At 43.3% G+C, this 42394-nt stretch carries 37 protein-coding genes and 2 pseudogenes (1 of these 39 only partly in view); 18 read left to right on the forward strand and 21 right to left on the reverse strand.

Annotated elements, in window-relative coordinates; translation table 11 throughout:
* From lhgO to MD535_RS08505, 4 genes are all read right to left on the reverse strand, one after another.
* Nucleotides 1–1038 carry the 5' portion of an L-2-hydroxyglutarate oxidase gene (gene lhgO, locus MD535_RS08490; protein ID WP_265674438.1) on the reverse strand. It extends 201 nt beyond the left edge of the window, so 1038 of the gene's 1239 nt are visible here — the first part of the coding sequence; its start codon is at nt 1036–1038; the stop codon falls past the left edge of the window.
* A gap of 8 nt (nt 1039–1046) precedes the next feature.
* Nucleotides 1047–3233, reverse strand: a complete 2187-nt coding sequence (locus MD535_RS08495; protein ID WP_265674439.1) for a TRAP transporter permease — start codon at nt 3231–3233, stop codon at nt 1047–1049.
* Between the two features lie 193 nt (nt 3234–3426).
* The gene (locus MD535_RS08500) at nt 3427–4440 is read right to left on the reverse strand and encodes a TAXI family TRAP transporter solute-binding subunit (RefSeq protein WP_250618594.1); all 1014 of its coding nucleotides are present in this window, start codon (nt 4438–4440) and stop codon (nt 3427–3429) included.
* Nucleotides 4441–4978: 538 nt separating this feature from the next.
* A complete protein-coding gene (locus tag MD535_RS08505; RefSeq protein ID WP_265674440.1) occupies nt 4979–6328 on the reverse strand; it encodes a sigma-54-dependent transcriptional regulator in 1350 nt (449 codons plus the stop codon).
* 157 nt (nt 6329–6485) lie between these two features.
* On the opposite strand from MD535_RS08505, the gene MD535_RS08510 reads away from it, so the two are divergent.
* The 3 genes from MD535_RS08510 to MD535_RS08520 all read left to right on the forward strand — a co-directional run bounded on the left by MD535_RS08510 (nt 6486) and on the right by MD535_RS08520 (nt 11239).
* A complete protein-coding gene (locus MD535_RS08510) occupies nt 6486–8555 on the forward strand; it encodes a sensor histidine kinase (RefSeq protein WP_265674474.1) in 2070 nt (689 codons plus the stop codon).
* Nucleotides 8556–8720: 165 nt separating this feature from the next.
* Entirely contained in the window at nt 8721–10811 is a 2091-nt protein-coding gene (locus tag MD535_RS08515; protein ID WP_265674441.1) for an alpha-amylase, read from the forward strand.
* A 182-nt stretch (nt 10812–10993) separates the two neighbouring features.
* Nucleotides 10994–11239 carry a hypothetical protein gene (locus MD535_RS08520; RefSeq protein ID WP_265674442.1) on the forward strand — a complete coding sequence of 82 codons (246 nt, stop codon included), beginning with the start codon at nt 10994–10996 and terminating at the stop codon, nt 11237–11239.
* A gap of 61 nt (nt 11240–11300) precedes the next feature.
* Here the strand turns inward: MD535_RS08520 and MD535_RS08525 are convergent, their stop codons facing one another.
* On the reverse strand, nt 11301–12092 hold the full coding sequence (locus MD535_RS08525) for a ribonuclease H family protein (RefSeq protein ID WP_265674443.1): 792 nt from the start codon (nt 12090–12092) through the stop codon (nt 11301–11303).
* Nucleotides 12093–12480: 388 nt separating this feature from the next.
* Nucleotides 12481–12837 (reverse strand): ribosome hibernation-promoting factor, HPF/YfiA family, encoded by a 357-nt coding sequence (hpf, locus tag MD535_RS08530; protein ID WP_265674444.1) that lies wholly within the window; start codon nt 12835–12837, stop codon nt 12481–12483.
* Between the two features lie 786 nt (nt 12838–13623).
* Between hpf and MD535_RS08535 the strand changes: the two genes are divergently transcribed.
* On the forward strand, nt 13624–13836 hold the full coding sequence (locus MD535_RS08535; RefSeq protein ID WP_265674445.1) for a hypothetical protein: 213 nt from the start codon (nt 13624–13626) through the stop codon (nt 13834–13836).
* Here MD535_RS08535 and MD535_RS08540 read toward each other — a convergent pair.
* Both MD535_RS08540 and MD535_RS08545 read right to left on the reverse strand, forming a co-directional pair.
* Nucleotides 13810–14487, reverse strand: a complete 678-nt coding sequence (locus MD535_RS08540) for an HAD-IA family hydrolase (RefSeq protein WP_265674446.1) — start codon at nt 14485–14487, stop codon at nt 13810–13812. The two genes, MD535_RS08535 and MD535_RS08540, sit on opposite strands and share 27 nt — an antisense overlap.
* Nucleotides 14488–14612: 125 nt before the next feature.
* Nucleotides 14613–15125, reverse strand: a complete 513-nt coding sequence (locus MD535_RS08545; protein WP_265674447.1) for a hypothetical protein — start codon at nt 15123–15125, stop codon at nt 14613–14615.
* A 75-nt stretch (nt 15126–15200) separates the two neighbouring features.
* Here MD535_RS08545 and MD535_RS08550 point away from each other — a divergent pair, with 75 nt between their 5' ends.
* Complete coding sequence (locus MD535_RS08550; protein ID WP_265674448.1) at nt 15201–15674, forward strand: CreA family protein; 474 nt, start codon at nt 15201–15203, stop codon at nt 15672–15674.
* A gap of 151 nt (nt 15675–15825) precedes the next feature.
* On the opposite strand, the gene MD535_RS08555 is transcribed toward MD535_RS08550, so the two are convergent.
* Nucleotides 15826–16797 carry a sensor domain-containing diguanylate cyclase gene (locus MD535_RS08555; protein ID WP_265674449.1) on the reverse strand — a complete coding sequence of 324 codons (972 nt, stop codon included), beginning with the start codon at nt 16795–16797 and terminating at the stop codon, nt 15826–15828.
* Nucleotides 16798–17006: 209 nt separating this feature from the next.
* Between MD535_RS08555 and MD535_RS08560 the strand changes: the two genes are divergently transcribed.
* Both MD535_RS08560 and MD535_RS08565 read left to right on the forward strand, forming a co-directional pair.
* Nucleotides 17007–18311, forward strand: a complete 1305-nt coding sequence (locus MD535_RS08560; protein ID WP_265674450.1) for an inosine/guanosine kinase — start codon at nt 17007–17009, stop codon at nt 18309–18311.
* Between the two features lie 171 nt (nt 18312–18482).
* Nucleotides 18483–20231 (forward strand): formate--tetrahydrofolate ligase, encoded by a 1749-nt coding sequence (locus MD535_RS08565; protein ID WP_265674451.1) that lies wholly within the window; start codon nt 18483–18485, stop codon nt 20229–20231.
* Nucleotides 20232–20374: 143 nt separating this feature from the next.
* Here the strand turns inward: MD535_RS08565 and MD535_RS08570 are convergent, their stop codons facing one another.
* Nucleotides 20375–21007, reverse strand: coding sequence for an OmpA family protein (locus MD535_RS08570; RefSeq protein ID WP_265674452.1), 633 nt, complete (start codon nt 21005–21007; stop codon nt 20375–20377).
* A gap of 181 nt (nt 21008–21188) precedes the next feature.
* On the opposite strand from MD535_RS08570, the gene MD535_RS08575 reads away from it, so the two are divergent.
* A complete protein-coding gene (locus tag MD535_RS08575) occupies nt 21189–21812 on the forward strand; it encodes a thioredoxin domain-containing protein (protein WP_265674453.1) in 624 nt (207 codons plus the stop codon).
* A 62-nt stretch (nt 21813–21874) separates the two neighbouring features.
* Nucleotides 21875–22348 (forward strand): FKBP-type peptidyl-prolyl cis-trans isomerase, encoded by a 474-nt coding sequence (locus MD535_RS08580; protein WP_265674454.1) that lies wholly within the window; start codon nt 21875–21877, stop codon nt 22346–22348.
* Between the two features lie 121 nt (nt 22349–22469).
* On the opposite strand, the gene MD535_RS08585 is transcribed toward MD535_RS08580, so the two are convergent.
* From MD535_RS08585 to MD535_RS08610, 6 genes are all read right to left on the reverse strand, one after another.
* A complete protein-coding gene (locus MD535_RS08585; RefSeq protein WP_265674455.1) occupies nt 22470–22835 on the reverse strand; it encodes a RidA family protein in 366 nt (121 codons plus the stop codon).
* A gap of 400 nt (nt 22836–23235) precedes the next feature.
* Nucleotides 23236–23559 carry a Fis family transcriptional regulator gene (locus MD535_RS08590; protein ID WP_265674456.1) on the reverse strand — a complete coding sequence of 108 codons (324 nt, stop codon included), beginning with the start codon at nt 23557–23559 and terminating at the stop codon, nt 23236–23238.
* A gap of 177 nt (nt 23560–23736) precedes the next feature.
* Nucleotides 23737–25245, reverse strand: a complete 1509-nt coding sequence (locus MD535_RS08595; RefSeq protein ID WP_265674457.1) for a DUF3360 domain-containing protein — start codon at nt 25243–25245, stop codon at nt 23737–23739.
* Nucleotides 25246–25789: 544 nt separating this feature from the next.
* On the reverse strand, nt 25790–26032 hold the full coding sequence (locus MD535_RS08600; protein ID WP_265674458.1) for a hypothetical protein: 243 nt from the start codon (nt 26030–26032) through the stop codon (nt 25790–25792).
* 39 nt (nt 26033–26071) lie between these two features.
* Nucleotides 26072–26287 (reverse strand): DUF3820 family protein, encoded by a 216-nt coding sequence (locus tag MD535_RS08605; RefSeq protein WP_265674459.1) that lies wholly within the window; start codon nt 26285–26287, stop codon nt 26072–26074.
* Between the two features lie 60 nt (nt 26288–26347).
* Nucleotides 26348–26665, reverse strand: a complete 318-nt coding sequence (locus tag MD535_RS08610; RefSeq protein WP_265674460.1) for a cupin domain-containing protein — start codon at nt 26663–26665, stop codon at nt 26348–26350.
* Between the two features lie 570 nt (nt 26666–27235).
* Here MD535_RS08610 and MD535_RS08615 point away from each other — a divergent pair.
* Together MD535_RS08615 and MD535_RS08620 are read left to right on the forward strand one after the other, a co-directional pair.
* A complete protein-coding gene (locus MD535_RS08615; protein ID WP_265674461.1) occupies nt 27236–27778 on the forward strand; it encodes a hypothetical protein in 543 nt (180 codons plus the stop codon).
* A gap of 42 nt (nt 27779–27820) precedes the next feature.
* Nucleotides 27821–28447 carry a hypothetical protein gene (locus MD535_RS08620; RefSeq protein WP_265674462.1) on the forward strand — a complete coding sequence of 209 codons (627 nt, stop codon included), beginning with the start codon at nt 27821–27823 and terminating at the stop codon, nt 28445–28447.
* An 84-nt stretch (nt 28448–28531) separates the two neighbouring features.
* Here the strand turns inward: MD535_RS08620 and MD535_RS08625 are convergent, their stop codons facing one another.
* Entirely contained in the window at nt 28532–28705 is a 174-nt protein-coding gene (locus MD535_RS08625) for a DUF4955 domain-containing protein (protein WP_265674463.1), read from the reverse strand.
* 30 nt (nt 28706–28735) lie between these two features.
* Nucleotides 28736–28876 (reverse strand): annotated as a pseudogene (locus MD535_RS08630) (L-threonine 3-dehydrogenase); the annotation flags it as partial.
* Between the two features lie 117 nt (nt 28877–28993).
* Here MD535_RS08630 and MD535_RS08635 point away from each other — a divergent pair.
* The 7 genes and pseudogenes from MD535_RS08635 to MD535_RS08665 form a co-directional block, all read left to right on the forward strand.
* Nucleotides 28994–29312 (forward strand): annotated as a pseudogene (locus MD535_RS08635) (IclR family transcriptional regulator domain-containing protein); the annotation flags it as partial.
* A 475-nt stretch (nt 29313–29787) separates the two neighbouring features.
* Nucleotides 29788–30000 carry a DUF1656 domain-containing protein gene (locus MD535_RS08640; RefSeq protein ID WP_010429574.1) on the forward strand — a complete coding sequence of 71 codons (213 nt, stop codon included), beginning with the start codon at nt 29788–29790 and terminating at the stop codon, nt 29998–30000.
* A gap of 10 nt (nt 30001–30010) precedes the next feature.
* Nucleotides 30011–30877, forward strand: a complete 867-nt coding sequence (locus MD535_RS08645) for an HlyD family secretion protein (protein ID WP_237300629.1) — start codon at nt 30011–30013, stop codon at nt 30875–30877.
* A 9-nt stretch (nt 30878–30886) separates the two neighbouring features.
* The gene (locus tag MD535_RS08650) at nt 30887–32242 is read left to right on the forward strand and encodes an FUSC family protein (protein ID WP_265674464.1); all 1356 of its coding nucleotides are present in this window, start codon (nt 30887–30889) and stop codon (nt 32240–32242) included.
* Between the two features lie 326 nt (nt 32243–32568).
* Nucleotides 32569–34227 carry a hypothetical protein gene (locus MD535_RS08655; RefSeq protein WP_237300631.1) on the forward strand — a complete coding sequence of 553 codons (1659 nt, stop codon included), beginning with the start codon at nt 32569–32571 and terminating at the stop codon, nt 34225–34227.
* Between the two features lie 130 nt (nt 34228–34357).
* Nucleotides 34358–36442 carry a carboxylesterase family protein gene (locus tag MD535_RS08660; RefSeq protein WP_265674475.1) on the forward strand — a complete coding sequence of 695 codons (2085 nt, stop codon included), beginning with the start codon at nt 34358–34360 and terminating at the stop codon, nt 36440–36442.
* Nucleotides 36443–36524: 82 nt separating this feature from the next.
* Nucleotides 36525–37982 (forward strand): phospholipase D family protein, encoded by a 1458-nt coding sequence (locus MD535_RS08665; protein WP_237300633.1) that lies wholly within the window; start codon nt 36525–36527, stop codon nt 37980–37982.
* A gap of 109 nt (nt 37983–38091) precedes the next feature.
* On the opposite strand, the gene MD535_RS08670 is transcribed toward MD535_RS08665, so the two are convergent.
* From MD535_RS08670 to MD535_RS08680, 3 genes are all read right to left on the reverse strand, one after another.
* Nucleotides 38092–38973, reverse strand: a complete 882-nt coding sequence (locus MD535_RS08670; RefSeq protein ID WP_237300634.1) for an aspartate/glutamate racemase family protein — start codon at nt 38971–38973, stop codon at nt 38092–38094.
* 111 nt (nt 38974–39084) lie between these two features.
* A complete protein-coding gene (locus tag MD535_RS08675; RefSeq protein WP_237300659.1) occupies nt 39085–40803 on the reverse strand; it encodes an autotransporter assembly complex protein TamA in 1719 nt (572 codons plus the stop codon).
* A gap of 201 nt (nt 40804–41004) precedes the next feature.
* Nucleotides 41005–42156 (reverse strand): BamA/TamA family outer membrane protein, encoded by a 1152-nt coding sequence (locus tag MD535_RS08680; RefSeq protein WP_102332928.1) that lies wholly within the window; start codon nt 42154–42156, stop codon nt 41005–41007.
* Nucleotides 42157–42394 lie beyond the last annotated feature (238 nt).

The following is a 42394-nucleotide window of genomic DNA, read 5'->3' on the forward strand; positions in this document are numbered from 1 at the left end:
ATCGACGGTAATGCTCGGGCAATATTTATTCACCGCTTTCAAGTACCCCGCTTTCCACCACGAGTTCTTGAGTTCGGTCAGTCCTGTTTTGATGTGCTTTCGGGTCACGTTCCAAAAGCCTGAAAATGTCAACATTTGCCAAGTGTCCTGAACACTCACGTTAATCGCCCCGTAACCCTCGCGCTTCCAACCTTGTACAGCATTTGGCCCTACGGTCACAGAGCCATCAATCATTCGCGTTAAGTGCACACCCAAAAACGGTAAGTCTGGGTCTGGAATAGGATAAATAAGATGATTCACCACCCTATTATGACGGCTATCTAACCGATAGTATTCACCACGATAAGGGATAATTTGAAAGTCAGTTTTGATTCCAAGCAACTGCGTCATTCTATCCGCCATCAACCCACTACAAGTGATCAAAAACTGGCTAGTAATCGTCAATTCCTTAACCTTTTCCTTATCGTGTTTAACGCAGCCGATTATGATTTGGTCGTCGTGCTCTATTAGCGCCGTCACCTTGGTTTCAAGTTGAATGATGCCGCCGTTGGCCTCAAATTCCAACGCCATGTGCTCTGTCACCAGGCGATAGTCAACAATACTGGTACTGGCAACGTAAATTGCACCTAGTCCGATAATATTGGGTTCAGCTAACTTGAGTTGCGCTTGGTCTAGCAAGGTGACCTCGATACCATTCACCTGACATCGTTCATATAACGCCATCATACGTTGTTGCTCGACGGCATTCGTCGCAACCAGCAACTTACCGCAATTTTCCACTGGTATCTCGTGAGCACGACAAAATGCCAACGTTCGCTCGACACCGCGCTTACAAAAATCGGCTTTCATACTGCCCGGTGCATAATAAACGCCGGCATGAATCACACCACTATTATGACCCGTTTGATGCTGAGCAACCCCCGTCTCTTTTTCTAACAATAATATTTTACTCTCAGGGTATCGCTGCTGCAGCTGCCAAGCGGTCGACACACCAACAATGCCACCTCCCACTACCACATAGTCATATTCCGTGTCCATGTTACCCCTTAAGATGCTGATACCGATTTCGTTTGTTGCGCTTTACTGTTTTGAGCTTTTGTGTCTGGAAACTTAAGGCTTTGAGCTTTACGTTTCTCCGCTTTAAATACGCGATTACTGTGTATAAAAATCAAGGCAAATACACCGCATGCAATCACACGAACGAGGATAGGAAGATCATGCCAAACTAAGCAAACACCTACCACTACAAGTACGACTCTCAGTAGTACCGTTAACGGGCCTTCGAGGTAGCCTTCAATTGCACCGATTAACGCATAAGTCCCTATGATGGCGAAGAACCCAACACTCACTACCGACATCACATCCCAGCTAACCAAACCTGTGTACGCGATAAGTAAAGGAACGAGATATAAACCTTTAGCAATTTTCCATGCGGTTAAGCCCGTTCGCATCGGGGGCGTTTTTGCGATTGTCGCAGCCGCAAAAGCGGTCAAACACACTGGCGGGGTCACATTGCTATCTTGAGAAAGCCAGAATATGATCAAATGCGCCGCAAGTAATGCTAACCCAACCGCTTCCATTCCAATACTTTGCTCTAATAAGGTTTCCACAAAATCTGCGGGAACTAACGCAACCAACTCTTTCGCCGTTTCCAATGGCATCGGCGCATTGAGTAAATGTAAACGCTCTGGCGCCGCCAACATAAATATGGCCTTCGCTTGCTCGGGCAATTGTCCCGACACCATCAGTTCAAACAATTGATTTTCTGCAATCAGTTTATATAACGCGGGTGCAGACAAGGTACCAAGCACAATATACGCTGCCGTCACGGGAAGCCCCATGCCAAGCACTAAAGATGCGAGTGCTATCAAGACCAGCATGACCAACAAATTACCACTGGCCCAACCGTCTATCATCAAAGAAAAAGTATTGCCGATACCAGTGGTACTGATCACATTGATTACCAGTCCAATACCCACCAGCAATATCGCCGTGGTCGCCATATTCTTAGCGCCTTGTGACAGCGCTTCGACGATCGCTTTCGGCCCCATTTTATGATCTTTAGAAAACCACGACGCTACGACTACGGAAAGAATTGAGATGCCCGCAGCATAGGTTGGTGTAAAACCTTGCACCAGCAATGTCACCAGAACGGCGAGTGGAATCAGATTGTGCCAGCCTGATATCAACACTTTCCATAAAGGCACTTCGCTCGTGGTAATCTTTTGAACGCCACTACGTTTGGCTTCTATCCGAACAAAGAACGCAACGGATAAAAAGTAGATCAACGCCGGAACAAAAGAGACGGCGATAATATCGACGTAAGGGATTTGAGTATAAGACGCCATGATAAACGCACCCGCCCCCATGACCGGTGGCATCAGTTGTCCGCCAGTCGATGCGGCGGCCTCTACTCCCGCCGCAAATCGAGATGGAAACCCCGCTTTTTGCATTAACGGGATACTAATTACCCCCGTCGACACCGTGTTAGCGACACTTGACCCTGAAACCGAACCCATTAGTCCTGAGCCAATCACCGCTATAAACCCAGGCCCACCTATGATTTTTCCGGCGGCGGCACGAGCGACGTTGATAATGTAGTCACCCACACCAGAACGAACTAAAAACGCCCCAAATAAAATAAACATGAATACGAACGTCCAGCTAATACGCGAGATTGCGCCAAACATTCCTTCAGACGAATAGAAACTCCGATATAACAAGGTTTCCATACTCAAGCCGGGGAAATGAAAAATACCGCTTGCCCATTGCCCCCACAGCACAACGTAACTTAGACAAACGACAATGAGAATGGGAATAAACCATCCCATCGTCCGACGTATCAGTTCAATTACGATAACAATCGCTAGAATGGCAAATACCCAATCGCTGGTGACAAATTTAACGCCACGCTCGTAAAGTGCATCTTCGGCATAAGGGATATACAACAAACATGCAATGGCAGCCAGCGCGATAAAGACATCAACCACAAGCGCTGCTTTACTGGACTTCAGTGATACATGAGCAGGATACCAAAGGCTGCATATCACAGCGAACCCAGCGAAGTGCGTGGCAGAAATCCAAAGCTCCGGTAACGTTGATAGCGTATTAAACCAAATATGAAGCAAAGACAGCACGACACCAAACACCGTGATCGTGGTCGTTACCCACGGAAAATCACTGCGGGTCGGCAACTCAAATTTTTGCAATTCCTTTTGAACGGTGTCGCTCATGACATACTCCAGCCTATTGGCTTCTGTTCCTAACTATCCACATATTTAAAGTGACGTATTTAAGGAATGCCTCCATCGAACGCGAAGGCATTGTCGCGCCATTAGCTGGTAAGAAACTGCACTACTGGCCAAACGCCTGTAGCCGATGATTGCTCCGTCCAACTAACAGCGCATTTTGCACGCTGTTAACTTACTATTTAGCAATCAGGTGAGATGGGATTTCTAAACCCACCTCTTTATAGTAACGAGCGGCGCCTGGGTGAAGTGGAACCGGTAAACCAGCAATGGCTTTTTCAAGCGCCATGGCTTTTGTCGCTTTATGAATACCTTGCAAAAATGCCAAATTTTCATAGATAGCTTTGGTTAGCTCATAAACATCATCATCAGAAATGTCGTCTCTTACTGCCAAAAAGTTAGGCTGAGCGATCGTCGTAATTGGTTTGTCTAAACCGGGATAGGTATTGGCTGGAATATCGTATTTAGTCCAAAGGTTGAACCCCCCATTTGCCTCTTTAATTTGTTCATCGGTAAAAGACAAAATAGAAATATCATTACCAAGGGCAGCAAATGCTTGAGTGACCGCGCCCACCGGCACCCCTGCTGGTGTGTTCATCCCGTCAATCGTGCCATTTTGTAGAGCACTCGCGCTACCGCCGTAGCCCATAAACGCAAGATTAAATGAGTCAGGATCCACCTTTAACCCTTTCATAATTTGTCGACCCGAGTTTTCAGTTCCTGAATTCTTTTTACCAATAGAGAACTTCTTATCAACCAGATTATTTAAGTCAGACACGGTACCGGTTTCCGCTAGCTCAGTACGAACGATAAAGTGCTCGACGTTTTGCCACAGCATAGACACTGAGCGTAACTGCTCTTGACGACCACTCTTTGCATATGGACCTTCACCAGACCACGCCCACGCGCCGTATAGACCTTGCAATATGGCAAACTGAGCTTCATTTTCATTCAAAAGCTTGACGTTTTCGCCTGATCCCGCAGAACTAATCGCCGATAGAGAAAAATGGTATTTGGGTGCTAGCTTGACCTTGCTCAACGTGGCCAGCGCCACACCTACGGGGTAATACGTTCCCCCCGTAGACGCCGTTGACAAAATATAGCTTCGCTCTTGTGCGATAGCGGCATTCGTGACCAGTCCAAAAGAAGTCAGGGCGATGACTAACGCTTTAGCTACTCTATTTTTGTTCATTGTTACACTCCATGTTATTTGGCGTTACGTACTTGTTATCAATCAATCTTCTATAGCAAATGCGATGCCAAAATATAACCAATTGATACATAACAACATTACTGGAAAACAATGATAAAATGAGCAAATTATTGCTCAAATGAGCCACGACACATGAGCAAGTTTTTGCTTATCCAAACACCGAGAAAGTCGTGCGACAACGTCGACATGTTAAACGTTTGTGACTTCGAGGATGTTTTAGACGTAATCCCACTAAGCAAGTTTTTGCCGATAACATTACGTCATAGACTCGCCTCTCTAGATCACTTCACGACATGAGTTTGCAACTAGCTCTGCTTTCTACTTTCTGCTTTCTGCTTTCTGCTTTCTGCTTTCTGCTTTCTGCTTTCTGCTTTCTGCTCAAGAATAAAAACAATCAATTCGCCAACTTTATCGATACAAATCTCGTTGCTTCGTTACTCTGTCGCTTGTTACTATGTCGCTTGTTCCTATGTTGCTTAGTTACTATGTCGCTTAGTTACTATGTCGCTTAGTTGCGCTAGGTATAATCCCCTCGATTCAGACCCAGCTTTTGCATTTTTTGATTAAGCGTTCGCCTTGGAATATCTAATTCAAGCATGACATCCGTGATACAACCATGATGGCGAGACAACGCCTCACTCAACACCTTTCTTTCGAAGTTATGCAATTGAATCGCGAGTGGTACACCGCTTTGTGTCATTTCGGTCGTAGAGCTAGGTCGCATCGTCAGAATTTCCATGACAGACACGCTATCATCAAGGGCAAAGCGCATTGCGGCGTTCCTCAATTCACGGACATTACCAGGCCATGAATAACTCAATATTGCCTGTCGATCTGCATCGCTTAATGTGCTTGCGTCTTCGCGAGTATGGCGAATAAAGTGTTCAAACAAGATTAGGGCATCATCTTCCCGCTCTCGCAGAGGAGGAATGTGAATTTGAGCGACATTGAGGCGATAATATAAATCTTGTCGAAATTCGCTATTGTCACTCAAGTCCTCTTTTGCCGCGGCAATCACTCGTAGATCCGTACTGATCGTTTGATTCCCTCCTACCCGCTCAACGGTATTTTCCTGTATGCATCGCAGAACTTTCACTTGCATGGCGAGTGGCATACTCTCTATTTCATCAAAAAACAACGTCCCTTTATCAGCATATTCAAGCTTACCAATTCGTCTTTTACTCGCCCCCGTAAACGCGCCAGCTTCATGGCCGAACAACTCACTTTCAAATAGATTCTCAGGTACCGCGCCACAATTTATTGGTACAAATTCACGTTTACCGCGCGGACTCTCATTATGCAAACTCGTGGCAACCAACTCCTTACCGCATCCCGTTTCACCATAAATAATGACATGAGTGTCAATGCGAGCCAGCTTGACCACCTGATCTCTCAGTTGCACCATTGCCGTACTTTGCCCTATTAACACTTGCTCAAGTCCGTTAACACTGGCCAAGTATTCTTGTCGATGTTGAGCTGACGCTTGTGCTCGATAAGAAATCACCGCCTCATTAACGCGTTGTGACAACCTTTCTGGCTGAAAGGGTTTTTCAATAAAATCAAACACACCTTGTTGCAAGGCACTTACCGCCATGTCGACATCGCCGTGCCCGGTAATTAAGATCATTGGGGTGTGAATATTGTTTGCCGTTAGGTCGGCGAGTATGGTCAACCCGTCTATATCGGGTAATCGGACATCACTGACTATCGCATCGTAGTCGCCATTCAGAATCGCAGACTTACCCGCGCCCCCAGTGCTAAATGCTTCCACTTCGAAACCTGCGAGTTGTAACCACTGGCTTGTTGCTTGTCGAACAATGTCGTCATCTTCAATTAGTGCTACTCGCGCTGCATCGACGAAAACCATAACCCATCACCTAAATAAATATTCTTTACCTACGTTAGGTAAATTTTCAATAGGATAAAAGGAGCTAAGTCGCACTTTTTGATCACAACTCTTTTACATCAATCAGAAACAGCGCAGTCTTTAAATAAAACAAAATCAGTCTATTACAGGATACATGATGAGATATAAGTGGATAATTATTATCGTTGTCGTCATGTTGATCGGTGTGTTCTATGCAACGAGCCGAGAAGTATCACGGCAATGGCTTAGCAATCAAACCCAGACTCTTGTCCAAGAACGTTTGCTTGAATATATCGGTGAAGTAAGGCGGACATTGAAACGCTTTTATCACCTTCCTTACCTAGTCACTAATAACCCTAGAACCATCGCATTAGTGGCTGGCGATTTAGATCTAAAACAAAGTGTTGAAGACGAACTATTCCAACTTGATAAAGCCGCAAATACTGAAGGTTGGCTGATTCTGTCGGCCACAGGTGAAGCGCTTGCCTCGAGTTTAGTTGGAGAACGATTCAGCCGATCAGATAGGCAAGCCATCGCGCAACAGATTCACTCTCAAGGCGAAGGTGTATCGCTGGTGAGTAAAACCAAAGGTTCGACGCCGTTTTACTATTTGACTGCCCCGATTTTTATTGGCTTAGACATAGAGGGCATAGCGGTAGTGCAAATTGATCTCAGTCTGTTAACCGAACAAATCATTACCAGCCGTGACGTCATCACCTTACAGAACCAGCAGGATCGGTTTTTTTTGTCTAGTAGCAGTCAATACAGTGCGGATTGGCTAAACGACTCATCCCATCACATTATGCAAAATACCGAGTTGCTGTATGACAACACGCGTATTAAAACCTGGCAACTCACTGACTCAGAGAATATTTCCGCCGATAGTTACCTAGCCCACACTGTTAAACTTGACGACTTAAATTGGAAAATTAGTTACCTAACGCCAATGAAACCAATGCTACAGACGATTAATGTTGTCGGTTGGAGCACCGTCACTTTACTGTTATTCGCCACTCTACTGATGATCATCTTCTTTCAACGCCATCAAAAGCAACAAAGTAAACAGCAGATTCAATCGATTTTGGAGGAGTCACAACAACGCCTTACCCAAATGATAAATAAAACACATGTTGGCTTAATGGTGATTGATGATCGCGGTTTTTTATTCGATGTAAACCCTATGGCAAAACGCCAATTCTGTCTTCCCGATAGACATAGCAAAGCGATACCTGCATGGGAATTATTTGATGCCGGTAACCCAAACTCTACTACGCTCAAATTACTAAAGAACCTAGCGATTCATAAAGAGCATACCGAACTAAGCGCGGTGGACACCATGGCAAAGCGAAGCGATGGCAGTCTTTTCCCTGTGCTTTTTTCATTAACCCTATTTCCATGGCATGGTCAGCCCTTTTTCCTTGCCACTGTCATTGATATCAGTAAACGAAAAACGGCCGAGCACGCGCTACAGCAAGCGAACCAAGCGCTTGAGAAACGTGTTGAAGAACGTACCCAAGCCTTACAACAAGCGCAGCACGAGCTCGTTCAAGCAAGTAAAATGGCAGCATTGGGACGAATGTCGAGCGCAATCACTCATGAATTAAATCAACCCCTCACTGGGCTTCGTACGTTGCTTACTACCAATGAGCTTTTAATGGAGCGTAATGAATATGAAATGATGCGCGCTAACCACACGTTAATTCAAACGCTCATCGATCGTATGGCAAATATGACTCGCCAGCTAAAAAGCTTTGCTTATAGTAAACCCGAGTTACTCAACCCTGTTTCATTAACTGAAGCACTCGAAGAGACACTGCGTATTTACCAGTCAAGATTATCCTCGATTGACATACGGGTTCGAGCGCCGGAAGTAATGCCAACCATTACAGGTGAAGAACAACGTCTTAGACAAGTGCTAGGTAACCTGATTTCAAATGCCATCGATGCGCTCAGCGATACTAAGGATCCTGTGCTCACCATCGCGATTAGCAAGGTGAACACCATGATAGAAATACGAATAATGGACAATGGATGCGGCGTACAGCCTTCTTCAATAGACGCTATTTTCGAGCCTTTTCACACCAGCAAGAAGATAGGTGACGGACTTGGGTTAGGGCTATCAATCACCGCTAACAATATGCGAGATATGAATGGGACCATCAGCGCTCATAATAATGCGCAACACGGCATGACGTTTACCCTATTGCTGCCGGAAGCTACCGTTTAACGCCATTAAATGCGCCATGTTTAACGTCGAATTAATCGAGGGTCTACGCCCTACGCGCTCATAATGTGAACAACAACAAACTTTGAGGCGTAGAGCGCAAGAATGATGTGAGTCAGATATGAAATAAGTACAGTTAGGATGGACAATAATAACAACGGAATGACCATGAAACATAAGACTCTGTTCACCGCTTTGCTCATTGCAACGCCATCTATCTTCGCGTCGTCTGCCCTTTTTGCAACGCCTTATCTCACGATATCTACGACCACAACCAGTCGCGATTACCCGCTCGAGAATGACAATGCGGTGGTGATTCCACTCACCAAAGACAAATATCAACTGTCTATTTCTGGCATTGAAGGGCGATGTGATAATCAGCTTCCCAGCAAAATCAAATTTAATACACCAATCCCTCTGCTGTGTGGGGAAACCACTCAATTGCCTCTGACCATCAGGTTCACAGGGGATTATTCGTTCTCCTATCACGAAGATAACCAAACCTTAGTGTTTAAGCGACAGCCTAAAAAAGTCACCCAGACCGCGTTTAAACGCCCACTACCTAAAGTACAGTGCGAAGCGTTTAGTGAGGGACCCAAAGACCTCAATGTCGCTTCTGCCTTTGCCGATGGCACATTGCTTCGGGAAGCATTTTCCGGTGAGGAAATACGCGTCAATAATGGCAAGGTTACCGTCACACCCTCTCAAAGAAATGGCGGTCTAATACTACTAGAGCCAGTAGTCAACGAGACAAAAACATCTAATACATCATCACATAAAACGCTTAACTACCGTAATGCTAACATCTATTTTGTCATGGTCGATCGTTTCAATAATTCTAAGCGTTCAAAAACACAGCCTTACTCTCGGCATAAAGATAACAAGCAAGAAATTGGTACTTTTCACGGTGGTGACTTAAATGGCGTCACAGAAAAGCTCGACTACATTAAGAGCCTAGGAACCAATGTGATTTGGTTATCGCCAATTGTTGAGCAAGTGCACGGTTTTGTTGGTGGTGGTGATAGCGGATCTTTCCCATTTTATGCTTATCATGGCTATTGGGCACGAGATTTTACCAAAGTTGACGAAAGCTTCGGTAACGAGGAAGACCTGAAACGTCTAGTATCAGAGGCCCATAAACGAGGAATCAAAGTTCTATTGGATGCCGTCATTAATCATCCCGGTTATGCGACGTTAGCGGATGCACAATTTGATGCGCTCGATGTTATTCCCGCGCCAGAAAGCCTGCCGACTCAATGGGCGGACTGGGCACCCGAGGCGGGCGAAAATTGGCATAGCTTCCACAGCAACATCAACTATCAATCATCAAATTGGAAAGACTGGTGGGGAGCGGATTGGGTTCGAACTGGACTGCCCGGTTATGACCAACCTGGTTCAAGTGACACTACGCTATCTTTGGCGGGATTGCCCGATTTCAAAACGGAGTCGACTAAACATGTTCAGCCGCCGCAATGGCTGATGAATAATCCTGGCACACGTGTTGCACCACGAGACAACTATACCGTCACCGACTACCTCATTGAGTGGCAAACGGACTGGGTAAAGCGCTTTGGAATCGATGGCTATCGCGTTGATACCGTCAAGCACGTAGAGCCGGAAGTATGGAAACGACTTAAATCCGAAGCGGCAGACAGTCTAGAGCAATGGCGCTTGTCTAATAACATCTCTGGTCAACCTTTTTGGATGATGGGAGAGGTTTGGGGACACAGTGCAAATCGCAGTCCCTATTTCGACGATGGATTTGACGCATTAATCAATTTTGATATGCAGAAAAAACTCGATAAAGGCGCGGCTTGTTTTAGTCAAATGGCCGATACTTATCAACACTACTCCAATTCAATTGCCGACTCTACGGACTTTAATCCCGTCAGCTACATGTCATCTCACGATACCGAATTGTTTTTTAGCCGATTTAAAAACTATCAAATGCAAAAAAATGCGGCTAACGCTCTACTATTGAGTCCGGGCGCAATACAAGTTTATTACGGAGATGAAATCGCAAGAGACATAGGACCTTTCGCCGATGATTTCCATCAAGGTACTCGTTCAGATATGCTTTGGTCACTCGATACCAATAAGCAACAGTTACTCGCACATTGGAAAACCGTCGGTCAATTTAGAGACCGTCATCCTGCTATTGGCGCAGGTGCGCACCAAGTTATCGCTAATAATGACGCGTTTGTATTTTCCAGAATCCTCGGCGAGGATAAAGTCGTCATTGGCTATTTTGGTCGATGAATTGAACTCATAGCGCTCATTGTATGAGCGCCTGTTCACAACCATAACTAGCGCGGCGTAACTAGCGGGGTCTAAATAGAAAAAGAACCCGCTTTCATTGCCTGGAGTATTCACATCTTTTCGCTTGTTCTGTAAAGTGCCGACTCTACTGGTGACATTAATCAACATACAGCGGTAAAACCATGAAAACAGATAACGATATTATCGACACCCTTGAATCCCTTGAGCAGTTCTTACTTTCAGTTGAAAATGGCGGTCTGGGGTTAGAAGGCGTTGCTGGTGTAGGAATGGCGACAAACAATTCTGATGGTCGCCACTTCGTCGCGGTCTTCAATGACAAGCAACAGCTCCTTCTCGCTCGCTGGATCAGCGATGAAATTTTCGAAACAGGCAAAGAACTGGTACGTACGGGACCAAAACGTCACTAATACTAAATACTCGCTGGCGTTCTTCTACTCTCATTTGAGTCACTTAAGATAAATGAGTTACTCAGCCTGCACGTAACGCCAGTATTTTCGTAAGATCCGAAAGGTCTGAGTATTGCACCATTGTTTCTTGTTTCGTATCAACCGCAACGATAGACATTCGGTCCGCTAACTCGTTACCTTCAATCCCCACATGCCCGTTAACGTGGTGAATAGCGACTTGGTTCGAAATTTGTTGGTAAAGTTCAAACATTGGCTTAATCAAATCTAGGTTTTTAATCTCTCCACCCGACTTTTTCCAGCCTTTCGCTTCCCATCCTTTCGCCCAAGTGGTCATGCATTGGATGGAATACATCGAATCACAATAAATCGCTACGCTACGCCCAGCCAATAAATGCGTCTTTGCCAAATGCATTGATTGATGCAAGCCATTAAGCTCCGCAGTATTATTGGTACCATTAGCTTGATACTTCCCATACCACAACTCGACAAGTGCGTTGTTTTGATACACCGCCAACCCTGTGCCTGCTTGACCTGGATTGGGATCACATGCGCCATCGGTAAATATCTTAATGTCCAATGGCATTGCAGCAATATCTTGTTGTGATAGCGGCTTAGCTTTGGCCTTCGTATTTTTTTTAGCGCCTGTCGCTAATGACATGGCTGAAGTGCGCGTTTTTACCGGACTATTACCTGTTGCACCGTTAGAACCAAATGCTTGTTCTGCTTCTGCTAACGTCGGAAACGATTTGAACTTCGCACCAGTAAACTTATCAACTTGAGCCTTACAATCTGCCCATGTAGAGAAAATGCCTGTTTCTCTTCCTTTCCACACCACATAATACTTCTTAGCCAATGCTCTACCCTTTTATATTTATACGTTACATCTACGCTGATTTGGCTTCACACGATATCGTAAGCCCATATCGTAAACGTGTGCTGTATGACCTAAGTAGTCAATGTGAATACAGTCACCAACATGAATACCGTCACCAGCGTGAACACAGTAACCAAGCGTGTATGAAAATGCTACGTAACCTTCACTTTTATAGTGTGATTGCTGCTAATTTCAACGACAAAACCACGTTGTAAATTCATGTAATCAACCAGTGTAATAATAAGCGTAGTCGAACCAATGCAACGAGGCAGTATTACCCACTCCCACTTCCTTCCTTGCTTTTGACTTGTGCAATATGAAAAAAGCCAGCACTAGGTGCTGGCTTAGAAAATTTACGGCTTAAAAATTAAACGAGTTTCATTTCTTGAATGATATCTGATGCAATTTCAGGTTTTGTACTGGTTGGCTTTTCATGAAGCCCTGATTTAAGCTGCCCTTTTCTGTTACGTAGTCCTGTCTCTAACTTCTTAACTGCACCGGCGATAGCTGGATACATAACATCGTCAGTCGCTTTTGCTGAAACTCTAACACCTTCATAATTAGTAAAGACTTCCACTTGATGCTGGCCATGTTCCTTTGTGATGATAATGTCGCAGCTGATTAGTTGTGGAAAGTGAGCGGAAACCTTCTCAAATTTGCTTTCTATTTCTTTGCGAGAATCGTCGTTGATTGATACATGATGTGTTTGAACATTTACTTTCATATAATTCTACCTTTCCAATCACTGTGTCATTTAAACGTAGCAAACTCCACGTCATTTGACCAAGTGAATTTGTACACTTTCGTGATTAACTTCTTTGTTCTCAAATAATTTTCACACTGCCCCTTGAATACGAAGTGATGAGACAGAATATATTAGGGGCACGAAGCGGGAAAACGATGTTTTTTTGACCGAACACTCGGTCAGGACAAGTTTTAACCTATTGAAAATTTTATAAATTCCCAACCCTAACACATGTGACAGCGTCACTTTAAGCGATTATTTATTGCCATAGTGAGAGGCCTATCAATGGTCAATTACGCTATTTCATGTTACCAGTCAAACATGCACTTTAACGATCAATATTCATTCTTCACCATCTTAACGCCTCTGTTCAAACACGCCTCTGGATTCACCTTCTGTCTTTGCTATTGGCTCGACTATCTCCTCATGCCAGAACCACTCACAAATTTGAATAAACGTATTCATAAAAACCACGGAAAGAGCTAGAGATCTGCTCAATCAAATCAAAATACGTAGTGATGGCGCATTAAGTAACGGTAAGATAAAAACACTCTCTTCTACTGTAAAATCGGGGCTCAGTGACAAGATCTGATTACTTTCAATATCCAAGAACTACTACCCTAGCACTAGCTTTTCGCACATTTGGGTGATATTGCTCGCAGGTTGTTATGCAAGAGGCTAATTTTTCAACATAAAATTAGTGATGCGTATTATGCTTACCTTGATGACAGACTCGTCAATTGAATGAATCACAAGGTACTTCCAATGAAGAAATACGCTATCGAAACACAAACTAGTAACGACTGCCCAGAATGCGATTCAGATGAGTATCTATTGTCAGAAGATGGCGAAACCTTCCTTTGTGCAGGCTGTGGATTCTACACGCAAGAATATTCCAAAGATTGGACGGAGATGTATATTAATAAAGTCATGGTTCAAACACAGTCTAACTCACACACTTGCAGCCTTATTCACTAAACCATTGAGTTCACTAATATGCGCAACAACTTGTGTCATCGCGGATAGACATGTCACATTGGGTTGACTTTCTACACAGACTTTAGCGAAATGTACCGTCTTAACGCCTGTCGCGATGCCCATATTGACGCCTTTTTCAGTGTCATCAATGTACACGCATTCCTTAGGTAAAAAACCCATGATTGTCACAGCATACCGTAAAAGATCAGGTTCTGGCTTCCAACTATTGGCATCAAACGCTGAAATAACTTTTCCCTTGAAACGATCGGAAAGTCCAACAATAGACAACATATGCAACGCTTTTTTTGTTGGGCTGTTGGTGACAACGCAATACTCAATCATCTCATCGTCTAAATAATCTAAAAGACGTTCCACACCATTAATTGGCGTAAGTCTTGATTCAAATAGCTCCGTAGTCAGACGTCGGTAAATCGGCTCAAGCAGATCCAACGAGACGTTGGATTCAGTGAGACGCTTAGCTGACATCAACACATCGGCTATTTTCCCTCCAGAAAAGTTTTCCGCCGCCACTTCTAATGAAAGCGACACTCCAACCTCTTTAAAGGTCGCAACTAGCGCCTCACAACAAAGCATTTCACTATCGACTAGGGTTCCATCGCAATCGAATAAAACACATTTCACTACTGACATACTTCTTTATCTACCCATACCTACTTAATTCGTTATAAATATTAATAGACTATGAGTATACAAAACGGTATCTAAACGAGGGTTTGCAACATTTCCCTAAGCAATAGACGAAAGTTTCGTGCTGATCACCGTTTTTCAATCCATATGTCGACTAAGTTTGAATTATCACTAAGATTGATGTTCAAAGTCTCATGAATCAGTGACAACGCGATGTCATCATTACTCATTGATGCGCTCGCGCCGACAATATCAGACACGACGACAACATCTTGCTCACTGCAGATGATTGCCGCGTAAACCGCTTCTCCTTCACTAAACCCTACATACAAGCTGTAATCCGGGTCTAAAATGATTTGTGTCAAAAACTCAACAATGTAACTTTGGGTCTCTTCGTTTTCCCACATCTTAGACTGAAGAAGTGAAAACACGATCGTAAGTCTATGAAAATCAACAAGGTGCCACTCGATTGTTGCGGAAGCACTTTCTGCGACCAATAGAGGCTCTAGAACCCTGCTGGTTAAGGCGTCTAGGTATAAAGCTCGCCCTTTAATGCTTTCTGATGTGGGAAATTCGACATCTACTTGGCTTGCTAACCATTCATTCTTTTTGTTATATAGAGCCATTGCCGCGTCTTTCATTGTAAATCCTATTTGATTTTTTGCTGACCGTGGTTATTGTATACACAAGCTCTTATTTTAAAGGATTGCCCCAATATGTTGAAAAAGCTTATGATTGTTCCAGCTCTTGCCCTTGCCTTAGCAGGCTGCGGAGATAAGGAGGTTGGTGATGTTTCACTTGGCATGTTTACATTAAAAGACATTAAACTCAACACATTAACCGATCCTGAAGTACCCGGTGTTACGTGCCATATCGCAAGCATTGAGGCTAACCTAAGCTTTTCAGACCCGAGTGATAGTTCAATATCATGTCGTCAAACCGGTGAAATTACACCAGAAATGATAGCACAGATCGACAAATCAAAATCCGGCGAGGTCGTATTTAGAAAGTCAAAAAGCATACTTTTCAAAACGATGAAAGTTCGTCGTATCTTAGATGCAGACAATCAAACTCTCATGTATTTGTCTTATTCAACTAAAGAAACATCGGGCAGCTTTAAACACAGCCTCTCCACGGTTCCGTTGTGGGGAACCAAAGCGTTTGTTGAGCCCGTTGCTTCAGTTCAATAAGCTCTAATAAAACGATAAGATCTATTAAAACTCTAAGATCTATTAAACTCTAACCCCTATAAAAAGAGCCCTTTACTGGCTCTTTTTAAGTTAAATCGTGTAAACAATAATGATAAGTAACTAAATAGTTTCAACCAACGCTTATGGAGCGCTAACTTTCATCATCCGGCGGTTCATCACCGGATGCTAAATCACACAAGTTACAATCGATGCACTTGGTAATACTCGTTTGTTTATGACAAGAAACCAGTGTTAAGTTTTTACTGTTTCTTTTTGCCTGCATTAAAGCTGCATCCGCAACATTGGCGAGCTTGCCTTGCTCTTGCTGCTCGGTAAGATGTGAGACACCAATACTTACTGTCACACTAAATATTCGACCTTCAACACAGGTAAATTTGAACGCCTCAACTTTTTCTCGAAGTCTTTCTCCAAGAAAAAATGCTTCACGTAGCTCTGTGTTAGGTAATAAAATGGCAAATTCATCGCCCCCAAAGCGACAGCAATAATCTTCAACACGCAGCGATTCCAGCATAATTTTTCCAATTTCATGGAGTACATGATCTCCAGAGCTATGCCCTAGTGCGTCATTGATTAACTTGAAATTATCAACATCCAGCATGAGAAATGAAAATGGCTGCTTATGACGTTGAAACGACGCATATTCACGTGCTAGTTGAGTTTCTAAAAACCGCCGGTTATAAACACCGGTCAATTCGTCTCGAATAACCATGGTCTCTAATTCATTGTGCTTTGCGATTGTATCACTCACATCAATCGCAATTCCAAATATCCCGATTACCTCACCATCACTGTTAAATAATGGTGATTTCATGTTTTGGTAATACCGAACACGGTTATCCTTTAAAATATTTTTTTCAAGCTTAGAGACCGTATGGCCACTAAGTACCAACTGGTCATTAACTAGGATATCGTCACTGTCGTTCAGATTAAAAAACGCATCGTCTTTTTTGCCTAAAATTTGCTCACTGGATAAGTTAAACAACTGGCAAATGGCTTCATTGACGAAAACATAGCAGCCCTGCGCATCTTTAATAAAAAAGTAACTGTCGAGGCGATTGAACGCTTGTTTAAAGTCAACCTTACTAATATCAAGTTGAGTCAAATCCACACCCCTTATTATTGTTTTTAACTAGACTAGTACTCTCCTTACCCATGTCAATGTTATGGCTATCAATATGAACCTAAGCTAATAGCAAACGTGACTAAATGCTACTTCCTGCTACTTTCAACACGTCATCAGTGCAATTCATTGCAACAAATTGACACTATTTGTGATACTATGCGGAAAATTTTGATCCCTTAGCGTTTAGTATGAGATTCCCCGGACAACGTAAATCAAAGCATTACTTTCCAACAAGTAAAAAGAACCTATCAGTGAGCCAAGCTCAAGCTGCGCCGAAATACTTTCGACCGACCATCATTGGTGTTGGGCAAACTATTGTCGATATTGAAGCTCGAGTAGATGATTCCTTCTTAGAGAAGTATGAGTTGAGTAAGGGACACTCACTTGTTCTCGAAGAAAGCAAAGCGGATGCTTTGTACCAAGAATTGGTTGAACAAGGCTTAATTACTCATCAATTTCCAGGCGATACGATAGGTAATACCCTACACAATTATTCAGTTCTTGCTGATAGTAAATCCGTGTTGCTTGGCGTGATGTCGAAAAACATTGAAGTAGGTTCGTATGGCTATCGCTACTTGTGCCGTACTTCGTCACGTATGAACCTCAACCATTTGCAAACTGTCGATGGGCCAATTGGTCGCTGCTACACGTTAATTACTGATGACGGTGAACGTACCTTTGCGATCAACGAAGGTGAAATGAACCAACTGCTTCCAGAGAGTGTTCCAGAGTCTATTTTTGATAAAGCGTCGGCGTTAGTGGTCTCATCTTACTTAATGCGTGGCAAACCCGAAGACCCTATGCCATTAGCCGTAGCTCGCGCAGTAGAGCTTGCTAAGCAAAAGTCTGTACCTGTTGTCCTCACTCTCGGTACGAAATGGGTTATCCAGGGTAACGAAACGTTTTGGCAAGACTACATTAAAGAGAACGTCACGATTGTTGCAATGAACGAAGAAGAAGGCGAAGCCTTAACTGGGTTTGCCGATCCCCTTCTTGCGGCCAATAAAGCACTAGATTGGGTTGATTTGGTCTTGTGTACTGCAGGTCCCCATGGGCTATATATGGCTGGCTACTGCGACAATGTCGCGCTTAGAGACACCACCCATGAGCTATTAGAAGGCCCAATTGAAAACTTTAACCAGTTTGAATTCAGCCGAGCTATGCGCAAACAAGATTGTGCTGACCCGCAAAAAGTATATTCGCACATTGGTCCATACTTAGGTGGCCCTCTTGAGATCAAGAATACCAATGGTGCCGGTGATGGTGCACTCTCGGCTCTGCTACATGATATGACGGCAAATGCATTCCATCATAATAATGTACCAGGTTCGGACAAGCATGTGATGCCATGTTTGACCTACTCTTCTTTGTCGCAAATATGTAAATATGCGAACCGAGTCAGTTACGAAGTGTTAATGCAACACTCACCAAGACTGACTCGTGCGTTGCCCGAACGAGAAGATAGCCTAGAAGAAGCGTACTGGGATAGATAAATAAAAAGAGGCTAATTTAGCCTCTTTTTTTAATTGAACTAACGCTAACCAGTTGAACTGGTCAAATTTAGTACAGCATACTGAATTTTTGTCTTTACAAAGAATTATTAGCCAGTATTATCTCGACGCAAACGTTTTCCTCATTAATTTTGTGGCTTTAAAGGACCGTTAATGCTATCTGACATCGAAATCTGCCGTAGTGCGTCACTTTCTGCTATCACCGACGTTGCCAAAGACGCTGGTTTACTTGATCACGAAATACTTCCTCAAGGTGTGCATAAAGCGAAAGTCTCGCTAAAAGCAATTGAACGTCTTCGAGACAACCTTAATGGTAAACTTATTGTCGTCACTGCAATTACCCCAACCCCATTAGGTGAGGGTAAAACCGTCACCACCGTAGGTCTATCTCAAGGACTTAAAAAACTCGGCGAAAGCGTATTTGCCTGCATTCGACAGCCTTCTATGGGACCTGTATTTGGCGTAAAAGGCGGAGCAGCAGGCGGTGGCTATGCTCAAGTTGCACCAATGGAAGAGCTCAACCTACACCTAACTGGCGACATCCATGCCGTGACCGCAGCGCACAATTTAGCGGCTGCGGCGATAGATGCCCGTATCTATCATGAGCAGCGCTTAGGCTATGACAATTTCGAGTCTCGAACTGGACTCTCTGCGCTTAAAATCGATGTAAAGAACGTTGTTTGGAAACGAGTTATTGACCATAATGATCGGTCGCTACGTATGGTTACTGTTGGCAAAAACGAAGTCAATAAAACCATCAACGGGGTTGAACGCGAAGACGGGTTTGATATTTCTGCCGCGTCAGAGCTCATGGCCATATTAGCGTTATCTGAAAGCCTTAACGATCTTAGAGCTCGCATTGGTAAAATTGTTGTCGCATACAGTATCGAAGGTCAACCTATCACCACTGAAGACCTGCAAGTTGCTGGCGCGATGGCTGTTAGTATGAAAGACGCGGTTGAACCGACACTCATGCAAACCTTGGAAGGCGTGCCTACCCTTATTCATGCTGGTCCCTTTGCTAACATCGCTCACGGTAACTCTTCTATCATCGCCGACAAAATTGCAACCAAGCTCGCGAGTTACACCGTCACTGAAGGTGGGTTTGGCTCCGATATGGGCTTCGAGAAAGCTTGTAACATTAAAGCCGCTGCAACCGATAAAAAACCGGACTGTGCCGTCATTGTCGCCACACTTCGCGGCCTTAAAGCCAACTCTGGCTTGTATGACTTTAAACCAGGAGCACCAATCCCTGACTCCTTATTTGAAGATGACGAGCAAGCACTTAAAGCCGGATTTGAAAACCTGAAATGGCACATCAATAATGTAGCCAAATACGGCGTTCCTGCGGTGGTCGCCATCAATCGCTTCCCACAAGATTCACAGCAAGAATTGGATTTATTGACTCAGTGGATCAAACAGTTTGATGGTAACTGTCGCGTCGCCACTAGCGAAGGATTTTCCCTTGGCGGAGATGGTACCATTGATCTTGCAAAAGAAGTAATCGCTGCCTGTCAAACACCAGTTAACTTCAAACCACTGTATACCGCAGAGCAGTCTGTTAAAGAAAAGCTAATGGCGGTGTGTGAAGCTGGATATGGGGCAGCAAATGTCTCGTTATCTTACCAAGCACAAAAACAGCTTGAGCTATACGAAACTCAGGGCTTCAATCATTTGGCCGTTTGCTTAGCCAAGACACCGCTATCTATCACGACAGATGGCAGTATTAAAGGCGCTCCCGTTGGATTTGAAGTGGTGATCAGAGAGCTTAAGCTATGTGCTGGTGCTGGCTTTATTTATGCGCTTTGCGGTAACGTAATGACGATGCCGGGCTTACCGGATAAACCCGCCTTTATGTCTCTTGACCTTGATGATGAGGGTAACATCATCGGTTTAAGCTAGATCGGTTTGACTAAATCAGAATAACCTAGAGAAAAGACCAATTAAGTGCTTAAAAAAAGCGACGAGTAATCGTCGCTTTTCTGTTTCTATCATCAGGTTTCAACCGTGCAGTATTGTTATACCTAACTACGCTATTAGGGACTTTACTTGGCGACAATCAACGTTAGCTCTACACGCCGATTGCAAGCCTTACCAAAAGAAGTGCTATTGGTACAAGCTGGCACCGCCTCACCATAGCCACGTGTATAAATGATTTGGCGAGAGACTTGATTCTTGATTAGCGTTTCTTTCACCATTGCCGCGCGCTGGTCCGATAACACATCATTTCTCACGATTGCCCCTGTATTGTCAGTATGACCACCAATTACCACATCTATCCCCTGCTGCTGAGACAAAAAATTGGCCAAGTGAAACAACCATTGGGAAGAATTATCAGAAACACGTGACGAACCAGTACTAAAGTGGATTTTTTCTTTGAGGCGAATCATAACGTAGTCACCTGGGACGAGTTCATAATCGAGTCCATGATTAACCAGATAGGTTTCTAACGAATCCCAAGCCTGAGTACGATATTGACCATTGGGACCTTCCACAGTCGCCCCTACTGGCGCTGAATGACTGATATGGGGTGCCTTGACCCAGTCAGGGTGCATGACGTCGTGTTCAGACCGTGGAGCCGTATCGAGCATGCCTGCGAACATTTTGTCAGTTATCGATGATGTAGAGCTGCAACCCGCCAATAACCCGACCGCAATCAAACACGCAATTTTCTTCATGACACACTCCAAACGCTCGTAGCAACATCCAATATTTCTTTTATCGGCGTGAATATCCGAAACTTTACCAACGAGAAGAAAATATTCTTCATTTAGCTGTTTCAGATTGTTACTAATTGCTTGTCTGAAGTAATTGGTAACAGTTACACTCGAGGTATTATTAATAATATGATGCATCAACATGTTTAAATCACTTAGCAAACTCGCCGCAATACTTTCTCTCGCCGTCCTAATCACCGCTTGTGGGGAATCCAATACCCCCGTTGAAGGCAAGCAATACAAAGTCCTACCTAACGATCTTAGCCAACATAACCTTCCTCAAGTGACAGAAGTTTTCTCGTTAGGCTGTGGCCATTGTCGCAATTTGGAGCCACTATTGCCGGAACTAGAGGAGCTTACTGATTCTAAGCTAGGCAAAGTACATGTGATGTTTAACGACAGCGCACAAATTGCTGCGATGATCTTTTACAGTGCCGTCATGCAATCTGAAGACCAGCGTATTCCTGAAGACATGAAACTTGAATTGTTTGCTCTAGTTCAAAACAGTGAGCTGGATGGCCAGCAAAAACAAATTGAGTTAAATCGAATTTTTGAGTCTCGTACTATGGTCACACCTTACGACTTTGATGAAGCGCAGCAAAAGGAGCTATTCGAATATATTGAACTGGCTAACACGGTATCAACTGAAGCTCAAATTAACGCAGTACCGACCTTCATCGTCAATGGTAAGTATGAAGTGGTACTCGCAGGTCACGAAGACATCAAAGAAATCGCAGAGACGATAAATTACCTAAAAACCAAATAAGCATCACCGTAGAAGCCACTTTAACCAGTGGCAATTTACCTAAATTAGATCAAGGAATTACCGTGTCAAAGATACTTATCCCTCTCATCGTTGTACTGCTCGCAGCTTTTATGATTTACCGTACATGGACAAATAACAAAGCTGGCGAAGTGAACTTGCAACAAGGTCAGGCTTTCTTGCAAGAAAACGGACTAAAAGAAGAAGTGACCACAACCGAAAGCGGCCTTCAATATCAGGTATTACATAAAGGCGAAGGTACGGTTCACCCTTCCGCTAAAAGCAAAGTAAAGGTTCATTACCACGGTACGCTCATCGATGGCACCGTCTTCGATAGCTCTGTTGATCGCGGCACGCCGATTAGCTTTGGTTTAAACCAAGTGATTAAAGGTTGGACTGAAGGTCTACAACTCATGAATGAAGGTGACAAATACCGCCTGTTTATTCCTAGTAACCTTGCCTACGGTAAAAGCGGCTCAGGCCCTATCCCACCAGCCTCTGTTTTGATCTTTGATGTTGAGTTGATTGCCATTCAGTAGTTAGAGGTTTACGACGCTTAGAGTGCCAACACAACGTATTCAAGCTTGAATCGACAAAAAGCTCCTTGTTAGGAGCTTTTTTTGTGGGTCCTTGGCAGGGAGTTAACCCAGCCTATCCTCACTAGGGTAAATAGTCGTCACCAGCGGCTGCGACAAACGCCATTTCTACCAATAAATTCGGATCGGCCAATTCAACCTTAACGCACGCTCGGCTTGGTGCGCATTGCTCTGGGAACCACGAATCCCATACTTCATTCAATGCATCGAAATTAGCGAAATCTGTCACGTAAACCGTGACGGAGAGAATTCTAGATTTGTCACTACCGATGGATTGAAGCATGGTTTCAGCTTGGTCGAAAATCTGCTGGACTTGGCTTTGCATTCCGGCAGAGGTATCCGACTCCGCCACTTCAACAAAGTGCGCAATTCCGTTAAATACGGTCACGTCAGACCAACGCTTACAAGGGTTAACTCGATGAATCGTCATTTCTTTTTCTTACCTTAGAGAACAAACCACTATGATATCAATTTGCCTAATTCTGCCAACAATTTTAGTCATTGATAACCGATATAATTGGTCGTATTCAATAGCATAAATCCGACATTAATGTCGGATTTATGCACGGTATTAGATATTACGATACTTAACATCCATGACCTTCTCAATGTAAAGCTCTCGCTATCCTCACGCAAATGAAGATCTCCCAAAGCACCTAGCTAACTCAAAGATAATGGCTAAGTCACGTAAATAGTGTTCTTTACGCGCTTTGGGAAGTGAAGCAAGCTTTGGAGTAAAAGTAAATGTGCTAAGGAGAGCTCAGACATCGCTTTCAGGCTTTGTATCAATTTCGTCATATAAAGCCTTATATTCCCACTACAAACTCAATTCACTTTGTTTGATGACCAAACTCGCGATTTTCCTGCGTATCGTAACTGATCTGCTTATCTACGTTCTTTAGTTGGACTCCAACCTTATCAAACGCTTTTTGGATAATGCTTGCAACATGAAGCTGACCTTCTTTCATTAGAAAATTTGCTCGGTCTTGATTCGTTTCGAATACGCAAGCGATTTTTAAGCTCTGTGGAAAAGACGAGCATTTGACCGTATGAGTCACCCAAAGAAAACCATCGTAGCCTTTTAACGTATCTTCACAAACTTCGGTTAACACCTCTCTAATTTGATTTTCGATCTTCTTATCTGATTTACGCATGAAGCAAACTTCCTATTTACACTTAAAAAAAAGCTGTCGGTCATTATTGTCTAAAACGATATTAGGCACTGTCGCTATTTCAAATACAAAGTATTTATAGTAACACTGAAAGTCTCACAGTGTGGAGCCTGTAACGGACGGCCTTACCTGCTGATTTCAATAACTCGTATTCAAAGGCTAACGAAAAGTTGGAATAATCGCCGGTATCCCTGGTAGAAGACCAACCAACGCCATCACGCTACTTAGCACAATAAACATAATACCAGGTAGTACCCAACGGCTCATTTTACTAAGTTCACTACTACGCTCTTTGCAACCGACTAAACCTAAGTTATCCAATAGCATGGTGAGAGCCCAGCCAAATGCTGGGTTAACTAGCGCTGAAGAAAATACAACAATCGCCGCCGATTGTGTGGTTTTCCCTTCACGCGTCATTTCCATTCCAGCTTCTAGCAATGGAACAAATACCCCTACAATTAACGCAACACAAAGTACCGGTTGCCATATCGCTAAATCCATTGGGTAGCCCCAAACCGCAGCTATGATACAGAACAATGCCGTTAGCAAAGCGCCGGCAGGAATAGGACGCTTAGCAATAGCCGCCGGCACGATATAAGTCCCCCATGAAGACGTAAAATTAGTGCCTCCAAGCAAAGAGCCGAACGTTTGACGAATTGAAGCCGTGGTCATGGTGTCGTCAATGTTCATATGCACTTTTTCCGTACGTTCTGGATAGCTTATTTTTTGAAACACTTGATGCCCTAAAAAATCCGGCGACCACATCGCCACTGCCAAGATAGCAAAGGGCAATACCACCATGAAGTGCTCAACCGTCGGTAAGCCTAGCATCCAGCCTGTATCTTCCCCCCACCAATACATCGGGTTCATATTGGGTAAACCAGGCTCGGTTTGAAAAGAAAACGGAGCACCCATGGCAAAAGCTAACGTACCACCTAGTAAGCAACTAAGAGGTACCGCTAGCCAGCGCTTACGAAAATGCTCCAACAAAGCATATAGAATAATAGTGCAAAAAATCACGACAAAAGCAATGTGGCTCATACCGATTCCCTCAGCCCAAGCAAACAGCTTTTTAACTTGAGAAACGGTTCCAACAAAGCCTAGGTAAAGTAATAAACCGCCACACACACCTTTGCTGGTGAGATTTGCCAACATGCTGCCACCTTTACTGATGGCTAATATTAAGCCAAAAGCGCCAATCAGCAACCCAAAAGCCATTGGATGCCCGCCTGCTGCAACAACAATAGGAATCAAGGGGATGAGTGGGCCGTGTGTACCAGCGAGGTTAGCAGTCGGTAATAAAAAACCAGAGAAAAGAATAATGAAAACAGAGGCTATAAGTAATTCATATCGAACATTTTCTAATACAAAGCCTTCATTTAACCCTAGAGCCCCGGCAAAGGTTGCTGCAATGGCGCCCACCATAACAACTTTACCAATAGTCGCCGCCATCGCTGGGATGGTATCTTCTATCTCAAATCGATAGTCTTTAAACGGCAAATTGGGACGCCAGCGTTTAGGCGCCATGATTTGTAATTCATGCTCTAAATATTGTTCTCTGGAACCAAATTCCGATCTTGGTTTATGTTGTTGTTCATAAGAGAGCTCATCCTCATTGACTTGAGGCTTATCTGTTCGTATCTGCACGGACTCTAAAGTACTGCTCATTTTGATTCCTTTCGTTCACACTCTAAGGTGTGTTTTCCAACAAACGTTATTTACTCACTGTGCGAAGATATAGTGAGTCGTTGTCTCTATTCACTGCAACAAAGCACTCGATGACAGTTTTTATGGGCCCTTGAAATTCACTGTTAGATAAATGGAACCATTCAGCCTATTACTAAAAACCATCGTTGAAATTCAGCTGCTAGTACCTTATACCAAACGAAAAAAAACAAACAGTCTCAGATAGTTAGACATTAGTCGTAGAGTACGGCTACCAATATGATCTTTATTGTTAAATTGGTTGGAACTGAATCAGGCACTTACGTTCTTATCGGTTTCGTCACCTTCGCGAAAGTGAACATCTCTTACAACGTGTAGATAATTGAAAACCTTCGATTCAGTCACGTAAATCAGTTACGTAACGTGCAGAATGAGATCCCCTTTTTCAAGGGGATGACGGTGTTTTTAGGGATAGTTCGAGACACGCAAAGAGGCAAAAGGTATTGGGAGAAAGATAAAAGGTACTGCTCTAGGTTACAGTCTTTTATTACTTCGGCTGATGACCCGTCTTCTTAGCAAGTTTTTGCATAGCCTCGGCAAACGTTGTTGTCCTACCTTTAGCTTGAACCTGTATTACCTTGTACCCCATCTTTTCCAGCGCTTGCCGCTCTGCCAAGACAGCTTTGTCATCTGGCTGGCTACCTTCAGCAGGCTGATGAATGTAACACCCCTCTAATTGGCCATCTTCAACCAGTTGGTGGTGTTTCAGTGTATTGATATCAAAATTCATAGTGAGTCTTTTCATTAAAAGGAGAATTTCTGTGGTAGGTTAGATGCGCTTTAGAGGCTTTACTACGCTGTCTAAACCTTCTATTTTGAGTGCTAAACATAGCTTTAATAAGTCGCCTAGATCACCGCTAGGGAATCCTTTTTTATCAAACCAGAGTAAGTATTCTTCTGGAAGATCAATAAGCATACGCCCTGCGTACTTACCAAACGGCATTGGCGTTCTGGCAAGTTTAACTAAATTTTCTTTATTTAACATAATCTATTGTCTGCTGATCTTTTCCGATAATGGCGTAACCTAGTGACAGATTCGCTTACGCTAGTAAAACACGGCTAGCCAAATCGTTTTTTCTGTCGCCGATGTCGATTTTACGCGATGCTTGGTATGTGCTGGAATATTGACGTAGTCACCGACATCGAGGACGACTAATGTTCCATCATCATATTCAATGACACCGGTTCCTTTTAGAACCGAAACCCATTCATGCTCTTCTTGGTCGTACCACTCTCCTTCTGCACTCGCATGGCCATCGGAAATAATACGTTCGATACGAACGGACTTATGCTTTTGAATATCTTCAAATAGCTCGCTATTAATAATATCTGGAATCTCACTAAAAAGATTACCACCTTCCATCTTTTCACTCCAAACCTTGTCAGTTCGCGATAGATTAACATAACACTCACGTAGCCAACACTATGACGCAAACACGTTCCGGTAATTCGACTTAAAAAGTAACAGACATAGGTACACTGTTAGTTCTTTGCCACAACGCTAGACTAAATTCCATAAATAATGGTGGTACAAACCTACCGCGCCTTTAATTCAGATTGAGTAAATCCTGCGTTTGTAAATCAACTTATCTTACAAAGTTTTGAAGGCGCGAATAAACAACATAGCCAATTTATCGAATATTTCGTGCCACTTGTTGGGTTTATCCAGTTTAACCAAGTGACAAATCAAGCGTGCAGTATCGGAACCGTAAAATTCGAAGTCACAGACGAGGGTAAAGCAGTGCTGTTAGAGCGACATCACCTCACTTTCTCATGGCCGTTGTCGACTAAGTACGTTGTTCAAACACAACATGCACACCGGCATAACAATAGTACGACACCTATTTCACAACGCATTTCCTTTCATATCTCAAATTTCTTTCTATAGTTTAGGTTCCGTTATTAACAATATCATCATTAAGGTGGGCAGTTCATGGAAGAAACGACCCGTTTAGACGAGCATATACCTTTGGATTCACCAGGCCGTACCAAAGATGACCACGGCTCCGCACAGTTAATAGAGGAATATAGCCACTTACTCGAATCCCTTTATTCCTCCAGTTTATCCCCGCACGGATTCCAATCTTTTTTGGATAAGATGGTAGAAGAATTTCATCTTGCTGACGCTGTGATTTACTTTGCTAGTAAATCAACTGGACAAATCTACTCCGCATGGATGGCTGGCTCTAAGGTGTCTGCCGTTTTAGAGCATATGAACAAGAATCTAAGCGCTATTGATTATGTAATTGAATATGTACAAAGCAGCCCTATCAGTCGATTTTACACGTTAAACCACGATATTGGACGCCCCACAGGGCCTGCGCGAAGTAGCGCCGTAATTCATGGGGAGAATTGGTTTGATTCACACTTCAGTGACGTTTTCGTGATGTCAGATGATGGAACATTGGATGGCGTATTCAATGGTATATGGGACGGCGTTTATGACTGGTTGCTCCAAGATCACAACATAATTTAAATATCTCATCGCAACAGTGAATTTGTAGAAGTCCGCATCGCGTTGCTAGCTGACAGCCAAAATGGCTATTTAGTCGCCGATTACTGGTCTGGCGATGATGATGCATCTGTGTATGACCTTCACAGCCTATCATCAGAGAATAATTGCGATATGAGTAACGATGACGCTTGGAATGACGAGGGGCCAACAAGTACGTCTTCAGCTACTGAGTTTGAAAACCAAGTCGAAGGATGCATTGATACTCAAAACTTTAATAGCCGTGTCTATATGCCTCGATTCGCTGATGATTTAGTCGAAGACAATCGAGTGATAGTAATGGAACGCCGTGATATGCATGATGATACCATTGTGTTCAAAATGGATGATGCGTCAGGACTATCTGGCGATGCCTTACTTGCCTCTGATGGTGACTGGTTAGCGGGAACCTGGGTGCTTAATGACGGTGACAACCCTAGTTATACGGTGACGATCATCAATGGTCTCAACACCTATCAATTTACCTTTTATACGGTCGCCGTAATGTCTGAAACGTTTGTCATTAAAACCTTTGAACAATACACCGACTGGTCAAGTGCTAACGAGATTAACGGAGACACTGGCGCAATCGCGATATGGCAAGTTAGATTCAAGGAAGATAACCTCGACAGCTATCCATTCACTAGCGATTAAACGTTCACGTTAGCTGAAATCACAAGCCCCGCATGTGTTTAACTATATAAAGAAATGCACATGAGGGGCTTATTAACTATCCAGCTACTCAATCCACTCCGGTATGTAACCCATGCGTTGCTCTAATTGTGCCAGATACAACGACGAGGGAAAAACTCGACGACCATCAGACTCTAACCAAGCTTGTGGTTGATCAGGCAACCATTCTTTGTAACTGGCCTCTCCTTTTTTAGTCGCATGCTTAGAATATTCCTGCATGGACGCAAACGTAATAGGACTTAATTTATCTTATTCCCAATCAAGGATAACCTTGCCAGAAAGCCCGCTACGCATAGCGTCGAAGCCTGCTTGGAAGTCATCAACCTTGAAGTGATGAGTGATGATTGGCGTGAGATCTAGACCAGATTGAATCAAAGATGCCATTATATACATTAGCGAAATAAGTTTTTTGAAAGCAAGTATTTAAAAAATTTCAGGAGAACAATGGCGACAAAGTGGCGACATATATAAAAACAGGTCACCCATATGTCTCTATTGGCATAAAGTGACGAAAAATTCGTTCACACTCAGCTAGCAGACACCGAGTTTGTGAAAAGCACAAAAAATACCCTCGAAAACGTCGAGCAACTTATCGATGAACTTAAAGCGATTAAGCTACAGCATTTTGGCGAAGATAATGAAGCACAAGAGCCAGGCTTACGTTGTATAGCAGCTCCAGTTTACGACCGTTTTGGTACCGTAATTGCCAGTGTCTCAATTTCATTTCCTACCATTCGATTTGATGAAGAGAAAAAAGCTCACTATGTGGAGCTACTGCATAAATATATCCAAGCAATTAGAGTTTAATGGTTACCCAAGCAAGTAACAATAAAGGTTACGGTGACAGTGATATCACGATAAAACTTGCATCGTTAGAAAGGTAACTTCTTTTACGTTACCGCAGAGTTCAATGGTTTTATGTAAGCAAGAGCGCGCGTAACTCTTGCCTTACATACTCTCAGCTAAAATCCACAATATTAAACAATTTCCTAACGTTTATAATTTTTATCTCGCTCCCCCCTCACTTAATCTCCAATTAATACCGATAAAAAATACCTCTCTCCACATCAATAATTTAAAGAAAAATAAGTATCTCTAATAATAGTTTTAATATTAGATTTTATTCTATACGACTAGTTTCGTTCGTACCCACTTATCACTGTTTCATCGAAATGGAAAACAAAATCATCATGTAACTCAATATCCAACGAATTCGATGGATATAGTCCTCTATAAGCGATTATCACAATAAATCGAACTCCGTTATCGTTGCATTCATCAAACAAATAGAGAACAGAACCATGAACACAATGCCACATGAACTTGTGTGGGGTGAAGTCTACTTCCCACCGCTGTTATTGGTTATCGCACTGGCTTACATATTGACAATGCTAACAGGGTCAATCGCTACCAGGTTTGGCCTTCATAAGTACGTCGCCTTTCCTGCAATAGCAGAACTGAGCTTGATCGTGATTTTTACTGGCGCTATCGGCCATTTTATTACCATTTTTTGAGGCACTTACTGTGATCAAACGTTATCTCATCACACTTTTATTATTGGCTGCTGCGGGAACTGTGGTTTATAGCTATTACCAGTCGTACTCAAGTAACCCATGGACCAGAGACGGACAAGTGAGTGCTTATATTGTCTCAATTACACCTCGAGTCACGGGTCAAGTGATTGAAGTGCATGTCGAAGACAACTCGAAAGTAAAAAAAGGCGATCTTCTTTTTGAAATCGATCCGAGTATTTACAAAGCGACCTACAGAAAAGCACTTGCGACTCAAAAACAAGCGTTTGCCCTACTCGCCAAAGCCAAAAATGAAGAACAACGCGCGTTGAATTTAGAGAAAAGAACGCCCGGTGCTGTGCCCGTTCTTACTCTAAACAACTTAAACAACGCAGTAGAAACTAGCACCGCGAATGTGGAACTGGCAAAAGCTAACGTAGAAGAAGCACATCTAAATCTTGAGTACACCAAGGTATACGCGCCGACTAACGGCTACATCACTAATCTGAGCCTACGCGTGGGCTCTCAAGTTGTCGCGAATTCACCTGTGGTTGCGTTAATTGATGAAGATAGCTTTTGGATTGAAGGGTATTTCAAAGAGACAGATTTAGTCGGCGTCGACGCTCAGGATACAGCCTATGTCACCTTGATGATGCACAACAATGTTCAACTAGAAGGTCATATCAAAAGTATAGGTTTTGGTATAGCTAAGCAAGACGGCAGCACAGGTAATGATTTATTGCCAAACGTGAATCCAAACTTTCAATGGATACGTCTAGCTCAACGCATCCCTATCAAAGTGAAGTTAGACAACATACCAGAAGACTTACAACTGCGTGTTGGTATGACTGCCTCGATTAAAATAATCAAAAATAGCTAGGTGATTCTTATGTTCACTGCATCGACTAAAGACGCGATTAAAGCCGCACTCTCTATCGTTATCGCAATCTGCCTAGCGTTGTGGTTTGGTTGGGAAAAACCGTATTGGGCTGCGATAGCCGTGGCAGTGATGGCATTGAATGAGAGTTTCGCCCATGCAATAAACAAAGGCCATAACCGGTTAATGGGAACCTTGTTAGGGACCGGTTATGCCTTTTTCCTTATCGCCATGTTTTCTCAAGATCGCTTCTTGTTTCTAACATTTTTCACCCTGTTCCTTGGGGTATGTATCTTCATGTCGAGCGACGAGAAATACGGCTATATCTTTTCAATAGGATTTGCCGTGTGTTCGATTGTTGCTTGTATGGGCGGGTTTGATAGCCAAACCACCTTTCACTTTGCTGTACTTCGACTTCAAGAAACACTATTAGGTGTTGTTGTGTTCTCGATTGTGTATCGCATCGTTTGGCCTGTGAATACTGAACTCAACTTTGTACAACGTTTCGAAACCAGTAAACAAGTGTTGTTAGATGCGATGGAAAAAACAGACGACATCGACATTGCCGGACTTGAAAGCAATACCGCAAATATTGATAAGTTGTATCAACTTTTAGATCTGCCACTGACCGGAAGTTACCACCTTAAAGAGAACATCCAAACATGGCGCTTGCGTATCGATGAAATGGCACATATCCAAGATACATTACTCAAACAAAGTAACAGCGAATCAGACGTGGGTATCCAATGGGCAGTTCTTACTCACAACTTGAAAACGTTTGATGTATTAACACCAGATCAATCTCTGGTTGAAGGTGAACTCAATGTAATGGGCGATCATAAAGAAGTGTCTTGGCATCATGCACATCGCACGTTTGTTGAACATTTGAATGAAGATGGGCGCAAAGTGCTGCAAGGCGTGTCGATGTTTATCACATCGCTGTTGATTTGGATTTATCTTCCAATACCAGGTGGTTTTATATTTCCTATGTTAGCCGGTGTATTCTCTTCTATGGTGCCGACCATGCCACCAAGCGTTATCAAGGACGCTTTTTATGGTGTGTTGGGAACAGGATCTGTGATTCTGTTGCAATACATCTTTGTGATGCCATTAATGACAGAACTATGGGAACTGGGACTATTCTACTTCCTTAATATTATGGTGATATGGAAAGTGTTCGCGACACCTAAGCTCATGATACATCGAATTTTAGGTATCAATTTGTTGGTTGTTCTTACATCTGGTGCGCTTAACCTCACTCCGGTTTATAGAATAGAAACACCACTGTTGATGCTGGTGAATATCTTGATCATTTTAATGATCGCGAAGCTGTTTACTGATCTATTCAGAGTAAAAGTAACCGCTTAGAACTGGATACGCTAAGTCTCTCATAACAGAACGGCCTGCCAAGTATTTTTACCCAGCAGGCCGTTTTGTTATCTGTTTTAAATCATTATAAATCAGTCGATTAGCGTTAATTCTTACTAAGTGAGGATAGCGTCCATCAAACGCGATTAACGCGATCTGCGACCTCCTCTTAAAATCCTCTCATTGATTGACGCAATGCATATTTAGTCGCGACATTCACACGAACAATCCTAACGGATAAATACATAACAACTGAACACGACGTTCAGTATTACATCGACTGTTTGAGTCTCGAAGGTTTGAGGCCACTCAGCGTGGAAACCGTCATGAGTTTTTTTGAAATACGCACCAGCGCCTGTAAGGCCCATACTCTTTCTGTGTTAGCGAGCGCCCTATTACTTACCACACCCGCCTTTGCGTCTGCAGCAGAAACCAAGACTTACAGCGAAGTCATGGAAAAAGGTCGAGCACTGTTTGACAAATATGGCATCAGTCATGATTTACCAAAGCTAGCAATCAGTTCACTCGTACAGGGCGAACACCTAGTTGAACACGCACATCGTACTCTGCAAATTGGTGATGAAGTTCGTGACTCAAGCGTCTATCTCGTTAAGAACACCGACACTAAAGGCAACATCGATCTTCGTATCAAATATAACCCAGAAGAACTGGACGATAACGAAAACCTACTCGATGAAATAGAAGCCTTCACACGCACCGAATATCGTTTACGTGACTATGCAGAAAGCTTTGATTCATCTTCGGTTCGCGTAAAAGAAATCGACGATAACAAAGTAATCATCAGCTTCGATTATTCGAAGTATGGACTACCTCAAGACATCGCATATTTCCGTTTTTTGAATGTCAACATTGAGTTAGTCAACGGTGAACCAAAACGCATGCTGATCAGCAATGAAAAGCCGTTTAAACACCACATATACAAGGTAGAAAGCTATAAGCAAGAGATTGAGTTTCACACTTTACCGTCGGGTAAGTTAGTCATCGCGAGTAAAACAACTGAAGTCGTTGGTACAACCAAGAACAAACCAGTGAAGATGACAAGCATAATCGAGCCAGTCGCGTTTTATGAAGACGATAACGGCATACAGGTGCTTAACGAAGCAAGGCTTCAAGAAGTATCAGACCCAAGAATGTTAGAGGCAAGCGTAAAGCTAGACCGAGTCTTCCCTTTAATGGGTGATATGGTCCGTCGTAAAGGTATCGATATGCCACTTCCATTCGGTGTATCCGTAGCTTATCGCAACCAAGACATGGACATTCCAATGACTGATTACGTGATTGGTGGTGTGCGCTTGAATGACTTATTTGACCCGGAAGATAGCGTTGCGACGGTAAAAGCGGAAAGCCTTTCGATACGCGGTGACGTAAATATCCTGCCATTCTGGAATGTATTCGGTTATGTAGGAAAGGTAAACGTTGATGCGAACGTGGATGCCTCTTATACCGGCGCAGCAGGTGAATACTTAAGAGACAAGCTCAATGATCGATTTGATGGCGCAGGTGACCTACTTTGTAGCGAAGTTTCAGCTCTGTGCAACCGTGGTCGTTTAAATGTTCCACTTCATCTCGAGTATGACTTACGCGGTATGGGTACAACACTGTCCGTTGGTTACAAAGAGTTCTTTGCTTCTGTTACTGGCACTTATTCACAAACCCGTCTTAAAGGATTAGACGACTGGGGCGATGGCATTGTTACGGTTCAACCTATGTTGGGTTACCAATTAGTCGATTATCGAGCTCAGTTTTTCGTTGGCGCTGAATATCAAGGTTTAAATTCACGTATGCAAGGCACCGTAAAAACCGATGACATCGAATTTGATTATGACGTTGGTGTCGACATCGATCAGTGGGCATTCCTCACTGGCGTTAACAAACAGATCGGCAAGCATTACAACATGACTGTGTTGTACAACAAAGGCGAAACTCGTTCGGCTGTAACGCTGAATCTTGGCTACCGATTCTAGTCACCGAACTTTGATTACCAGCCCTGCTCTTAAAGCCAGGTTGTTCTTGATAAGAAACTTTGTAGCTCTGTTATCTAAGTAGATGACGATGAAACAGACTGCACCGAATACTATTGTGGAAACTCTTTTTATGACTATTGTATACCGTTCAATAATCGCTCTTACAATTGCTGCTGCCTTAGCAGGTTGCGATACTGATACTGCCCCTACTGTTCCATTACCAAACGAGCCAGAAGCGTTAATTCCTGCACCTGCTAAACCATTTGATGCTCAAATCGGTAACGTAACGATTAAAGCGACCAAAGAAGAACTGGTTGTAACTTCGAATACCGAAGACGACAAACTGGCTTCTGTTGAATCTTTCAAAGGGATTCAATACGCCGAGGCTCAGCGCTTTGAGCACAGTGAAATTGTAAACCTTGTTGAAGGTGCTTTGGATGCGACTCAGTTTGGTTATGCTTGTCCTCAACTAAAAACGACATCACAAACGCAAGATGAGAACTGCCTTAACCTCAATATCTGGCGACCAGCAGGCGTAGATTCTGATGCAGATCTACCGGTTTATGTATTCATCCACGGTGGTGACTTTGAATATGGCTCAGGTGCTGAGCCTCTGATTCAAGGCGATAATGTTGTGGCTCAAGGTGCTAGTGAAGGCAATCCTTTTATCTATGTAAGCTTGAACTACCGTCTTGGTCAGTTAGGTACTCAATGGATTAAAGGCGAGAACCAAGATGGCAACTATGGCTTAGGTGACCAAAAGCGTGCCTTGAAGTGGGTACACAATAATATCGTTGACTTCGGTGGTAATGCTCAAAACGTGACGGTTATGGGGCAAGGTTCTGGTGCTATGTCTATTGGTTTCTTACAGCAAGATGAAGATATCGCAGGTCAATATTTCCAACGAGCCATCATGCAGAGTAACCCTTATGGTTTTGAGTATCCTAGTTATGACGTGGCTAAGGACCGCAACAATGACTTTGACGTAGACACTTCGATCGACGAGATCATGACGTCACAAGAAACGGCTTTGAATGGTATTGAACAGCTTAAGAATTGGTTGTTAGGTTCTTTGCAAATCCCCATTCTGAGCCCAACAGCAGATGAGACTCCAATGTCAAACCTGATGCCTTTTGCTCCATACATATTGTGTGAAAAAACTAGTTTTCTTGGTAGCTGTAACGAATCAGCAGAATCACCAATGCAAGCAGGATTCTCAGTACCAACTGTCCTAGGTCAAAATGCACATGAAGCGAACAGCTTTGGCATGCTCTTTACCGCTACGTTCTTAATTCCGACGGTCATCGAGTTATTAACAAATGATGAAACTGAACTGCTTACTAATGAAGACCCAACAAAGCTTGCTCTAGCGATAGTTAATTGGTTAGAAGATAAAAACAACATCGTTCTTCTGCAGCAAAAACTATCTGAGCAAGCAAGTGATGAAGTTTCAGCGGAGCTTGTATTGCCAAGTAGTGCCTACAGTGCAGTAACGGGTTTATTTTATGGTGCCAAACTAGAAGGAGATCTAGTAGAAATGACTAAATGCATTGATACCAATGACATTACGGGTACCGTCGGTTGTTTAGTCGACATTGTTGATATCACGAGCCACCAACAAACCCAAGATATTCTAGCTCTAACTGATTTCTACCCTAACTCAGAATCTAGCTTAGGTGGCGCTCTTGACAACATGAAGCAATTTAAAACCTTGCTAAATGACACTTTGTTCAATGGTCCAGCTCGTCATATGGCAGCAAACAACGAAGTAGAAGCAACGCTATACCACTTTGAGCACAAGCCAAGCTTTAACATGTGGAACTACAATACCTTGCCAAATGGTGAGCTATCTATTATCGATTTATTTAAAACTATTGGTTGTATCAGCGGTGCGTGTAACGGTTCAGAGTTGCCGTTTGTGTTTAACAAAGCCGTGCGTTTTGATGGAAGTGAAGTAAGACCATCAAGCAAGGATAAAGCACTAATGAACAAAATGTCGCGTCTTTGGTTTAGCGATAAATTGTTCGAAGTCCAACAGTACAGCGACGCTGCCGACAATGTGCTCGTAATTGATGGTGCAGGTTTCAGCGAAAACAGTACTACCTTAGACTGGGACTATGTCACAAACCCAGGTGTTGACCCTAAGCTTCGTGAAGGTCGCTTAACCGGTTTAGCAGAGGAAGGCCTTATGCCTTGGCAGTGGTACCTAAACTAAACATTCTCAACACACTTCCTACTTTACGGCCAGCTCGCTGGCCGTTTTTATATTCAAATTTTACGTTCAAACGCAGGTAGTTATGACACTTAGCAAACTAAAAACCGTATGCACAATGATGTTGATTACTGTGGTCACAGGCTGCGCCCAACCATACCCCGATGTTGAACCTGACTTTGAAGCAAACTGGCAAAGCACAGAACATCACACTGAGGTGTACCTGATCCCGACTGCACCAGAGGCCTTTGCTCGCCGTATCGAGCTCGTTCGCCAAGCACAACACTCAATTGATATGACCTACTTCTCTTGGGAGCGTGACACGCTTGGATTGATGCTTCTAAACGAGCTCAAGCAAGCGGCGGATCGTGAGGTTCATGTCCGACTGACCTTAGATGACCTACTGGTTTTTAATGATAAGTGGTTAGCGGAATTAGACTCACACCCCAATATTGAGATTCGACTGTTCAACCCTTTTGAATCACGTAAAGCTGGCTGGATTGGTCGTGCGTTCAACTTCTCCACTCATCAAAAACAACTGGATAATCGGCTTCACGAGAAGTACTTCAATGTTGATCATCACTCGATGATTTTAGGCGGAAGAAACATCGGCAATGATTACTTTGGCTATAGCGAGAATGCCAATTTCTTTGATATGGACGTTTTGTTTCGAGGTGATGTAATCGCGTCTTTCGACAACAATTACCAAACACTTTGGGAAAGCCAATATGTCGTGCCAATTCAAAAGCGAATCAAAGTCAAAGAACAAGGCCAATACAAAGCGTTTACCAAGGCTATAAATAAAGGTGAGAAGAATAAAAAGCCGATCACTTTCGATGTTGAGCTACAGATAAATCACTTGAACGAACCAAGATTTATTAAAGCATCGGTAACGCCTTTATTTGATTCATTAGAGAAGCTCAATGACAACAAGCCCTACTTTCGTCAGCGTACAGAGCATTTAATGAAGCAGAAAGTACCGACACCTTCTAAGGCTATGATTTCTACGCCTTACATGGTGCCAAGCGATAACCAGTTTGTATTCATCGATGCACTTAAAGAGCACCAAGCCGAAGTCACCTTGCTGACGAATTCATCGGCGTCTAATGATTCGGGTTTTGTTCCTGCGTATTACGAAAAACACCGTGAGACTCTACTCGACAAAGGCATAAGTATCTACGAGTACAAAAGCCAAGCTATCAATGATGACCACTACTTTCATGTTGATACCTACTACCACAACAAGACTGTAATTTTAGATGAGCGTGTAACCTATATTGGTTCTTCTAACTTCGACCCAAGATCAGACTTTCTCAACGTTGAGTTTGGTGTGTTGATTGACAGTGAAGAGTTTGCGAAGCAAGTGACACACTACTTAACGCATCAGAAAGAGGATTTGTTCTGGGCCGTGTCGCGAGAACAATCAGGTGAGACGAGCTGGGCTTCAGGGGATCAAGTCCATACAAAGGATCCGAACTACAGTTCGTGGAACAAGGTGCCGGATTGGTTATTTCGAAAAATGAATGGCGAGTTCGAGCTTTAAGTGTCGAGCTTCGAATTTTCACTTTTAATTTTTAATCTTTCACCAATCCAAATGCAAAAAAGCCGCGTAATTCGCGGCTTTCTCATGTTTCAAATAGACGTATCTGAGCCTACAGACGGTAGGTCATCGCTCTCTTGGCTACGTAATTCACCATATCTAACGTTGTATAAATCGAATCGACATCGTTAATGTCGTAATCCACATGTCCACGCTCAACATACTGCTCAGCGAGACGATAAACATCAACGACACGCTCAGCTACGGCTTCCATAGGATCAATAAAAGTGACTGTTGGAAATGCCGTTTCAAGTTGCTTTCTAACCAAAGGAAGTTCCGTACACCCCAAAATAACCGTGTTAACGCCCTTCTCTACGATACTTTGAACCGCAACAGCTAAAAGTGCCGCATTACGGTCAAACTTGCCCGCTTTAATGCCGTTGGTTTCTCGGATTGCTTGTCCACACGCAGTCATCTCGCCCGTTACTTCGCCATAGATAGCGCTATGAACGTTATGTTCTTGCTCAAAAGAATCTGGCTTAACGAATACCAGATTGGCGTTAGTTAGGTAACGGTCATAGATTCCCGAATTGTATGTGCCGTTAGTACATAAAATACCGACAATAGATTCAGGATTCTGCTCTTTGATTTGATCAACCGTAGTTTGAAGCATATCGACGATATAAACATTGGTATGCTTTTGAACTTCAGGTCTGAAATAATGAGCGGTGTTGCAGGTCATAACGCCAAATTGAACGTTGGCGTGTTCTAAAATGCACGCGGATTCAATTAGCTCTGGAACAGGGTCGATACCGCCTTCGTTAATTGCTTCAGAGCGGTCTGGGATATCTGAATTTTTAACCACAATCATGGCCATGTGGTCTTGGTCTTTAAGCGCGCCGTGTTCAATCTCTTTCTTAGCGACGATATCTTGGAACAGAGCATCCGCTTCAGGGCCCATGTTACCAAATACACCAAATCGTACCTTTTTCATTGTGTTTACCTTTGTGTTTGCTAGAGCACAAAGGTTATTACGCTCTGTCGATTTGCTTGAATCCCATTGGATGGATCGCATCCTCGCGAGAGCTTAAACAACGTACAAATATTAGAATTGAGTCCCTAAAGAAAAGTGAATACGAAACTCATCGCCTTGAGGCGCATCTAAACCGTAAGCAAAATCGAGTTTCACAGGCACCAATTGCGAGTTCCAAATCAGACTAAGGCCTGTGCCGCGCTTCCAATCCGCTTCATCATCAAACGCATCACCAACATCCAGAAATGCACCCATCCAGATCGAGCGGTAAACCTGATGCTGGTACTCAAGCCCTGCTGTTAGCATATAGCGTGCACCTGTTAATTCACCGTTGTCATCTTTTGGAGAAATCGATTCATAACCATAGCCTCGTATGCTCCCATCGCCACCAGCAAAATAACGCAGTGACGATGGCACATCCGACAACGATTTAGCTATGTTAACGCCGACATTTGAACGGAAATGAAGCTTCTGGCTTTCGCTAATGTCCCACGAAAGTACACTGTTTCCTTCCAACCGCAACAACCTTGAATCAGAGAACAAACTAGGGTCAGAATACTCAACAGAATAGATGTGTCGATGATTGAGCTCCAATTGATCATTTTTACGATCAACCTGTGAAAAACTGATACCAGGTAACAGTAATTGCGATTGGTCTTCCTCAGAGGCCTGACGGTACTGTTCATGCAAGTATTTGACGTAAATGGTACTTTGCCAATCGCTGTCTAATTGCCAGTAACGTTGAAACTTAAGATCGTTTGAAAAGCTACTGGTGTCTCGATGATCAATTCGTTTCGATTCAAACTGAATACCAAAGTAATCGGTCGTGACTTTCTCTGTAGGGATTTTGTACCCTAATTGCAGTGATTGCTCTTGTTCAGACAAATATGCCTGTGTTTCAAAGCTGTGTCCTCTTCGGTTATACCAAGGCTTTGACCAGTTTAAAGACGCTCTTAAACCGAGATCGGTAGAGTAACCGCCACCCACTTGCACAATGTTACGAGAGCTTGGTTCAGCAATGATTTCGATTGGCACTTTTAGATTGTCATCAAGATGATTAAAGTCACCGTGTACCACGACACTGCGAAACCACTGAGTTTCAAACAAGTCAGACTGCAGCTCGCCCAACTTTATCGTGTCAAAGTCGTCCCCTTGTTTGAATGTGGGAATTTTCTCGATACGCGCAGGTTCAACACCATCATCAGGAATGCTGATAGCGCCAAACTTGTAGCGTGGGCCACTTGAAAAATGCAGGTGAATATTGGCGATGTTTTCGCTAGGAATCACTTCGATCATAGACTCGACAAACCTACCGTCGAAATAGCCTTTACGCTTTGCCAAAGAGAAGATCGCCCGTTTAGTTTGGTCGTATTCTTGATGAGATAATGGTGAGCCTGAATCTAACTGACTTTGCGTGAGTATTTTGATGAACTCTTCATCTTCAGTCGCTTCACCTGTGACTTTTACGACCGATTCTGCAATGTACATGACAGGGCCAGAATCGACGCTTAAGGTGAGGTTATCGCTGTCATCAAGTTCAATAGCTATCTGAGGATGATAGTAGCCATAAGGGTTGAGCGCGTCTTGAACCCGTTTCAATAATTTAGTATGTGATAGCTGTGCGGTTGGGACATCAACCAAAGGTTCTAAGTGCAACTCTACATTTTCAGTGAGAGTTTTGCTCAGCCCTTTAATATTGAAGTCTGCACCTATCGCTGCGGGGTGAGTAACCATGAAGAGTGAAGCTACCAATATTACTTGTTTAATCGAGGTCTTCACGCCGTTACCCAGTTGCTTAAAACCAAGACAGGTTATGAGCAAAACATGAAATCGTAGAATCTCTTATGGAGGATCTCGCCCTACAAACTGACAATCCGTACCCTAAGTGATGGTAAAATTACTTATACAGTGACCTAACCCCTTATGAGAGAACACAAACAAGGCGCTAAATTAGCGCCTTTTAAATGGAAAAAACCAAACTACTCTGTTTGTTTAGAATCCACTGCCTACATTAAAGTAAACGGCACTTTCTTCATGGCTTTGCGCGTAGTCCATTCCAAGGTGTAAACCGTAACGTCTTGCGATTTGGTATCGGAACCCCACACCTCCAGCATTGATGGTGCTATCGTGACTTACGATGTTATCTTGCTTTGCAGTACCAGAACCGTAGAACCCAGACACCTTCCAACGATGATTAATGCTATACGTGAGTTGCCCTTGTATTGTTTCAATTTCATCACCTTGGTAGCGGTAAGAAGACACTCCGCGTAAAGACACATACGGCTTCGCTGTTGGGGAGACAAGCCGATCTTGTTGGTCGAAGTTTTGATAATTCGCGGCTAACCCTAGCATCCATTTCTGAGTGATTGGGATATAGGCTTCGCCATCTATGTTCAAATTTCGGTAATTGTAATCACTGCCAATCGCATCGTCGTACACCATGTAATCTGCAGACAATTTGTAACCTTTGGTTGGATAAAATAGATTATCTCTTGTGTCATATTCAGCTTCCAAACCTAGACCAGAAGTAACCGATTCATTACCTAAAATTCGGTCTAAAACCGTATTATCAAATTCAATCTCAGACTTAGCTAGTAACTGTTTTATCCCCAACATCCAAGGCGACTGTCCGATCCTAAATTGTACCTTTTGTGAAAGAACGGCCACTGAAGTTGATGTACCTATTCTAAGATCATGGTCTATCGGTCCCCAGTTAATTGATGTGTACAAATCCAAATTCGCAACACCAAAGCCACCACCACCTGTATAACGGATAGAGTCATTCATCCATGAACGTCTGTGACCACCAAAAACAAACCAAGTCTCGTTTTCTGTACCTACCGCCCCAACCACTGACATTGCAGAAGGAACAAGCTGCGCACCACCATCAATAGCAGATAGCGCTGCCTGCTTTCGTTGTCGCTTTTCTTCATCTGTCTCGTGTAAAAACAAGCCAGCTACACCGCCACCGTAACCTACTGCAGGTTCGGTAATCAAAATCGGAATAGGCAAAAAGCCATGGGCATTTTCTGCAAGGTGATGCCCCATATCAAATTGACCATCAACAGGATCATAAAACGATGCTAAAGAAGAAGTGGTAAACAGAGAGCAGGAAAGAAGAACAAAGCCGCCGTAGCGAGTCATAAGATTGGCCTCATAAAAAAGGCCGGGCAATGAAACCCGGCCAAAAGTCTGCGTCCTTGCAGTAAACATAGAAATTAAACACTTATTGCCGATAAAGGGGGTCCTTAATCGACAGGACTAGAATAGGCCAAACGGTGGTATTGCCCGACTCTCATATAGAGGGTCAAACCCATCAAAATATGACCTTTCCAACGAGGTGAGGCTCAGAGCGCGGATACAAAAAAAAGGCTCTAAGTGA

The sequence above is a fragment of the Vibrio qingdaonensis genome (genome assembly GCF_026191675.1).
Lineage (GTDB): Bacteria > Pseudomonadota > Gammaproteobacteria > Enterobacterales > Vibrionaceae > Vibrio > Vibrio qingdaonensis.

Bases quoted from the DNA above. Each gene is read 5' to 3' on its own strand.
- MD535_RS08670 (WP_237300634.1), bottom strand. From the start codon at position 38,973: ATGAAAAAGGTACGATTTGGTGTATTTGGTAACATGGGCCCTGAAGCG.
- MD535_RS08495 (WP_265674439.1), bottom strand. From the start codon at position 3,233: ATGAGCGACACCGTTCAAAAGGAATTGCAAAAATTTGAGTTGCCGACC.
- MD535_RS08510 (WP_265674474.1), top strand. From the start codon at position 6,486: ATGAGATATAAGTGGATAATTATTATCGTTGTCGTCATGTTGATCGGT.
- MD535_RS08540 (WP_265674446.1), bottom strand. From the start codon at position 14,487: ATGTCAGTAGTGAAATGTGTTTTATTCGATTGCGATGGAACCCTAGTC.
- MD535_RS08615 (WP_265674461.1), top strand. From the start codon at position 27,236: ATGGAAGAAACGACCCGTTTAGACGAGCATATACCTTTGGATTCACCA.
- MD535_RS08605 (WP_265674459.1), bottom strand. From the start codon at position 26,287: ATGTTAAATAAAGAAAATTTAGTTAAACTTGCCAGAACGCCAATGCCG.
- MD535_RS08590 (WP_265674456.1), bottom strand. From the start codon at position 23,559: ATGCGTAAATCAGATAAGAAGATCGAAAATCAAATTAGAGAGGTGTTA.
- MD535_RS08600 (WP_265674458.1), bottom strand. From the start codon at position 26,032: ATGAATTTTGATATCAATACACTGAAACACCACCAACTGGTTGAAGAT.
- MD535_RS08535 (WP_265674445.1), top strand. From the start codon at position 13,624: ATGAAGAAATACGCTATCGAAACACAAACTAGTAACGACTGCCCAGAA.
- MD535_RS08585 (WP_265674455.1), bottom strand. From the start codon at position 22,835: ATGACGATTCATCGAGTTAACCCTTGTAAGCGTTGGTCTGACGTGACC.
- MD535_RS08500 (WP_250618594.1), bottom strand. From the start codon at position 4,440: ATGAACAAAAATAGAGTAGCTAAAGCGTTAGTCATCGCCCTGACTTCT.
- MD535_RS08595 (WP_265674457.1), bottom strand. From the start codon at position 25,245: ATGAGCAGTACTTTAGAGTCCGTGCAGATACGAACAGATAAGCCTCAA.
- MD535_RS08640 (WP_010429574.1), top strand. From the start codon at position 29,788: ATGAACACAATGCCACATGAACTTGTGTGGGGTGAAGTCTACTTCCCA.
- MD535_RS08515 (WP_265674441.1), top strand. From the start codon at position 8,721: ATGAAACATAAGACTCTGTTCACCGCTTTGCTCATTGCAACGCCATCT.
- MD535_RS08625 (WP_265674463.1), bottom strand. From the start codon at position 28,705: ATGCAGGAATATTCTAAGCATGCGACTAAAAAAGGAGAGGCCAGTTAC.
- MD535_RS08545 (WP_265674447.1), bottom strand. From the start codon at position 15,125: ATGAAAGACGCGGCAATGGCTCTATATAACAAAAAGAATGAATGGTTA.
- MD535_RS08570 (WP_265674452.1), bottom strand. From the start codon at position 21,007: ATGAAGAAAATTGCGTGTTTGATTGCGGTCGGGTTATTGGCGGGTTGC.
- MD535_RS08680 (WP_102332928.1), bottom strand. From the start codon at position 42,156: ATGACTCGCTACGGCGGCTTTGTTCTTCTTTCCTGCTCTCTGTTTACC.
- hpf (WP_265674444.1), bottom strand. From the start codon at position 12,837: ATGAAAGTAAATGTTCAAACACATCATGTATCAATCAACGACGATTCT.
- MD535_RS08560 (WP_265674450.1), top strand. From the start codon at position 17,007: ATGAGATTCCCCGGACAACGTAAATCAAAGCATTACTTTCCAACAAGT.
- MD535_RS08520 (WP_265674442.1), top strand. From the start codon at position 10,994: ATGAAAACAGATAACGATATTATCGACACCCTTGAATCCCTTGAGCAG.
- MD535_RS08610 (WP_265674460.1), bottom strand. From the start codon at position 26,665: ATGGAAGGTGGTAATCTTTTTAGTGAGATTCCAGATATTATTAATAGC.
- MD535_RS08665 (WP_237300633.1), top strand. From the start codon at position 36,525: ATGACACTTAGCAAACTAAAAACCGTATGCACAATGATGTTGATTACT.
- MD535_RS08565 (WP_265674451.1), top strand. From the start codon at position 18,483: ATGCTATCTGACATCGAAATCTGCCGTAGTGCGTCACTTTCTGCTATC.
- MD535_RS08505 (WP_265674440.1), bottom strand. From the start codon at position 6,328: ATGGTTTTCGTCGATGCAGCGCGAGTAGCACTAATTGAAGATGACGAC.
- MD535_RS08655 (WP_237300631.1), top strand. From the start codon at position 32,569: ATGAGTTTTTTTGAAATACGCACCAGCGCCTGTAAGGCCCATACTCTT.
- MD535_RS08660 (WP_265674475.1), top strand. From the start codon at position 34,358: ATGACTATTGTATACCGTTCAATAATCGCTCTTACAATTGCTGCTGCC.
- MD535_RS08650 (WP_265674464.1), top strand. From the start codon at position 30,887: ATGTTCACTGCATCGACTAAAGACGCGATTAAAGCCGCACTCTCTATC.
- MD535_RS08550 (WP_265674448.1), top strand. From the start codon at position 15,201: ATGTTGAAAAAGCTTATGATTGTTCCAGCTCTTGCCCTTGCCTTAGCA.
- MD535_RS08575 (WP_265674453.1), top strand. From the start codon at position 21,189: ATGTTTAAATCACTTAGCAAACTCGCCGCAATACTTTCTCTCGCCGTC.